This window comes from Streptomyces sp. UC4497 (assembly GCF_054871485.1).
Window position 1 is genome coordinate 57,672 of record NZ_JBTYHB010000004.1, and the last position, 56,330, is coordinate 114,001.

Annotated in this window: 56 protein-coding genes (2 of these 56 cut by a window edge); 16 read left to right on the forward strand and 40 right to left on the reverse strand. The window is 70.5% G+C overall.

Annotated elements, in window-relative coordinates:
* Together ACYSUO_RS07440 and ACYSUO_RS07445 are read left to right on the forward strand one after the other, a co-directional pair.
* Positions 1-1,146, forward strand: partial view of a cytochrome P450 gene (locus tag ACYSUO_RS07440; protein WP_461775221.1) — the 3' portion only. Its footprint begins 78 nt before the window's first position; 1,146 of the gene's 1,224 nt are visible here — the last part of the coding sequence; the start codon falls outside the window, past its left edge; its stop codon occupies positions 1,144-1,146.
* A gap of 2 nt (positions 1,147-1,148) precedes the next feature.
* Positions 1,149-1,382 carry a ferredoxin gene (locus tag ACYSUO_RS07445; protein ID WP_461775222.1) on the forward strand — a complete coding sequence of 78 codons (234 nt, stop codon included), beginning with the start codon at positions 1,149-1,151 and terminating at the stop codon, positions 1,380-1,382.
* Positions 1,383-1,474: 92 nt separating this feature from the next.
* Here ACYSUO_RS07445 and ACYSUO_RS07450 read toward each other — a convergent pair whose 3' ends face one another.
* The 20 genes from ACYSUO_RS07450 to ACYSUO_RS07545 form a co-directional block, all read right to left on the reverse strand.
* The gene (locus ACYSUO_RS07450; protein ID WP_461775223.1) at positions 1,475-2,203 is read right to left on the reverse strand and encodes a carboxymuconolactone decarboxylase family protein; all 729 of its coding nucleotides are present in this window, start codon (positions 2,201-2,203) and stop codon (positions 1,475-1,477) included.
* A 53-nt stretch (positions 2,204-2,256) separates the two neighbouring features.
* On the reverse strand, positions 2,257-3,759 hold the full coding sequence (locus ACYSUO_RS07455) for an aldehyde dehydrogenase family protein (protein WP_461775224.1): 1,503 nt from the start codon (positions 3,757-3,759) through the stop codon (positions 2,257-2,259).
* A 76-nt stretch (positions 3,760-3,835) separates the two neighbouring features.
* Positions 3,836-4,615 carry an SDR family oxidoreductase gene (locus tag ACYSUO_RS07460; RefSeq protein ID WP_461775225.1) on the reverse strand — a complete coding sequence of 260 codons (780 nt, stop codon included), beginning with the start codon at positions 4,613-4,615 and terminating at the stop codon, positions 3,836-3,838.
* Complete coding sequence (locus tag ACYSUO_RS07465; protein ID WP_461775226.1) at positions 4,615-5,418, reverse strand: SDR family oxidoreductase; 804 nt, start codon at positions 5,416-5,418, stop codon at positions 4,615-4,617. The genes ACYSUO_RS07460 and ACYSUO_RS07465 overlap by 1 nt, the downstream gene beginning before the upstream one ends.
* Positions 5,419-5,459: 41 nt before the next feature.
* Positions 5,460-6,122, reverse strand: coding sequence for a TetR/AcrR family transcriptional regulator (locus tag ACYSUO_RS07470; protein ID WP_461775227.1), 663 nt, complete (start codon positions 6,120-6,122; stop codon positions 5,460-5,462).
* A 492-nt stretch (positions 6,123-6,614) separates the two neighbouring features.
* Entirely contained in the window at positions 6,615-8,018 is a 1,404-nt protein-coding gene (locus tag ACYSUO_RS07475) for an ABC transporter substrate-binding protein (protein ID WP_461775228.1), read from the reverse strand.
* A 58-nt stretch (positions 8,019-8,076) separates the two neighbouring features.
* On the reverse strand, positions 8,077-9,537 hold the full coding sequence (locus ACYSUO_RS07480; protein ID WP_461775229.1) for a class I adenylate-forming enzyme family protein: 1,461 nt from the start codon (positions 9,535-9,537) through the stop codon (positions 8,077-8,079).
* A gap of 49 nt (positions 9,538-9,586) precedes the next feature.
* Positions 9,587-10,684: a phosphotransferase family protein gene (locus tag ACYSUO_RS07485; RefSeq protein ID WP_461775230.1), complete on the reverse strand. Its 1,098-nt coding sequence runs from the start codon at positions 10,682-10,684 to the stop codon at positions 9,587-9,589.
* Positions 10,681-11,775 carry a phosphotransferase family protein gene (locus ACYSUO_RS07490; RefSeq protein ID WP_461775231.1) on the reverse strand — a complete coding sequence of 365 codons (1,095 nt, stop codon included), beginning with the start codon at positions 11,773-11,775 and terminating at the stop codon, positions 10,681-10,683. Before ACYSUO_RS07490 ends, ACYSUO_RS07485 begins: the two co-directional genes overlap by 4 nt.
* The gene (locus tag ACYSUO_RS07495; RefSeq protein WP_461775232.1) at positions 11,772-12,464 is read right to left on the reverse strand and encodes a TetR/AcrR family transcriptional regulator; all 693 of its coding nucleotides are present in this window, start codon (positions 12,462-12,464) and stop codon (positions 11,772-11,774) included. Before ACYSUO_RS07495 ends, ACYSUO_RS07490 begins: the two co-directional genes overlap by 4 nt.
* A 10-nt stretch (positions 12,465-12,474) precedes the next feature.
* Complete coding sequence (locus ACYSUO_RS07500; protein WP_461775233.1) at positions 12,475-12,921, reverse strand: nitroreductase family deazaflavin-dependent oxidoreductase; 447 nt, start codon at positions 12,919-12,921, stop codon at positions 12,475-12,477.
* Positions 12,914-14,188, reverse strand: coding sequence for a cytochrome P450 (locus tag ACYSUO_RS07505; RefSeq protein ID WP_461775234.1), 1,275 nt, complete (start codon positions 14,186-14,188; stop codon positions 12,914-12,916). Before ACYSUO_RS07505 ends, ACYSUO_RS07500 begins: the two co-directional genes overlap by 8 nt.
* A gap of 4 nt (positions 14,189-14,192) precedes the next feature.
* On the reverse strand, positions 14,193-14,984 hold the full coding sequence (locus ACYSUO_RS07510; protein WP_461775235.1) for an SDR family NAD(P)-dependent oxidoreductase: 792 nt from the start codon (positions 14,982-14,984) through the stop codon (positions 14,193-14,195).
* Positions 14,981-15,202, reverse strand: a complete 222-nt coding sequence (locus ACYSUO_RS07515; RefSeq protein ID WP_461775236.1) for a ferredoxin — start codon at positions 15,200-15,202, stop codon at positions 14,981-14,983. Before ACYSUO_RS07515 ends, ACYSUO_RS07510 begins: the two co-directional genes overlap by 4 nt.
* A 1-nt stretch (position 15,203) precedes the next feature.
* The gene (locus ACYSUO_RS07520; RefSeq protein ID WP_461775237.1) at positions 15,204-16,451 is read right to left on the reverse strand and encodes an amidohydrolase family protein; all 1,248 of its coding nucleotides are present in this window, start codon (positions 16,449-16,451) and stop codon (positions 15,204-15,206) included.
* Between the two features lie 26 nt (positions 16,452-16,477).
* Entirely contained in the window at positions 16,478-17,959 is a 1,482-nt protein-coding gene (locus tag ACYSUO_RS07525) for an aldehyde dehydrogenase family protein (RefSeq protein WP_461775238.1), read from the reverse strand.
* 52 nt (positions 17,960-18,011) lie between these two features.
* Positions 18,012-19,214, reverse strand: coding sequence for a thiolase family protein (locus tag ACYSUO_RS07530; protein WP_461775239.1), 1,203 nt, complete (start codon positions 19,212-19,214; stop codon positions 18,012-18,014).
* Positions 19,211-19,642: a Zn-ribbon domain-containing OB-fold protein gene (locus ACYSUO_RS07535; protein ID WP_461775240.1), complete on the reverse strand. Its 432-nt coding sequence runs from the start codon at positions 19,640-19,642 to the stop codon at positions 19,211-19,213. The genes ACYSUO_RS07530 and ACYSUO_RS07535 overlap by 4 nt, the downstream gene beginning before the upstream one ends.
* Entirely contained in the window at positions 19,639-20,850 is a 1,212-nt protein-coding gene (locus tag ACYSUO_RS07540) for a CaiB/BaiF CoA transferase family protein (protein WP_461775241.1), read from the reverse strand. The genes ACYSUO_RS07535 and ACYSUO_RS07540 overlap by 4 nt, the downstream gene beginning before the upstream one ends.
* 197 nt (positions 20,851-21,047) lie before the next feature.
* A complete protein-coding gene (locus ACYSUO_RS07545; protein ID WP_461775242.1) occupies positions 21,048-21,716 on the reverse strand; it encodes a TetR/AcrR family transcriptional regulator in 669 nt (222 codons plus the stop codon).
* A 190-nt stretch (positions 21,717-21,906) separates the two neighbouring features.
* Here ACYSUO_RS07545 and ACYSUO_RS07550 point away from each other — a divergent pair, with 190 nt between their 5' ends.
* Positions 21,907-23,292, forward strand: coding sequence for an ABC transporter substrate-binding protein (locus ACYSUO_RS07550; protein WP_461775243.1), 1,386 nt, complete (start codon positions 21,907-21,909; stop codon positions 23,290-23,292).
* Positions 23,293-23,408: 116 nt separating this feature from the next.
* Positions 23,409-24,023, forward strand: coding sequence for a TetR/AcrR family transcriptional regulator (locus tag ACYSUO_RS07555; protein WP_461775244.1), 615 nt, complete (start codon positions 23,409-23,411; stop codon positions 24,021-24,023).
* A gap of 12 nt (positions 24,024-24,035) precedes the next feature.
* Here ACYSUO_RS07555 and ACYSUO_RS07560 read toward each other — a convergent pair whose 3' ends face one another.
* From ACYSUO_RS07560 to ACYSUO_RS07575, 4 genes are read right to left on the reverse strand one after another with little or no spacing between them, the layout of a single operon-like run.
* The gene (locus ACYSUO_RS07560; RefSeq protein WP_461775245.1) at positions 24,036-24,836 is read right to left on the reverse strand and encodes an acyl-CoA thioesterase; all 801 of its coding nucleotides are present in this window, start codon (positions 24,834-24,836) and stop codon (positions 24,036-24,038) included.
* An 18-nt stretch (positions 24,837-24,854) separates the two neighbouring features.
* The gene (locus ACYSUO_RS07565; protein ID WP_461775246.1) at positions 24,855-25,649 is read right to left on the reverse strand and encodes an acyl-CoA dehydrogenase family protein; all 795 of its coding nucleotides are present in this window, start codon (positions 25,647-25,649) and stop codon (positions 24,855-24,857) included.
* A gap of 1 nt (position 25,650) precedes the next feature.
* Positions 25,651-26,754, reverse strand: coding sequence for an acyl-CoA dehydrogenase family protein (locus ACYSUO_RS07570; RefSeq protein WP_461775247.1), 1,104 nt, complete (start codon positions 26,752-26,754; stop codon positions 25,651-25,653).
* Positions 26,755-26,759: 5 nt separating this feature from the next.
* Positions 26,760-27,212: a nuclear transport factor 2 family protein gene (locus ACYSUO_RS07575; protein WP_461775248.1), complete on the reverse strand. Its 453-nt coding sequence runs from the start codon at positions 27,210-27,212 to the stop codon at positions 26,760-26,762.
* Positions 27,213-27,359: 147 nt separating this feature from the next.
* Between ACYSUO_RS07575 and ACYSUO_RS07580 the strand changes: the two genes are divergently transcribed.
* Genes ACYSUO_RS07580 through ACYSUO_RS07595 form a run of 4 tightly spaced genes read left to right on the forward strand, consistent with a single transcriptional unit; the run spans position 27,360 to position 31,324 of the window.
* Entirely contained in the window at positions 27,360-29,486 is a 2,127-nt protein-coding gene (locus ACYSUO_RS07580) for a branched-chain amino acid ABC transporter permease (protein WP_461775249.1), read from the forward strand.
* On the forward strand, positions 29,467-30,177 hold the full coding sequence (locus ACYSUO_RS07585; RefSeq protein ID WP_461775250.1) for an ABC transporter ATP-binding protein: 711 nt from the start codon (positions 29,467-29,469) through the stop codon (positions 30,175-30,177). Before ACYSUO_RS07580 ends, ACYSUO_RS07585 begins: the two co-directional genes overlap by 20 nt.
* Before the next feature lie 5 nt (positions 30,178-30,182).
* Entirely contained in the window at positions 30,183-30,911 is a 729-nt protein-coding gene (locus tag ACYSUO_RS07590; protein ID WP_461775251.1) for an ABC transporter ATP-binding protein, read from the forward strand.
* The gene (locus tag ACYSUO_RS07595) at positions 30,908-31,324 is read left to right on the forward strand and encodes a hypothetical protein (protein ID WP_461775252.1); all 417 of its coding nucleotides are present in this window, start codon (positions 30,908-30,910) and stop codon (positions 31,322-31,324) included. Before ACYSUO_RS07590 ends, ACYSUO_RS07595 begins: the two co-directional genes overlap by 4 nt.
* Before the next feature lie 27 nt (positions 31,325-31,351).
* Here the strand turns inward: ACYSUO_RS07595 and ACYSUO_RS07600 are convergent, their stop codons facing one another.
* From ACYSUO_RS07600 to ACYSUO_RS07635, 8 genes are read right to left on the reverse strand one after another with little or no spacing between them, the layout of a single operon-like run.
* Positions 31,352-32,134, reverse strand: a complete 783-nt coding sequence (locus ACYSUO_RS07600; RefSeq protein ID WP_461775253.1) for an SDR family NAD(P)-dependent oxidoreductase — start codon at positions 32,132-32,134, stop codon at positions 31,352-31,354.
* A gap of 21 nt (positions 32,135-32,155) precedes the next feature.
* Positions 32,156-33,304, reverse strand: a complete 1,149-nt coding sequence (locus tag ACYSUO_RS07605; RefSeq protein WP_461775254.1) for an acyl-CoA dehydrogenase family protein — start codon at positions 33,302-33,304, stop codon at positions 32,156-32,158.
* A 15-nt stretch (positions 33,305-33,319) separates the two neighbouring features.
* Positions 33,320-34,471, reverse strand: coding sequence for a thiolase family protein (locus ACYSUO_RS07610; protein WP_461775255.1), 1,152 nt, complete (start codon positions 34,469-34,471; stop codon positions 33,320-33,322).
* Entirely contained in the window at positions 34,461-35,654 is a 1,194-nt protein-coding gene (locus tag ACYSUO_RS07615) for a CaiB/BaiF CoA transferase family protein (protein ID WP_461775256.1), read from the reverse strand. The genes ACYSUO_RS07610 and ACYSUO_RS07615 overlap by 11 nt, the downstream gene beginning before the upstream one ends.
* A complete protein-coding gene (locus ACYSUO_RS07620; protein ID WP_461775257.1) occupies positions 35,651-37,237 on the reverse strand; it encodes a FadD3 family acyl-CoA ligase in 1,587 nt (528 codons plus the stop codon). The genes ACYSUO_RS07615 and ACYSUO_RS07620 overlap by 4 nt, the downstream gene beginning before the upstream one ends.
* A 49-nt stretch (positions 37,238-37,286) precedes the next feature.
* Complete coding sequence (locus ACYSUO_RS07625) at positions 37,287-38,438, reverse strand: acyl-CoA dehydrogenase family protein (RefSeq protein ID WP_461775258.1); 1,152 nt, start codon at positions 38,436-38,438, stop codon at positions 37,287-37,289.
* Positions 38,435-39,466, reverse strand: a complete 1,032-nt coding sequence (locus ACYSUO_RS07630; protein WP_461775259.1) for an acyl-CoA dehydrogenase family protein — start codon at positions 39,464-39,466, stop codon at positions 38,435-38,437. Before ACYSUO_RS07630 ends, ACYSUO_RS07625 begins: the two co-directional genes overlap by 4 nt.
* Positions 39,467-39,469: 3 nt before the next feature.
* Positions 39,470-40,285 carry an enoyl-CoA hydratase/isomerase family protein gene (locus ACYSUO_RS07635; protein ID WP_461775260.1) on the reverse strand — a complete coding sequence of 272 codons (816 nt, stop codon included), beginning with the start codon at positions 40,283-40,285 and terminating at the stop codon, positions 39,470-39,472.
* Between the two features lie 162 nt (positions 40,286-40,447).
* Between ACYSUO_RS07635 and surE the strand changes: the two genes are divergently transcribed.
* Positions 40,448-41,419 carry a 5'/3'-nucleotidase SurE gene (gene surE / locus ACYSUO_RS07640; protein ID WP_461775261.1) on the forward strand — a complete coding sequence of 324 codons (972 nt, stop codon included), beginning with the start codon at positions 40,448-40,450 and terminating at the stop codon, positions 41,417-41,419.
* A 15-nt stretch (positions 41,420-41,434) separates the two neighbouring features.
* Here the strand turns inward: surE and ACYSUO_RS07645 are convergent, their stop codons facing one another.
* The 3 genes from ACYSUO_RS07645 to ACYSUO_RS07655 all read right to left on the reverse strand — a co-directional run bounded on the left by ACYSUO_RS07645 (position 41,435) and on the right by ACYSUO_RS07655 (position 44,639).
* Positions 41,435-42,367, reverse strand: coding sequence for an HpcH/HpaI aldolase/citrate lyase family protein (locus ACYSUO_RS07645; RefSeq protein ID WP_461775262.1), 933 nt, complete (start codon positions 42,365-42,367; stop codon positions 41,435-41,437).
* Entirely contained in the window at positions 42,357-43,577 is a 1,221-nt protein-coding gene (locus ACYSUO_RS07650) for a CaiB/BaiF CoA transferase family protein (protein ID WP_461775263.1), read from the reverse strand. Before ACYSUO_RS07650 ends, ACYSUO_RS07645 begins: the two co-directional genes overlap by 11 nt.
* Positions 43,578-43,718: 141 nt before the next feature.
* Positions 43,719-44,639 carry a LysR family transcriptional regulator gene (locus tag ACYSUO_RS07655; protein WP_461775264.1) on the reverse strand — a complete coding sequence of 307 codons (921 nt, stop codon included), beginning with the start codon at positions 44,637-44,639 and terminating at the stop codon, positions 43,719-43,721.
* Positions 44,640-44,792: 153 nt separating this feature from the next.
* Between ACYSUO_RS07655 and ACYSUO_RS07660 the strand changes: the two genes are divergently transcribed.
* On the forward strand, positions 44,793-46,124 hold the full coding sequence (locus ACYSUO_RS07660; RefSeq protein WP_461775265.1) for a CitMHS family transporter: 1,332 nt from the start codon (positions 44,793-44,795) through the stop codon (positions 46,122-46,124).
* 26 nt (positions 46,125-46,150) lie between these two features.
* Positions 46,151-47,713, forward strand: coding sequence for a CocE/NonD family hydrolase (locus ACYSUO_RS07665; RefSeq protein WP_461775266.1), 1,563 nt, complete (start codon positions 46,151-46,153; stop codon positions 47,711-47,713).
* A gap of 6 nt (positions 47,714-47,719) precedes the next feature.
* Here ACYSUO_RS07665 and ACYSUO_RS07670 read toward each other — a convergent pair whose 3' ends face one another.
* Genes ACYSUO_RS07670 through ACYSUO_RS07685 form a run of 4 tightly spaced genes read right to left on the reverse strand, consistent with a single transcriptional unit; the run spans position 47,720 to position 51,641 of the window.
* Positions 47,720-48,538 (reverse strand): SDR family NAD(P)-dependent oxidoreductase, encoded by an 819-nt coding sequence (locus tag ACYSUO_RS07670; protein WP_461775267.1) that lies wholly within the window; start codon positions 48,536-48,538, stop codon positions 47,720-47,722.
* Positions 48,538-49,458 carry an HpcH/HpaI aldolase/citrate lyase family protein gene (locus ACYSUO_RS07675; RefSeq protein WP_461775268.1) on the reverse strand — a complete coding sequence of 307 codons (921 nt, stop codon included), beginning with the start codon at positions 49,456-49,458 and terminating at the stop codon, positions 48,538-48,540. The genes ACYSUO_RS07670 and ACYSUO_RS07675 overlap by 1 nt, the downstream gene beginning before the upstream one ends.
* Complete coding sequence (locus ACYSUO_RS07680; protein ID WP_461775269.1) at positions 49,458-50,663, reverse strand: CaiB/BaiF CoA transferase family protein; 1,206 nt, start codon at positions 50,661-50,663, stop codon at positions 49,458-49,460. The genes ACYSUO_RS07675 and ACYSUO_RS07680 overlap by 1 nt, the downstream gene beginning before the upstream one ends.
* A gap of 9 nt (positions 50,664-50,672) precedes the next feature.
* Positions 50,673-51,641 (reverse strand): TIGR03621 family F420-dependent LLM class oxidoreductase, encoded by a 969-nt coding sequence (locus ACYSUO_RS07685; protein WP_461775270.1) that lies wholly within the window; start codon positions 51,639-51,641, stop codon positions 50,673-50,675.
* Positions 51,642-51,711: 70 nt separating this feature from the next.
* Here ACYSUO_RS07685 and ACYSUO_RS07690 point away from each other — a divergent pair, with 70 nt between their 5' ends.
* From ACYSUO_RS07690 to ACYSUO_RS07710, 5 genes are all read left to right on the forward strand, one after another.
* Positions 51,712-52,566 (forward strand): enoyl-CoA hydratase/isomerase family protein, encoded by an 855-nt coding sequence (locus ACYSUO_RS07690; protein WP_461775271.1) that lies wholly within the window; start codon positions 51,712-51,714, stop codon positions 52,564-52,566.
* Positions 52,567-52,661: 95 nt separating this feature from the next.
* Complete coding sequence (locus ACYSUO_RS07695; protein WP_461775272.1) at positions 52,662-53,948, forward strand: aromatic ring-hydroxylating oxygenase subunit alpha; 1,287 nt, start codon at positions 52,662-52,664, stop codon at positions 53,946-53,948.
* Positions 53,948-54,289, forward strand: a complete 342-nt coding sequence (locus ACYSUO_RS07700) for a hypothetical protein (RefSeq protein ID WP_461775273.1) — start codon at positions 53,948-53,950, stop codon at positions 54,287-54,289. Before ACYSUO_RS07695 ends, ACYSUO_RS07700 begins: the two co-directional genes overlap by 1 nt.
* Before the next feature lie 20 nt (positions 54,290-54,309).
* On the forward strand, positions 54,310-55,227 hold the full coding sequence (locus ACYSUO_RS07705) for a PaaX family transcriptional regulator (RefSeq protein ID WP_461775274.1): 918 nt from the start codon (positions 54,310-54,312) through the stop codon (positions 55,225-55,227).
* Positions 55,224-55,991, forward strand: coding sequence for an SDR family NAD(P)-dependent oxidoreductase (locus ACYSUO_RS07710; protein ID WP_461775275.1), 768 nt, complete (start codon positions 55,224-55,226; stop codon positions 55,989-55,991). The genes ACYSUO_RS07705 and ACYSUO_RS07710 overlap by 4 nt, the downstream gene beginning before the upstream one ends.
* Here the strand turns inward: ACYSUO_RS07710 and ACYSUO_RS07715 are convergent.
* Positions 55,976-56,330: the end of an enoyl-CoA hydratase/isomerase family protein gene (locus ACYSUO_RS07715; protein WP_461775276.1), read on the reverse strand. It continues 437 nt past the right edge of the window; 355 of the gene's 792 nt are visible here — the last part of the coding sequence; its start codon lies off the right edge, out of view; it ends in the stop codon at positions 55,976-55,978. The two genes, ACYSUO_RS07710 and ACYSUO_RS07715, sit on opposite strands and share 16 nt — an antisense overlap.

Here is a 56,330-nt window from a genome sequence, read left to right on the forward strand (position 1 = left end):
TTCGCCCAGGACCCCTACCCGATCTACGCCCGCCTGCGTGAGGAAGCTCCGCTCTACTACAACGAACAGCACGACTTCTACGCGGTCAGCCGGTACGCCGACTGCCAGAGCGGCCTCGCCGACTGGCAGACGTTCTCGTCCCGGCGCGGCGACATCCTGGAGATCATCCAGGCGAACGTCGAGATTCCGCCCGGCACCCTGATCTTCGAGGACCCACCGGTTCACGACCTCCACCGCCGCCTGCTCGCCCGTGTCTTCACGCCGCGACGCATTGCCCAACTGGAGCCTCAGATAAGGGCGTTCTGCGAGAGGGTCCTCGAACCCGTCACCGGCGTGGAGCGCTTCGACCTCGTGGAGGCCGTCGGTGCCGAGATGCCCATGCGAGTGATCGGCATGCTGCTCGGCATCCCGGAGGCCGACCAGCCGACCTTCCGCGACCGGACGGACGCCACGCTCGACACGACCGGCCGCGGCAGGCTCGACCCCTCGGAGATGCTGAACACCGAAGGGCTCCAGGAGTACATCGACTGGCGCAAGAACCACCCCTCCGACGACCTGATGACCGAACTCATGACGGCCGAGTTCGAGGACGAGAAGGGGGTGCGGCGCACCCTCACCGACGAGGAGGTCCTCACCTACTGCACGGTGGTCGCCGGAGCCGGGAACGAGACGACGGGCCGCCTGATCGGCTGGTTCGGCGCCGTCATGGCCCGCTACCCCGAGGCCCGGCGCGAGCTGGTGGCCGACCCGTCCCTCATCCCGGGCGCCATCGAGGAGATCCTCCGCTTCGAGCCGACCGGCCCGTTCACCGCCCGGTACGTCACCAAGGACGTCGAGTTCCACGGCGGCACCGTGCCGGCCGGCAGCGCCCTCCTCTTCATCCAGGCCGCGGCCAACCGCGACCCCCGGCGCTTCCCCGACCCGGACCGTTTCGACATCCACCGGGTCACCCAGCACATGTCGTTCGGAGTCGGCGCCCACTATTGCCTGGGCGCGGCGCTCGCCCGCCTCGAAGGCAAGGTGGCGGCCGAGGAGATCCTGCGGCGCTTCCCGCGGTGGGACGTCGACTGGGAGGGCGCGGAACTCGCCCAGACCTCGACCGTACGCGGCTGGAAGACGCTGCCGCTCGTCATTCCGGGAGCATGACCATGGGGGACAACTGGAAGGTGACGGTCGACCCGCGGGCATGTGTCCGTACAGGACTGTGCGCGGCCTCCGCACCGAAGCACTTCCGCCTCGACGAGCGCGGGCAGGGCCGCGCCGTCGCCGACACACTGCCCTCTTCCGACGAACTCCTTGAAGTCGCCGAGTCCTGCCCGATCGAGGCGATCTCGGTCGTCGACGCCGGGACGGGGGAGGCGATCTTCCCGCCGGAGCCGTGACCTCAAGGGGCTGGAGGGGGCACCGCACGGGCAACTGCAGGGGCCCTCGCCGCGGACTCGCGGCGAGGGCCCCTGCTTGCGCGCGGCAGGCATCACTCGGGCCTGGCCTCCCATGCCGCCTCCACCGCGTCGGCGAGCGCGTCGCCCTTCGCGAAGCCGTAGTAGGCGGCGAACTGCAGGACGATCTCGTCCATCTCTGCCTTGGTGACATCACCGGAGTGGAGCGCCGCGGTGACATGCGAGCGCAGGGGCACCGGTGAGTCGTCGAGCGCGACACAGGCGACGGTGACGATACGGCGGTCCCGGCGGGCCAGCCCGGGGCGCTGCCAGACGTGCCCGAACACGAAGTTCAGGATGCCGGCGTGCCGGTACGGGGAGGTCGGCGGCGGCGCCGGGGTGAGATTGACGTCGACGAACTCCTCCACCCCACGCTCCAGCCTCTTCTCAGGGTCCGTCGGGCCCAGGGAGTCGTGCGTCAACTCCGGCCAGGACGGCGTCGGTTCACCCCGTTCACGATGGATGCGGTCCCACTGGCGACCGACGGCACCTTCGAGATGCGAGGCCTTGGGCCAGCCGCAGTACACCGCGAAATGCAGGACGAACTCCAGCATCTCCTCAAGGCCGATGTCACCGCTGGCGAGCGCCGCGTGGACCTGCTCCTCGATCGGCTCCGGAGCGTCGGCCGCCGCGACACATGTGAGCGTGACCCAGCGGCGGTCCCGCCTGCTCAGGCCGGGTCGGGACCACACCTGCGTGTCCAGGAAGTCGTGCGAGGCGCGGGCGAACGGTGTTTCGGCACGACTGTCGTGACGAGTGTTCATGGGTTCCTCCGAACGGGACTCGACGTAGGGGGGGACCGGGCCATCGCGGTCCCTCACGCGCGGATGAAGACGTTCTTGGTCTGGAGGAACTCGTACAGGCCTTCCCTGCCGCCCTCGCGTCCGTGACCGCTGTGCTTGTACCCGCCGAAGGGTGCGCCCGGCGGCTGTCCGGACGCCCCATTGACGTGGACGGTGCCGGCCTGCAACTGCGGTACGACGCGCTGCACCCGGGACACGTCACGGCTGTAGAGGACAGCTCCCAGACCGTACGGGGTGGAGTTGGCGAGCTCGACGCCCTGCTCCTCCGAGCCGAACGGGATGACCGACAGCACGGGTCCGAACACCTCGTGCCGTGCCACCTCGCTGTCCGGATCGACATCGGCCAGGACCGTCGGCTCGACGAAGAAGCCGTCGCGGTTCTGTCGCGGCAGCTTGTCTCCGGCGACGGCGTGACCGCCGGTGACAAGCCGACTGCCGCCGCTCGCCTGCTCGATGACCCCGAGGATCCGATCCCGGGCCGCCGCCCCGATCACGGGGCCGAGGGCGGTGGTCGGCGCGAAAGGGTCCCCGACCGTGAGGGCCGAGGCGGCCGTCGCGGCGGCCTCGACGACCTGTTCGTACACGTCGCGATGGGCGAGCAGGCGGGTGGAGAGGTTGCAGCCCTGGCCGGACAGGTTGAAGCAGGAGCGGACCGTCTCGGCGACGGCCGCGTCGACGTCGGCGTCCGGGAACACCACGCTCGCGGTCTTGCCGCCGAGTTCGAGCAGGACCGGCTTGAGGGTGTGGCGCGCGGAGTCGAGGATCTTCTTCGCGGTGGGTATCCCGCCGGTGAAGGAGAGCATGTCGACGTCGGGGTGGCGCACGAGGTGTTCCCCGGCCTCGGGCCCGCCCGGCAGGATGTGCAGCACCCCGGGCGGCAGTCCGGCTTCCAGGGCGATCTCCGCGAACCGGGCCACGGTGAACGGGGCGAGGTCGGGCGACTTGACGACGACGCAGTTGCCGGCGGCCAGGGCGGGCGCGATCTTCATGCCAACTGACATGATCGGGCCGTTCCAGGTCAGGATGATGCCGACGACGCCGTAGGGCTCGGGCACGGTGTAGTCGAGACCCGGCACCATCACCGGGCTCGGCGGGATCGTCGCGCCCTCGATCTTGTCGGCCCAGCCGGCGTAGTACCCGAACCAGCCGGAGCACAGGTAGGCGAGTGCGGACGACATGCTGATCGGGGCGCCCAATTCGAGGGTGTTGAGGCGGCCGAGTTCGGGGACGTCGGCCAGCATCAACTCCTCGACGCGTTGCAGGATCCGTCGCCGCTTGTCCGGGGACATGGCTCGCCACTCGGGGTGTGCGGCCCGGGCGGCGGCCACGGCGTCGTCGACCTCCTGCGGCCCGGCCAGCAGGACGGAGCCATTGACGCGACCGGTTGCGGGATTGACGTGGTCCACCGCGCCCGCGGATGTCTTGTCGTGCCACGTGCCGTCCACGAGGGGTCCGGTGACGCCGAGGTCGCCGGTCGCGGCAGGATCTGCGCTGGAAGGAGCGGGAGTTGGGTTCATGGGAGAGCCGCCTCAGTCTCGTTCTCGTACGCGTGCGGACATGGGTGCAGAAAGGGGTGGGGGCGCAGCACCGACGTCACAGTCGGCTGACCCAGCCACCGTCCACGCTGATGGTCTGCCCGTTGATCCACTCACCGGCGGAGGAAGCCAGCAGGAGCAGCGTGCCGAGCAGGTCCTCCGGGGGCGCGGACTTCTTGCCGGGGATGGCCGAGGCGAGGGCCGCGCGGGCGGGATGGTCGGCGGGCAGACTGCGGAACCCGGGCTCGTTCTCCACGAGGCCGGGCGCGATGGCGTTGACGTTGATACCCAGCGGCCCCAGTGAACGGGCAAGCCCCACCGTGACGTTGACCAGGGCGAGCTTGCTCACCCCGTAGATGCCGCCGCCCATGAAAGCCCCGGCGGAGACCTGGTTGATGATCCGGCCGCCGCCGCGCTCCACCATCGAGGCCTTGACCGCACCGGCGCAGATGATCGCGCCCAGCACATTGACCCGCATCACGCGGTCGAACCACTCGCCCGGCAGGTCGAGGAGATCCACCTGCGGGATCTCCGCCATCAGCGCGGCGTTGTTGACGAGGATGTCGATCCCGCCGAACGCGTCGACCGCCCGCGCGGCCATGGCGGCGGCCGCGTCCCGATCGGTGATGTCGACCGGCACGCCGACGGCACGCAGGCCGTCGGAGGACAGGGACTTGGCCGAGCGTTCCGCGCCCTCACCGTCGAGATCGGCCAGGACGACCCGGGCACCGGCCTCGGCCAGGGCGCGGCCGTACACCTGCCCGATGGCTCCGGCGCCACCGGTGACGACGGCGACCTTGCCGTCCAGACTCATACGGTCGAGTGTGCTGCTGCTCATCAGACGTCCTTCGTCAGTCGGGACAGGTGTCGGGAGAGGTAGGCGTCGACGTCCGCGCCCAGGTCACGCAGCTCGTCGGCGGCTTCCGGAGCGGTGAGGAGGAGGAAGCGGTCCTCACTGACGCCGTCGGCGACGAGCTCGCCGACCGACTCGGCGTCCACCACGGGGAAGGCGGGGCCCTGCGGCGGCGCGGGCTCGCCGTAAAAGGTGATCTGCTCGACGATGTTGGTGGCTACGCCGGCCGGGCACAGGCAGGAGACCCCGATGCCGCGCGGCCGCAGGTACAGCGCGAGAGCTTCGGAGAGTCCGACCACGGCATGCTTCGTCGCCGTGTACGGAAGCCGGTCGAACCCATAGGGCAACAGACCCGCTGTCGAAGCGGTGTTGACCACGTGTCCCGACCCCTGCTCAAGCAACAGAGGCAGGAACACCACATTGCTGCGGACCACGCTCAGCAGGTTCACGTCGATCACCCGCTGCCACGCGTCGAGGGGAATGTCCTCCACGGGGCCGACGGCCAGGATCCCGACGTTGTTCATGACCAGGTCGACGCGGCCGAACCGGTCGAGGGCGAGGTCGCGTACGGCCTGCAGGTCGTCGACGCTGGTGACGTCGCAGGCCCCGGCGACGGCCTGTCCGCCGACCTCCGTGCACTCCGCGGCGACGGTCCGGGCACGCTCGCGGTCGAGGTCGGTGACCACCACGCGGGCGCCGCGCCGGGCGAAGGCGAGTGCGGCTGCTCGGCCGATCCCGCTGCCGGCACCGGTGACCACCGCCACGGCGTTGTGCAGATCGATGCTCATCGAACGACCGCTCCTTCATACGAGGTGGCAGATCAGAGAGCTCAGGGGTGGAGCGGGAGCGCCAGATCCTGAGGCGTTGTGTCCCCGAGCGCGGCCAGCGTCGTCGTGGACACCGGAGCTTCGAGGAAGCCGACGACACCGTCGAGAAGGTCGTTCACATGGACGGCGAAGGGCAGCACATGCCGATCGTGTGCGCGACTCTGCTCCCGCTCGGATCCGGCATGCACGGAGAAGGCCAGTGCGTGGGCGATGCGGTGGCCGCGCAGTGGCTCGGGAAGCTGCGGAAGCAACTCCCCGGCCCGACGCCGGAATTCACTGGTCGGTGCCAGCAGCTCGGGGGAGAGCCGCTCAAGGACATCGCGTCGCCCATGTTGCTGCAACTTCGCGACGAAGCTCAGATAGTGGCTGCCGTTCCGCTCGCCCTGCTCGAGCACGGGCACGACATGGCACGCCACCCAACTCCTGAGGTCGCGCGGACGCCGCTCGGCCACGAGTGCCTCGCGCCGCCGGTTCAGATCGGGCAGGCGGTACTCGAAGATCGCCTGGACGAGCTGTTCCTTGGACCCGAAGTGGTATTGCACCGCTGTGTTGTTGCCGTTTCCGGCGGCCGCGCTGATCTGTCGCAGGGAGGCACCGTCGAGACCGCGCTCGGCGAAGAGGTGCTCGGCGGCCAGGAGGATCTGCTCTTTCGCGGAAGGCTGCACCACGACACCGGACCCGTTCGAGAGGGAGGTATTTCAGTGGGGAGAGCGTGATTTCCGTCTGACGGGAATCGAAGCATGCTGCTGGAGTGAAGTCAACTGCCTTAAATGGCAATCATGCTGCACTGCTTCAGAGTCTTCGACATAACCACGGCGGCGGCCGAGGGTGCTTCCGTGCTCGCCGTCGATCTGGAACCGCCGCCGCCCGATCTGCGGTCGGCGCGCCCAGAAGTCACGGCTGGAACTGCGCCGTTGGGGACCCAGGACGCACCCACGTTCCTGAGGAACGAAACCTCGGGCAGATCCGCTATGCGGAGGCGCCGGTCACTCGCCGAGGTGGAGCGCGGCGGCAAGGAGTTGCCGTGCCAGCTCATCGGTCGATGCAGCTCGCCGACCGCCTACAGGTCCCACAATCCCGCACAGCCAGGACCTGGAACGACATGGAGACGGCCGTGATTCTCCCAAATGGGGAATGCGTCCAGGCGAAGCGTCGCGCTACTCGAGGTCCTTGAGGCTCTTCCCGACGTCCTTCAGCTCCATCGGCCGTCCGTAACGCCCCTTGAGCTTGTACGACGTGATGTCGCAGCGGTAGGCGCCCTTGTTCGGACCGAAGTCGGCCGGATTCCAGCCGTCGGTGGTGGCCTTCTCGATGTTCATGCACTTCACCGGGGCGTCCTGGACCGCGAGGTTCACGGGCGCCTGGAGGCCGCCGCCGGTCCAGGAGGTCTCCTTGCGGGCCGCGTCATGGAGGCACTTGCGGGTGAGGTCGTTGCCACAGCTGGTCGCCGACTTCGCGAACAGGAGCCAGGCGGAGATCGACTTGATCGCGGGCAGGGTGACCCGTTTCCCGGGCGCGTACTTCTTGAACAGGGCCAGGGCCTGTTCGGTCGCCGGGTTCGAGGACGCCCTCTCCATGGGGTGGATGCCGCTGACATCGGCGAGGTTGTTCTGTGCGGCCATGACCTGGGAGCCGGCCAGTTCGGTGAACGCCGTTCCGTAGGCGTTGCTGTTCGCGTCGATCCAGTCGGGCTTGTAGTTCATGGCGGTCAGCTCCTGCTCCAGCTTCGCCAGCGAGGAGAAGTCACCCATGAACACGAGGCCCTTGACCTTCTTCTCCTTGATGGCCTGCGCGTAGGGCGTCCAGTTGGTGACTCCGGAGGCCGGGTAGAGGTCCGTGTAGGAGGGCTTCGCACCTCGGGACGTGAAGAACTCCACGCGTTGTTCGAGGGAGACACGGGTCACGGGTGAGTCGCCGGAGATGATGCCCACGGCGTCCGCCGAGTCCGGGTAGGCCTCCTTGATCAGCCAGTCGTAGAAGCCCGCGTAGCGGAAGTACGAGGGGCCGCCGGCCTGCATCGACAGCTGGAGGTCCGCGCCCTCGTTCTGGCGCTGCACCGTCTGCGCCGGGAAGTCCGGCAGCAAGCACTTCAGGCGGTCCTTCACACCGAGCCCGTCCAGCGCCGCGCTGCCGCCGGCCAGGGCGAAATCGGCGCGGCACGCCTCGTCGACCCGTTGGCGCACCTCCAGCATCTTGGTGTCACGGACCTTCGGCACGATCTTGCGGCCGTTGACGCCGCCCGCCTCGTTGCACCACGACGTGAATGCCTTCGCCGCGTCGGCGAATTCGGTGTTCTTGGTGAAGCCGACGTCCGACATGACACCGACGTGGATCTCCTTCGCGGTGACACCCTGGGCCGGGGAACCGCTCGGGTCACCGGGGCCGCACACGTTCTTCAGGTCGCCGAAGTCGCCCGAGGCGGGGGCCGCGGGCGCCTGGGCCGCGGCCCGTTCCCCGTCTTCGGAGCCGCCGCGGCTGGGGCTGTCGCCACGGGTGGAACATCCGGCCGCGAACAGCGCGGCGACCACCGTCAGGGCGGTGATGGTCCTCTGAGGCTTCACGAGCTGTCCTGCCTTTCGGGGAAGGGGCTCTCTGAACGATCTGCGGGCGCACGGGATGTCAGCCGCCGCGCGCCGCCACCAGCGCCCCGCGGTTCACCTTCGTCGCCGCGCTGCGGGGCATGACGTCCACGAACTCGGTCGTCTTGGGCAGCTTGTACGCGGCTAGACGCCCACGCGCGTAGGCGACGACCTCCTCATGGGTGGGCGGCGCCGCGGGGTCCGTGGGCTCGATCAGGGCATGAACCCGGCGGCCCCACTCGGGGTCGTGCAGGCCGATGACGACGACGTCGGCGATGGCCGGGTGGTCGATGAGGGCCGCCTCGACCTCGGCGGGGAAGATGTTCGCGCCGCCGCTGATGATGATGTCGACGCGGCGGTCGAGGAGGTACAGATAGCCGTCCGCGTCGACGTGTCCGACATCGCCGGCGGTCTGGAAGCCGTCGGGCGTCGTCTTCAGGTTCGGGGCGTCGCCCAGGTACTCGTAGCCGTGGTATCTGGGGGAGCGCAGATAGATGTCGCCGTTCTCACCGACCGGCACCTCCTTTCCGTCGGGGTCGAGGATGCGCAGCTCGGTCGCGCGCAACGGTCGCCCGACACTGCCCTGGTGCGTCATCCACTCGTCGGCGCGCAGGGCGGTGATGCCGAGGCCCTCGGTCATCCCGTACGCCATGATGATGCGTTCCGCGCCGATCAGACCCGCCCAGCGGTGCACGAGCGCCGAGGGCATGGGGGCCGCGCCCTGGAGGATCCATTCCAGGCTGGACAGGTCGCGGTCGTCGATCCCGGGCAGGTCCGCGATGCGTTGCAGCATGGTGGGGGTGGCGGTGAACGTCGTGACCCTGTGCCGCTCGATGACGTCCACGACGCGGGCCGCGTCGAACTTCTCCATCACGACCAGCCGGTCGCCGTCGAACAGGCCGAAGAGCGTGGTGAATCCGTTGGCGTGGTACATCGGCGCGAGCACGAGAATCGTCTGCGGTCGCGGCACCGGGGCCCACGACTCCATCAGCGGGGTGCTGAATGCGGGGGCATGGACGGCGGGCCGTGCGGTGAGGATGACCTTCGGAGTACCGGTGGAACCGCTGCTGCAAATGCCGTGTGCGTAGGGGGACATGATGTCGAGCGGCAGGATGGGCACATGCGCGGCCGCCGACGCGTCGATCCACGCCAGGTCGTCGGCGTCCAGGTGCACGCGTGCCCGGACGACTTCGCGCAAGCGCCCCAGCTCCCACTCGGGCAGATCCCAGCGCACCGGCACCGGCACCGCCCCGAGCTTCCAGGCGGCGAACACACCGAGGATCAGCTGCGGCGAGTTGCGCAGTGCGAGCGAGAGGCGGTCGCCGTCACGAAGGCCCCGTGCGGCGAGCGCACCCGCGAGCTGGTCCGAGCGACGGTCCAACTCCCGCCAGGTGAAAGCAGATTCGCTGCCGTCCAGGGCGACATGGCGCAGTACCTCGGCGCCCGTGCAGGACGCCGCCAGTTTTCTGATCAGGTGGGCGATGCCCGTTCCGCTTTCCATTGCCGTATTCCTCCGCAGACGGTGAGGGGTCGATCGGGGAGCCGCGGCGTCAGACGCCGAGCAGGCCGAAGCTGTCGTGCCACGCGACTGCCTGGGCGAGCCGTCCCGCGTGCCGTTCGGTGATCGGCCGCTCGACGGCCCGTGTGATGCCCCACAGGAAGAAGCCGTAGGGCAGGTGTGCCCGGTACGCCCACCACGCCTCGTCCCGCCCGGGCGGCGTGCCGCCGTGCGCGGCGAGCCGGTCGAGGTAGTGATCCAGCAACTCCCGCTCGCAGTTCGCGCGTTCATCGGGGTGGAGGACGGCGGCGAGGTGGTAGCCGACGTCGAGCGCCCACACTCCGTACTGCACCACCTGCCAGTCGATCAGTCCGGGCGAGCCGTCGGCCGTGGCGTAGACGTTGCCGGTGTGTACGTCGCCGTGAACGAGGCAGCGCGGGTGTGCGGGCGACCGCTCCGCGAGGGCGCCCATCGCGGGGAGCAGCCGGTCGGCGCGGCGCACATCCGCCGGGATGCCGGGTGCCCGGCCGTCGTCGAGCTGGGCCTGGAGCCGGTCGACACCCATGTAGCGGGTGAGTGAGGTGAGTCGGGGCGGGAAGGCGGTGGCGAGGTCGGGCCGGTGTTCTTTGTCGTCCGCGGCCCCGCCCAGGGGTTTCGCGCCGTCCCATGTCGCCGCGTGCAGCGCCGCCAGCTGATCGAGCGTGCCTGCGGCCTGGTCTCTGCCGAAGCCCATGAGAGGGTCGCCGAACCGGGCGCCGGACGTCACCAGATCGTGCATGAGGAGCAGCGGATGTCCGGAGTCCTCGTCCACCTCGGCGTGCACGCACGGTGGCGTCCGTACTGGCAGCGACGCAGCGAGCAGCCGGTAGAAGTCGACCTCCGCGCGCGAGGTGCCGCGCTGCCGGGAGGCCGGATTGAAGTAGGCCTTCACGCACAGGGCGGGCGGCGCGTCGCCCGGCGCGGTGCCGGTCTCCCCGTTCTCGTACGAGACGTCGAAACGCACCTTGGTGGCCACCGTCTCGATCCGCTCGGTGATCTGCGTCGCGGTGACCGTGGCACCCGGGTGCCGCTGCCGCAGTACGGCGGTGAGCCATGGCGGCGAGAGTGCCACCGATTCGTCTTGCGGCGCGGGGCCGCCGGGAAAGGTCATGACACCTCCATGGATCCGGCCGCCCGGCCCGTGCCCGTCCCCGGGCTCGACCAGCCCAGTAGCCGGCGCGAACGCTCGATGAACGGGTTGGGGCGCCCTGCGGCGGGCAGCTTCATGGAGCGGCGCGTGTGCAGCGCGAGCAGGCCCGCCTTGAGCCCGGCGAACACCTCGTGCCAGTGCAGGTGCTCCACCGGGAGGCCCGTCAACTCCCTCCACAGGTCCAGGGTTTCCCGCCGGGTGCCGAGCCCGTCGAGGCGGGGGACGTCCTGCTCGACGCTGTGGATGTCGTCGAAGAGCAGCCACCAGCCGAGGTCGGCGATCGGCCCGGCGAGCGAGGCCTGCTCCCAGTCCATGACTCCGACGACTTCGTAGTCCTCGTCGAACATCATGTTGCCGATACGGGCGTCTCCCCACGACAGCCCGGGTGTCGAAGTAGGCGGCCGGGTGGCGGTCACCCAGGCGAAGAGTTCGTGCACGGTATCGGGGATCTCGTCCTCCAGTGCCCAGTCGGCGAACCGGCGCCAGTACGTGAGCTGTTGCTCGTCGCCGGGCGTTCCCTGGCCGGAGTCGTGGAGGAAGGCGAAGTCCTCGGTGGGCGCGCCGTGGATGGCGGCGAGCTGGCGCACGGCACCCTCCCACAGGGTGCGTCGCTCAGCGGGTGTCGCCCCGGTGAGCCAGCCCGTCGCGTTGTACACGGGCATGCTCACCGGCACCCGGCCGCGCATCCGGCGCATGACGTAGAACGGCCGGCCGAGCAGGGCGGGATCCTCCTCGTACCAGAGCGCCTCGGGGACCCGCACCGTGCCGAGGCGGCGCAGCGCGACCAGCATGTCGTACTGGAGCCTGAAGCGCGGATCCAGGAACATCTGGTGCTCGGGCGCGGGTGCCACCCGTAGGACGAGTTCGTGCGAGCGCCCCGCGGCCCGCGCGTCGAAGAGGATCGTCTCGTTGGAGACACCGGCGCCCAGTGGATACACCAGGTTCTCCACGTGTACGTCGTCTGTGCCGAGGCGGGCGGTCAGCCACGGGCGCAGCGAGTGGGCGGCCGCGTCGAGATCGCGGCCCTTGGCAAAGACGGGAGTCTCGCTCATGATTTCCCCCTCTCCTCGGCCGGCCCGTCGCCCAGGGGCAGCCCGCCGAACGCGGCCAGGCAGAAGGACCACAGCCGCCGGGCGACCTCCTCGACCGGCTCCCGAGCGGTCGCGAACGCGTAGTGGTGGTAGACGGAGGTGACCAGCTTCATGGCGAACCACGCGTCGTGCTCGGGATCACGCGTCCGCAGCAGGCCCTGCTCGGCGGCCTCCCCGAGTTCCACCGCGAGGAGATCGCCGAACGGCTGGGCGATCCGCGCCATCTCGTCGGGGAACAGCTGGTGCAGCCGCCAGTGTTCGGCGGTGATGAACCGCGGTCCGGTCCGGTCGCCGTCTCCGTGGAGCGCGTCGAGCGTCCTGGTGATGTAGAAGCGCAGCCGGGCCACCGGGTCCGGGAGGTCGCGCGCCTGCGCCCGCATGCGCAGGGCCTCTTCGGCGATGATCTCCTCCACGAGGGCCAGCAGGATGTGGTCCTTGCTCGGGAAATGCCGGTAGATGGTCTGCAGCGCGACGCCGGACTCGCGGGTCAACTCCTGTGTGGTGAAGGCGCTTCCTTTCTCCCGGACGAGCCGGTGCGCGGCCCGTGTGATGGACTGCGCCTGCTGGACGCTGCGGGCCCGTGACCGCTGCACGGAGGGGGAGCGGTCGGCCGCGTGGTCCGCCCACGTCGTGGTGTTCGGGTTCGACATGTGTCCGGCCCTACGTTTCCTTGGTGGGCGTCAGCACGACGACGGGGATGAGGCGGTCGGTGCGCGCCTGGTAGGTGTCGTAATTGGGCCAGTAGCCGTTGACGAGCCGCCACAGACGCGAACGCTCGGCGGCGCCGGTGACGGCCCGCGCGACGACGGGGATGTGCTCGCCCTTGACCTGGATCTCCGCCTCAGGGCGAGCCACCAGGTTCAGGTACCAGGAAGGGTGCTTCGGCGCCCCACCGGTCGAGGCGACGACCAGGTAGTCGTCACCGTCCCGGCCGAAGATCAGAGCGTTGGTGCGGGGGGCGCCCGTCCTGCGCCCCGTGGTGGTGAGCAGCAGGATGGAGACGCCGTTCCACTCGTATCCGACCTCGCCATCGGTCTCCAGGTAGCGGGCCACGTGCTCGGCGCCGGTCAGCGTCAAATCCGGTTTGTGGTAAGCGGGTTCACTCATGCGAGTCCCTCTCCTCGGGGGGGTGGAAGACCACCGGGATTTCGGTGGCGCCCCGCTCGTACAGCCCGATGAAGCGCGGCGGCGCCGCGTCCGGGGCGAGCCGCAGCCCCGGCAGCCGGTCCAGGAGCGCGCCGATCCCGACCCGTATCTCGGCGCGCGCCACATGCATCCCGAGGCAGACGTGCGCGCCGCCGCCGAACGCGAACGACGGGCGCAGCTTTCGCGTGATGTCGAACTCGTCCGGGCGGTCCCAGCGCGCCGGATCCCGGTTGGCGGCGCCGATGCACAGGTGCAGGACGGAACCCTTCGGCAGGTGGACGCCGTGGAAGTCGATGTCGCGCGTGACATACCGGGAGAACATCGGGTCCGTGGGTGTCCAGCGCAGCGCCTCCTCGATCGCCGGGCGCAGCAGCTCCCGGTCCTCGCGTACGGCGGCCAGTACGGCGGGGCGCTGGAGCAGGGCCGTGAGCGTGATGCCCATCTGCTTCCACGTGGTGCCGGAGCCCGCGGTGAGCAGGAGGATGGCGAAGGAGTAGATCTCCGCGTCGGACAGCCGGTGTGCGATGCCGTCCTCGTCGGTCATCTCGGCTTCGACCAGGACGCTGATGAGGTCGTCCTGCGGGTGGGCGCGGCGGGCCGCGACGACCGGTGCGAGAATCTCGACGATGCGCTGCGGATCACGGAGCGCGGCACGGATGTCGAGGGCCCGCTCCACCGAGACACCGAAGCTGCCGGTGATGGTGAGCACCGGGATCGCGGCGCAGAAGTCCACATTGAGCTCGGCGCTGCCGTCGCCTGCGAAGGAGTCGATGAGCAGGTGGACGGTCCGCTCGATCCAGTTGCGGATCCACCACTGGGCCTTGCCGGGCACGAACGACGGCTGGACGAGCGCGCGGTAGCGGCGGTGTTGCGTGCCGCCCATCGACAACATGCTGTTCTGCGCGGCGAGTTGACCGGTCCGCGGATCGATCGGGGTAGGGGAGGCGGCGAACACATCGGGGTTGCGGTACGCCTCGTCGCACGCGGCATAGCTGAACGCGGAGAAGTGCGGGCGGTCCGGGTACGGCAGCCCCTGGAAGTGCGCGGGCCCGTCGTAGCCGGTGAGTTCGTGGACGGTTCCGGGGTGGACGGGAGCCTCGGCGCGCAGCCGGTGCCAGGCCGGGTAGGGGTCGTCGCGATAGCCGCCGCCCACCTGGGCGAGGTACGCGCCGCGCAGGTCGAAGAGTTCGCGGACCCGGTCGCGGTCGAGGGATGCGAGTGTGGTCATCGTGTCACCTCGCCACGTATCCGCCGTCGACCGGCAGGACGACACCGGTGAGGTTGGCGGCCCGGTCGGACACCAGGAAGACGGCGGCCTCCGCGCAGTCCTCCGCGGTGATGGCCCGCCCCAGCGGATGGCTCTCCGCGACCCGTTGCACGGTCCTGTCCAGCGCGTCCGCGTCCGAGGCGTCGAGCCCGCCCGCCGCCATGAAGTTGGTCAGCGGCATCCCGGCGGGGCCGATGGCGTTGGCGCGGATGCCGAACGGCGCGCCCTCGATGGCGACGGCCCGTGTGAGCTGGTGCACGGCCCCCTTGGTGGCCCCGTAGACGGAGCCGCCCCAGGCCACGAGCCCCGCCACGGAGCCCGTGTTGAGGATGACGCCACCGCCCTCCTGCCGTTTGAACTGGAGGACGGCGTGCTTGCAGCCGTGGAACACGCCGGTGAGGTTGACCCCGACGAGACGCTGGAAGTCCTCGGCCGTGTGATCCTCCAGCTTCGCTCCCAGACGCGGAGTCGGGATCCCCGCGTTGTTGAAGACGATGTCGAGCCGGCCGAAGCGCTCGACGGCCGCCGCGACGGCGGCCACCACGTCCTCCTCGCGGGACACGTCGCAGGCGACGGTCGCGGCGACGCCACCGGCCCTCTCGATCCGGCGCACGGTCTCCTTCGCGGCGTCGGCGCGGATGTCGGCGCAGACGACGCGGGCGCCCTCCTCGGCGAAGCGCAGCGCGGAGGCCGCGCCGACACCCGACCCGGCGCCCGTGACGAGCGCGGTCCTTCCGTCGAGCAACACGTGGGTCACCGTCCTTCCTCGTCGGCGAACTGCGGGTCCGGCGTCAGGCGCAACGCCTGCGTGGGGCACCCCTCGACCGCCGTGCGCACCTCGTCCAGCGGCTCGGGCGGCCCTACGACGACGGCCTTCGCGTCCTCGTCGTGGGCGAAGGTGTCCGGGGCGTAGACGACACAGATGCCGGTGCCGAGACACCGCTCCCGGTCGACGACGACCTGCGGGCCGGTCATCTCAGGCCTTCGCCGCGGTGCGGGCGGGCGGTTCGGCCGGGGTGAACCTGTAGAGGCGCTCGGCGTTGCCGCGAAGGATCTTGTACTGCCGCTCGGGCGACAGATGGGCGATGCGGCTCTTGACGAGGTCGATGCAGTTCGGCCACGTCGAGTCGGAGTGCGGATAGTCCGTCTCGCACATGATGTTGTCCTCGCCGATCTCGTCGATGCTGGCGATGCCGTGCACGTCGTCGATGAAGCAGCCGTGGACGTGCTCGCGGAACGTGGCGCGGATGTCGAGGGTGTCGAGGTCGACGGCGCCGCTGCCCGCGTGGTCGTTGAAGCGGACACCCCGCTTGACCCAGTGCCGCTGCGTGTCGAGGACCTGCTCGGCGCGCTCCAGGAAGTACGGCATCCAGCCGATCTCACCCTCCGACAGGGCGATCTTCAGGTTCGGGAAGCGCTGGAACATGCCGCTGAACAGCCAGGACAGCATGGCCCCCGAGGTGCGGGTGGCACCCCAGGCGAGGTTGGCGAGGAACGGGGCGTCGGGCGCGATCTGCGGCACCGTCGAGGACGAGCCGACGTGCATCGAGACGACCATGCCCAGGTCGTTGGCCGCGGCCATCACCGGGTCCCAGTACCGGTCCTTGTCGTGGATGGTGGGAAGGCCGAGTGGGGCCGGGTTCTCCGAGAACGCGAAGGACGTCGCGCCCTTGGCGGCGCAGCGCTCCAGTTCCTTCGCGGCGAGTGCCGGGTCCCACAGGGGGATGAGGACGAGGGGGATGTAGCGGCCGGGGGCGGCGGCACACCACTCCTCGATGATCCAGTCGTTGTAGGCCTTCAGGCATACGAGACCGAAGCCGCGGTCGCTCGCCTCCATGAACAGCTGCCCGCAGAACCGGGTGACCGTGGGGAAGCACAGCGAGGCGAGGATCCCCGCCCGGTTCATGTCCTCGATGCGGGCCTTCGGGTCGTAGCAGCCGGGCCGCATCTCGCTGTACGGCAGTGGCTCGGGGCTGAACTCCTCCTTCGACTTGCCGACCACGGCGCTCAGCCCGGAGCTGGGGAAGCGTTTGCCGTCGTAGACCCAGCAGTCCATGCCGTTGTCGTCCGTCACCATGTGCGGGGCGCGGTCGCGGTCGGCCTTCGGGACGCGGTCCACCCACAGGTGGGGCGGTTCGAGGATGTGGTCGTCGACGGAGATCAGCCAGTCGAGCGAGCGGCCGGCCGTGACGTCCTGTGCGGTGGGGGCGGTGGATGTGGACACGGGTGCTCCTTCAACTCATAGGTTTATTAACGGAGTTCGCCGATCGCCAGGTGCTTCACTTCTTGGAACGCGCGGATGCCTTCGGTTCCGCGCTCGCGGCCGAGGCCGCTCTGCTTGTAGCCGCCGCCGGGGGCGTAGGCGCTGAAGACGGCGGTGTTCACGTTGACCGCCCCGGTGCGCAGGCGCCGGGCCACGGCGGTCGCGGCGGCGGTGTCGGCGCCGTACACCTGCCCGGACAGTCCGTAGCGGCTGTCGTTGGCGATGCGCACGGCGTCGTCGGGGTCCCGGTATCCGAGGACCGCGAGGACGGGGCCGAAGATCTCCTCCTGGGCGGCGGGGTTGTCGTTGCCGGGCAGGTCGAGGACGGTCGGCTCGAAGTAGTGGCCGCGCGCGATGCGCGGGTCGAGGCCCCGGGGCCGGCCGCCGCCGTGCACGACTGTGCCGCCGTGCTCGGTGGCGAGCGCCACGAACCGTTCGCAGCGCTCCAGTTGGGCCGCGCTGATCACGGGGCCAAGCGTGGTTCCGGGAGCGTTCGGGTCACCCACGACGAGTCGCGCGTACGCCGCGCTCACCGCCTCCAGAACCTCGGCCTTCCGATCCTGAGGGACCAGCATGCGGGTCGCGGCGACACACGCCTGGCCGGCCGTGGCGGCCACGACGGCGACCGCGCCTGCGGCGGCCCGGTCCACCGCGTCGTCCAGGTAGATCTGTGCGGACTTGCCGCCGAGTTCGAGGGCGACCCGTTTCACGGTGGGCGCGGCCTGCGCGAGGATGCGGCTGCCGACCGCGGTGGATCCGGTGAACGACACCATGTCGACGGCCGGATGGCCGGTCAGCAGCTCGGCCCCTGCAGCGCCGCCCTCCACCACCACGCTCAGCACACCTGGCGGCAGCCCGACCGCGTCCGCCGCCGCGCCGAATGCCAAGGACGACAGTGGTGTCAGCGGGCTCGGCCGCAGGATCACCGAGTTGCCTGCCATCAGCGCTGGGACGATCTTCTGCAGTGCCATCACGATCGCCCCGTTGTACGGCGTGATCGCCACGACGACGCCCACCGGCTCGTGCCGCTCCACACTGAGCGCGACCCGGCCGCGTACCAGCTCGTCCACGGGCACGGGAGTCGCCTCCTCGTGCGGCATCGTCAGATACAGGTCGATCGCCCCGCGTGCCACCGCCAACCCGCCCTGAAGCTGGGCGCGTTCGGCGAACGCGGCGGGCTGCCCGGCCTCCGCGACCGTCGTGGCCACCAGGGCCGCCCGCGACGCCTCCACGTGATCGAGGAAGGCGTGCAGGATCCTGGCGCGTTCAACGGCCGGAACGTCCGCCCACACACCGCGCTCGAAGCTCTCGCGTGCCTCGACGGCCGCGCGCTCGATCTCGGGCAGCGGAGTCACCGACACTTCGGTCACGTGCGAGGCGTCGGCGGGGTTCTCGACGGCGAGCCGCTCGTCGCCGTCGATCCACTTCCCGGCCACGTAGGAGCGCCGCTGGTCGATGATGTCGTGCACGATTCCGCCTCTCTCGCGCCGTGCATCGGCGCGGTGGACAAGGGGGGGATGGCTACCAGGGGAGCGCGCTGTACACGACCGCGCCCCCGTAGTGGGGCGAGGAGTGGCAGGCAAGGCCGAACGCGGCCTGTGCGCGCTGCCGTTCACCGGCGCGACCCGCCAACTGCAGGTAGCACTCCAGCATTTGGGGCACACCGTGCATGCGTCCGTTGCCGAGCGCGCCCCCGCCGCTCAGCACGGGCAGGGCGCCCGGAGCGTCGCTGTCGATGCCCCCGTCGAGAACGAAGCGGTGCGCCTCGCCGGCCGGGCAGTAGCCCAGTGCCTCCAGCCAGAAGTACACGAACGGCGAGAAGCCGTCGTACACCTGCGGCACATCGATGTCGGCCGGCTTCACCCCCGCGTGCTCCCACAGCCGACGGGCCGTCTCCGCGCCCCCGGCCATGATGTCGTCGAGTGGCCAGTGCAGGGGAAGACGGTGCGGTCCCGGCGCGCTCCCCGCGTACCCGGCGACGTACACCGGCTTGTGCGGCAGGTCGCGGGCCCGCTCGGCGGACGTCAGCACGAAGGCCGCGACGCCGTCGACCGGGATGTCGCAGTCGTAGCGGCAGACCGGGTCGTTGACCATCGGCGCGGCGAGGTACTCCTCGGTGCTCAGCGGCCGGCCGTGCCAGTACGACCACAGGATCCGCGCCCCGTTCTTGCGCGCCTCCACGAGGACCGCCGCCATCGCCTCGCGGCTTGCCCCGTACCGCTGCAGGTACTCGTTGTACGCGAGCCCGATCATCGGCAGCGGCCCGAAGAGGCCCTGCGGCGCCGTCCATTGCTGCGTGCCGCCGAACTCCCGCACCGAGGTGCCGTGATAGGGGGCGCGCGGGTTGTGCAGGGCGCGGTGGAGGAGGACGTGGTCGGCGGCGCCGCTCGCCACCGCGTTGACCGCCATCGCCACGGAGCCGGGGATCTGCCCGATGCCCTGGAACCCGGCGACGTAGGACGGCCGCGCACCCAGATGCTGGGCGAGCCACGCGGAGGTGACCGTGCTGACACCGTCCTCGGCGGCGTGGCCCCCGGCGGTGGGGAACAGCGCCGATCCGACGAACCCGTCGACGTCGTCCGGGGTGAGTCCCGCATCGGCGATCGCGGCTCGGGCCGTCTCGACGGCGAGCGCCCCCAGGGGCCGCTCGGCGTGGCGCCGCACGGCGCTGTGTCCGTACCCCACGACGGCCACCTGGCCGCCCGCGCCGAAGCGTCCGCTCATGAGGCCACCTCGCCGAGAGTGAAGGCGGGCACGGCGGTTCCCGGAGCGATGTCCTCGAAGGCGACGTGCACCCGGTCACCCACGCGCAACGGGGAGTCGGGCCCGTCGAGCAGCCGACCGATCATCCGCGGCCCGCCCAGTCCGTCGAGCTCCACATCCACGAGGACGAACGGGACCTCATCGGCGAGGCCCGGCAGTGGTGACTGCCGCACCACGGTCCAGGACCGCACCGTGCCCCGGCCGGTCACCGGCTCGTACGTGAAGCCGGGCTCGGTCGCGTGACAGTGCGGGCACGTGAGGTCGGGCGGCAGGGCGAAGGCCGCGCACCGGCCGCAGCGCGCGAGGACGAGTTCGTGCCGCGCGGCCGCCTTCCAGTACGGGGCGGACCGGGTGTCCGGCACGGGCACCGGACGGTGGGCGCCGCTCATGTGATCGCCCCCGCGTCCTTGAGTTCGGCGATCTCCGCCCAGCCGTAGCCGAGTTCGAGCAGCACGGCCTCGGTGTGCTCACCGTGCTCGGGTGCCCGCCGCAGGCCGGGCGGCCGCTCGTCGAACTGCACGGGAACGGTGGGCATCGAATACCACGCGCCGTCCTCCAGCTCCACCTCTCCGAGATAGTCGTTGGCCAGGACCTGAGGATCCGTCAACAACTCCTCGACGGCCTGAACGGGCGCCCAGGGAGCGTCTATCCGCGCCAGCAGCGCCTTCCACTCTCCGAACGTCCGGAGTGCGAACTCGGCCTCCAGCTCCGCGACACACGCCTCCCGATTCTCGCCGCGCGCCCGCAGATCGACGAAGCGCGGATCCTCGGCCAGCTCGTTCCGGCCGATCAGTGCGCAGAACTCCCGCCAGTACCGGTCACCTTGCAGGAACACCAGCTGGATGTGGCGCCCGTCCTTGGTCCGGTACGTGCCCACGAGCGGATTCACCGAGCCACCGCGCCCGGACACCCCGCGCGGCTGCCCGCCGACGAGCGCCGACAGCACGTCCGAGGACAGTGTCCACATCGCGGTGGCGAGCAGCGACACATCGACCACGGATCCCTCGCCGGTCCGTTCGCGCTTGAGCAGCGCCCCGGCGACCCCGAACGCGAGCGCCATCGCGGCGTTGCGGTCGCCCATCGCCCCGCGCTGACTGATCGGGTACTCGCGCTCCGGCGGCGTCAGTACGTGAGCCATTCCGCCCTGCGCCCAGAACGCGGACGAGTCGTACCCGGCCCGGTCGGCGTCGGGACCCCGTACGCCGTAACCGTGTCCCCGCGCGTACACCAGCCGGGGAAAGCGCCGCGCGAGTTCCTCGGCGCCGAGGCCGAGGCGGTCGAGGGCGCCGGGCCGCAGGTTGGTGAGGAACACATCGGCGGTGGCGAGGAGTTGGTCGAGCAGCGCGCGGCCCCCCTCGCGGCGCAGGTCGAGGGCGACGGAACGCTTGCCGCGGTTGGCGAGCGCCACCGACAGGTTCACGCCGCCGCCGTCGGTCCCGATCCGCTGGGTGGCGAGCCCCCGGTACGGGTCGCCCTCCGGTCGCTCGACGCGGATGACGTCGGCGCCCCAGTCGGCCAACAGCGCGCCGGCGACCGGCACGAACACCCACTGGGCCAGTTCGACCACTCGTATCCCGTCGAACGCTTCGCTCCCCATCGAGCACCTCCCACGTACCGCGACCCGTCGAGCCGGCTCCGCCACCGTAGAGGCGCGCTATCGCATTTGGGAAGTGGCGTTCTCGTAATTTTAGAGCAGCGCTCTTTTGCGGGTGAGGCCTCGGGGTGAGGGGTGGGCGCCAATGGAGAGGGCCGGGCTGCCGCCCGGCCCGTGTGGTCCCATTCCGTGTCTCCGGGCTACTTGCCGCCGGCTCCGACGATCCCGCCCAGGCAGAAGTCCCAGACCTCCTTCGCGGTGACGGACGTCGACTTGCTGCCCGTCGGGACGCCCGGGGTCTGGGCCGTGAACATGGCGGTCTGCATCACGAGCGCCGCGGTCCGGCGCGGCTTGGCGACGCGGGCGTCACCGGACTCGACGGCCTGCTCGACGAGCTCCGTGAACACGTCGAGCAGCGGCACGTGCGCCGTGGCCACTTGGGCGGGGTGGGTGGCGAGCAGCTGCATCGCGAAGTCGGTGAACAGCGGGCTCTGCTGGTTCGGTCGCGGCTGCGACTGCTTGTAGAGCAGGTCCACCGCGACCCGCAGGCGGTCCAGCGGCTTCTTCTTCGCGGAGGTCGCCGTACGGATCTCGTCGGCGGACCGGGACAGGGCGTCCTCGAAGAGGGCGAGGAGCAGTTCGTGCTTTCCGTCGAAGTGCTGGTAGAAGCTGCGCAGCGACTGCTTCGAGCGCTCGACGACCTCCTGCACGGTGAAGTCGGTGGTGCCCTTCTCGGCCATCAGCTCGTGGGCCGCGTCCAGAAAGCGCTGGATGCGTTCCTCGGCCCGGAGCTTGGCGGCACGGGTGGACCGCTCGACGGCGCGTTGACGCCAGGCGGGCGGAGCGGGTTCGGCGGGGACGGCATTCATGGCAGAACGATACTCCGCGCACGTGAAAAGCGTCGGTGATCGCCCTACCGAATCGTCCACCGCGCGAAGAGCAGTCAAGATTCTCTGGTCTGGAACGTTGCTTCGCCTCATTGGAGAATGTAGTTTCCGCCCCAATCGTGTACGTCGAGGTACCTCGAGGTGCGTCGGGGTACGCCCCTGGGGAGGACCGTTGCGAAGGCTACTCATCGGCGTGGTCACCGTGCTTGCGGTGCTGCTCGCCGGATGTTCCACCCGCTCGGACTCGAAGAACGCCGGCGCCGAGGAGAAGGAGACGGCCAAGGCGGGTGCTCCGGCCGCGTCGGCCGGCGGCTCCGGATTCGGGACGCTGAAAGATGTGTGCGGCAAGGGCGAGGCCAAGGAGGTCGGCACGCAGGGCGTCACCGCCAAGGACATCAAGGTCGGGGTCTTCACCGACGAGGGCTTCAACAAGACGCGCGACTTCACCGAAGCGGCGAAGGTGTTCACGTCCTGGTGCAACGACAATGGCGGGATCAACGGGCGCGAGCTCACCCCCGTCACCCACGACGCCAAGCTCCTCGAGGTGCGCCAGCGCATGCAGCAGGCCTGCAAGGAGGACTTCGTGCTGGCCGGCGGGGCCGCCGCGCTGGACGGGCTCGGCGTCAAGGACCGGCTGAAGTGTTTGCTCCCCAACTTCGCTGCTCAGTCGAGCATGCCGCCGGGCACCGGCTCCGACCTGCAGGTGATCGGCTCGGGACCGTACGCGGACTATTTCCAGTACGCCGGCCTCTACAAGTGGCTTCTCACCGAGAAGCACCCGTCGTCCGCCAAGAACGTCGGGATCATCTCCGGCGACAGCCCGGTCACCAAGATGATGACCGCGCAGTTCAAGGAGTCCATCGCTCAGCTCGGCGGCAAGGTCTCCTACACCGAGCTGTACCCGGCGACCGGCGTTTCGGACTGGACGCCGTACGCGCAGTCGATCAAGAACAAGAAGGTCAAGGGCCTCGTGTTCCTGGGGGATTTCAGCTCGCTCGCCAAGCTGGAGCAGTCCCTCACCAGCCTCGGCTACGCCCCTGACTGGATCGACTCCAACAGCAACTCCTATGGCGACGCCTTCGTGAAGCTCGCCGGGGCGGCCCTGAAGACCCAGCACAACTACGCCGAACTGTTCGCCACGGCGCCGCTGGAGACATCGTCGCCCACCACGGACAAGATCAAGCAGTTGTACGCCAAGTACGCCCCCGAGGCCAAGGTCAGCTATCTGTCGCTGCGCGCCTTCGCCTCCTGGCTGCTGTTCGCCACATCGGCCCGCGACTGCGCCGAGCTGACCCGCAGCTGTGTCTACAAGAACGCCACCAAGAACACCGAGTGGACGGCCGGCGGGATCCAGGCCCCGTTCAACCTGGCCAAGGGGCACAGCCCGGACAAGTGCTACTCGATCGTCGAGGCGACACCCGAGGGCTGGAAGCCGGCCGACTTCAAGCCGGACAACGGGCCCTACCGTTGTGACGCCCCGGCCGTGAAGTACCGGGGCAAGTACGTCGAGCCCGCCACGCTCGCCGACGTCGGCAGGTCGATGTCCGACGTGAAGTGAGCGCAACCGGGTGGTGGTCACTTCAGAGCCCCGCCCTCTCCCGCAGCGCGCCGCTCGTCCGTAGGGTGAACAGCGCGGACGGACCCCGGCAGGCGAGCGGAGAGGGCGGGTGGGCCATGACCTCGGCGCGGCGTGAAGAGATACTCGGGGCGGCGATGGAGGTGTTCGCCGAGCGTGGCTACCGGGGCGCCTCGATCGACGCCGTCGCCGAGCGGGCGGGCCTGACCCGGCAGGGCGTGCTGCACTACTACCCCAGCAAGAAGCGCCTCCTCTTCGCCCTGCTGCACCTGCGCGAGGATCTCAACCGGCAGCACTCCAAAGGTGACTGGAACGATCCCGACATGCCGAGCAGGCTCGCCGAGGCGCTCGCCTTCGACCAGGGCATCCCGTCCCTCGCGCAGGTCCACAGCGTGGTGATGGCAGAGGCTGCCACGGGGCAGGAACCGGCCCGGGGCTTCGCCCGTGAGCGCTACCGCGAGCTGATCAACCAGATCACCGACGGTTTCACCGGCCGCTTCGGTGAACGCCTCCCGAGCGGCCTCACGCCCCGTGCCGCGGCCACCGCGCTGATGGCGCTCTTCGAGGGCATGCAGCAGCAGTGGATGGTGGACAGTGACGACGAGCGCTACCAGGAGACCCTGCGGGACACACTGACCGTGCTGCTTCTGGGGGCGCCGCCGACCGAGGTCCGGCCGGCGGTCACCCGGCCGGGATCGATGCAGGCCGGGTGATGGGCCCTCGCCCTACGTGAACCGCAGCAGCGCGTCCTGAGCGTACGAAGCCACCAGCTCGCCCCGCCGCGTGAGGACATCGCCCCGCCCGTGGCACCGCCCGTGCGCCGCGAGGGGGCTGTGCTGACGCAGCAGCAGCCAGTCGTCGGTCAGCACCGGCTGGTGGAACCAGAGGGAGTGCGAGGTCACGGCCGAGACGAACGCCTGCCCCGCGTCGTGCTGGGTGACACCGGGCACCGGGCGCAGTGCCGTGCCGATGAGCGTGAGGTCGGTGGCGTAGGAGAGCAGGGCCGGGCCGAGCTCGGCGTCGACCGGCGGGGTGCGCGTCCACAGCTCGTAGGCGGGCGGTTCGTTGTCGGGGGAGTCCAGGTCGGTCGCCGCGCGCGTCTCCCACGGCAGCAGGTCCAGGTCGAACCGCCGCTCCTCGCCCGGCAGTTCCCCCACTGGTTCGACGGACTGCCGCAGCGGCCCGCCCTCCCATGTGTGCAGGCTCACCGTGGCCACGGCGACGACCCCGTGCTCCTGCCGCGCCTGAATCTGCACGGCCGCGTACGTCCGGCCCTGCTGGACGCGGTCCGTCTCGTAGCGCACGGGCTGCCCGCCCCTGCCCTCGCGCGGAAACAGGACATGCAGCGACTTCACGGCCTTGCCGGGGCAGGTGAGTTCGGCGACGCGTGCGGTCTGCGCGAGCAGCTGGCCGCCGAACAGACGGTGGTACGCGAGGTGCTGGGAGGACGCCTCGTACACCTCCTGCCCGAGCGGCTTGGGGGCGAGGCAGTCGAGCAGGTCGTTCCACAGGTCCTGGTCGGTCATCGCTACTCCTCCTGGTGCCTACAGGTGTACGAGACGCGGCGCGGTGCCGCGGACCGCGAGCAAGTGGCCTGCCTCACGCGTGAGTTCACGGGAGCTGCCCAGCAGGCCGTCGAGCGTCAGGGCGCGTTTTACGTGGCGGTGGAGTTCGTGTTCGGCGGTGAATCCTGTTCCGCCCAGTGTCTGCTGGCAGTGGCGGGAGGCCGTGAGGGCGGCGCGGCCTGCCGCCGCCTTGGCGAGCAGGGAACTGAGGTCGCCGTCGGCGGCGAGCAGGGTGGCCTCCGCGCCCTCCAGGGCCACCAGCGTTTCGGCGAGTTTGTGCCGCAGTGCCTGGAAAGAAGCCAACGGGCGGCCGAACTGGTGGCGGTCCAGGACGTGTTGGCGGGCCAGGCCCAGCATCGTGCGGCCGGTGCCGACGAGCCACCAGCCGAGCGCCTGCCGCCCGAGGGCGAGTGGCACGGGGGCGCCGGACGCGGGCAGGACCCGCAGCGGGAGATCCGGGTCGAGGCCCTGGCCCGCCGTCGCGGCCTCCCGCTCCCAGACCACCCAGTGCCCACCCGCGTACGGCATCGGGACCGTGCCGCCCAGGGGGCGCCCCGCCTCGTGCAGCAGCACGTCGTTGAGGACCGGGGCGTGGGCGCCGGTCTCGCCGAGGAGGCGGAAGACGGTGCGGACCGCGTCGGTGGGGGACTCGGCCAGCAGCTCCGGCCAGCCCAGGTCGGTGAGCGCGGCATCGAGCGGGCCCCGGTCGGTGTCCGCGGCCGTCATCGTCTTGCGGAGTGTCTCCTCCAGCAGCCGCCGTTCGCGTTCGTCCATGTCACTCCTTACCGAGGTCGAGCAGCCGCCGGGCCACGATGTTGCGCTGCACCTCGCCAGTGCCGCCGTAGATGGTGGCGGCCCGTGAGTACAGGTACTCCGTGCGCCAGGCCGGATCCGTCAGCTCCACGGCCCCCGGCAGCAGGTCCCGAGCCGTGTCGAAGAGTTGCTGCTCGGCGGTGGCGAGGAGGATCTTGTCGACGGATGTCTCCGGGCCGAGCCGGCCACCCGCCGCGAGCCGGGCCTGTGTGGCGTGCGAGCGGCAGCGCACCGTGTGCAGCGCCAGATACGCCTCGCCGAGCGCGGCCGCCTCGTCCTGCTGAGCGGACATCTGCTCGACGAGCCGGTCCAGCCGGGTGTACAGGTGGGCGACCCGGTGCCAGAAGCACGTGGAGCGCTCGTGCGGCAGCAGGTCCATGGCCAGCCGCCACCCGTCGCCCACCGCGCCGAGCAGCCGGTCACCGGGTACGCGTACGTCGTCGAGGAACACCTCCGCGAACTCGTCCACGCCGTGCATGGTGCGCAGCGGCCGGACCGTGATGCCGGGGGAGTCCATGTCGAGGAAGAACGCGCTGATCCCGGCATGCCCGGGATCGGGCCCCGTGCGGGCGAGCAGGACGCAGCGCGCCGCGTACTGGGCCAGGCTCGTCCACACCTTCTGCCCGGTGATCACCCAGCCGTCGCCGTCCCGTACCGCTCTGGTGGTGAGGGATGCCAGGTCGCTGCCCGATCCCGGTTCGGAGAAGCCCTGGCACCACTGCTCCCGGCCGCCGAGCAGCCGAGGCACCATCTCGGCGGCCAGGGTGGCGGGCGCGTACGAGAGGAGAGTGGGCACGAGGACCTCGACCATCGAGTACAGGCCCGGTTCGGCGAGGCCGCGCGTGGCGACCTCCTCGCCCAGCACGGCCCGCAGCACGCTCGGCCCGCCGACACCGCCCACCGCTTCCGGCCAGCCGTGCCGCATCCAGCCGGCGTCCCACAACTCACGTCTCACCCGGTCTAGTTGGGCCACGTGGGCGTCCAGTGAATCGTCCGTGGGGTCGGGTGACAGGTCGTGCTCGTCCAGCCATGCGCACAACGCGGCGCGGAACGTGGCGGTGTCCATGGAGATCACGTCCGCGTCCGCTCGAAGGCGTGCGGACGGCCCGAGTCGTGGGCGCCGCTGCGGCGGATGAACGTCATGGCGCGCGTGTGCAGCCGCCAGCCGTCCGGGGTGCGGCGATAGGTGTCGTTGTAATAGCCGATGCGCATGTCGTGGCGCGCGTGCTCTACGAAGCACAGGGGCTGGGTTCCGGTGGCGCTGCGGCCGTCCTCGGCGAACTCCACGACCGGCGTGCCCGTCATGAACAGGCCCTGCGGGGCCGCCGCGATCAGCTCCGGGAAGTCGTCCAGCGGGTAGGTGTCACCGAACGCGCTGTAGCTGCCGTCCGGGGTGAAGACGGCCAGGACACGGTCGGTGTCGCCCTGGGTCATCGCCACCGCGTAGCGAGCAAGCAGCTGCTGAATGTCGGCGAGGTCGTCGTACCTGCGACTGGCGCCTGTGGGTGTGTGCTCTGCGGTCAACGGGGATGCCGTCCTTCCTCGTTCGGTACGCGGAGTGGGTCGGGCGGACATGTACGATCTCGTGTCCGGATGGTTGATTCTCCTTCAGTGAGAAGCTAGTTTCCACCCCTAGGCCCAGCCAATGGAGAGGGCCGGGGAGGAAAAGTCGTGGAACAGTTCCTCACCTTCGGCGTCGTCGGACTGACCACCGCCGCGATCTACGCCATCGTCGGTAGCGGGCTCGTCCTGACGTACACGACCGCCGGAGTCTTCAATTTCGCGCACGGTGCCGCCGGCATGCTCTCCGCCTTCGCCTACTGGCAGTTGGCCTTCGGCTGGGGCTGGCCGGTGCCGCTCGCGCTGGCCTTCGTACTCCTCGTCCTGGCCCCCGGATTCGGGCTGCTCGTCGAGCGGGTTCTGATGCGCCCCGTGCAGTCGCTCGGGGAGGCGGAACGGCTCGTGATGGCCGTGGCCCTGCTCACCGGGTGCATCTCGCTGGCCCGCTGGATCTGGGACCCCAGCGTCGCCCGCCCGCTGCGTCCCTTCTTCGCCGACCGGCCGGCGATCGACCTCGGTCCCGCCACCGTCACCTGGCACCAGGCGCTCACCCTCGCGGTGGCCGTGCTCGTCGCCCTGGGATTGTGGTTCCTGCTCGGCCGTACCCGCGCCGGCACGGAGATGCGGGCCTGCGTCGACGATCGCGCGCTCGCCGGGCTCGCCGGGGCGTCGCCACAGCGCGCCGCCCGCCTCGCCTGGGTGCTCGGCACCCAACTCGCCGCGATCGGCGGCATTCTGATCGCGCCGACCGTCGCCCTCGACGCCCAGCAGCTCTCCCTGCTCATCGTCTCCGCGTACACCGCCGCCGTCTTCGGCCGCCTGCGCAGCCTGCCGCTCACCTTCCTCGGCGCGTTCGTCGTCGGCTGCCTGGAGAGCTTCCTCACCGGCTACCTCCCGCAGAACGACTACCTGCCGGGACTGCGCCTCGCCGCGCCGGCGCTGCTGTTGTTCCTCGCACTGATCGTGTTCCCGCACCGGCGTCTGCGCGGCCGTGAACGCCGCCTCGTCCAGGTGCCGTTGCCGACCGTGCGCGGAACGCTCGTCTTCGCCGGGAGTGTGCTGCTGTTCGCCGGGTTTTTGGTGACCGTCCTCGACAGCGAGGGACTCATCTCGTACGGGCCGCTGTTCGCGCTCGGTATCGTCGCGCTCTCGTACGTGCCGCTGGCGGGATACGCGGGGCAGATCTCGCTGTGCCAGCTCAGCATCGCCGGGATCGGGGCGATCGTGTGGGGACACCTGGGCGGACAGGGGCAGTTGTGGGCGCTGCCGGTGGCGGTGCTCGTCGCCGCCGCGGTCGGAGCGCTCATCGCCGTGCCCGCGCTGCGGCTGTCCGGCATCTATCTGGCCCTGGGCACGGCGGCGTTCGCGGTGGTCCTCGACCGGTGGGTGTTCACCCTGCCGTCTTTCGAGCTCCTCGGTGTCCGCATCGCTCTGTTCGACCAGGGCTCCGTGGAGGTGCACGGCCCGAACCTGCTGGGCTGGCAGCTGACCTCGGAACGCGAACTCCTGCTGTTCTCCGCCGTCTTGCTCGCCCTGTCCTCGCTCGCCGTCGCCTGGCTGCGCCGCGGCAGGTTCGGCCGCGCGCTCATCGCGCTGCGCGACAGCGAGGCCGCCTACGCGACGCTCGGCGGGCGGCCGCTCGGCGCGAAGGTCGCCGTGTTCGCGCTGTCCGCCGCCCTCGCCGGACTCGGCGGAGCACTGTACGGAATGGTCCAACGCACGGTGACCGCAGAGCAGTTCAACCTCGTGGCGAACCTGCCAGTCTTCCTGATCGCCGTCATCGGCGGCCTGGGCGCGGTCGGCACCGGCCTGTTCACCGGCATCGCCTACGTGGCCCCGCCGCAACTGCTCGGCTACTTCGGGGACTGGGCGCACGATGCGTCGACGCTCCTCATCGCGCTCGCCGGAATGGGCCTCGCGCACAGCCCCGGCGGGATCGTGCCCCGCATGCGTGGCGAATGGGCGTTCCTGGTACGAGACCGGCGGTTGTTCCCGGTGACCGGGGCCGTGCTGGCCCTCCTCTGGGCGCTGTACGCGACCGGCCTGGTTGGCGGCCCTCTGTTCCTTGTCACGGCGATCGTGTCGGCGACCGCGCTGCGGATGTGGGCGACGGCGCGGCAGTCCGAGGATCCCGGTCGCCTCGCGCCCGACCCGGACCCCGTCGAGTGGTGGGGGATCCGCCGGCCCTGGCGGCACAAGGACCGGGAGGTGATCGCGCGTGGCATCGCTACGAGCTGACGGAGTCACCGTCGTCTTCGGCGGCAATCGGGCCCTGGACGAGGCAGGATTCGAGGCGGAGCCCGGCCGCATCACCGGCCTGATCGGGCCCAACGGGGCAGGCAAATCGACCCTGTTCGACGTCGTCTCCGGACTGCGCAGGCCCCAGTCAGGGGTGGTCACCCTCGACGGGCACGACATCACCCGCGCCACCCCCGCCCAGCGGGCGAGGCGCGGCATGGCCCGCACCTTCCAACGCCTGGAACTCTTCGGACGGCTCACCGTCCGTGACAATCTGCTCGTCGCCGCCGAACTCGGCTCCCGTGGAAGCGAGTCGGGACCCATCGCCGACGGAATCCTGGAACGCATCGGACTGTCCGCCGAAGCCGACACCGCCGCCGACGCGCTGCCCACCGGCGCCGCCCGCCTCCTGGAGGTCGGTCGAGCCCTCGCCGGACGGCCCCGCGTCCTCCTCCTCGACGAACCCGCCGCGGGGCAGGACGCCGACGAGACCCGCCGCTTCGCAGACTTGCTGCGTGACGTCGCCGCCGAGGGCTGCGCAGTCGTCCTCGTCGAACACGACATGGGCCTGGTCATGAGCGTCTGCGACCAGGTCTACGTCCTCGACCTCGGCAAGATCGTCGCCTGCGGCCCGCCCGCGGACATCCAGCAGGACCGGACGGTCCTGGCCGCCTATCTGGGGGAGGCTTGAGCACCATGCCCGCACCCATGTCCACTCCGCCGCCCCTGCTGGAACTCCAGGGGGTGTGCGCCGCCTACGACCGCATCACCGTGCTGCACGGCGTCGACCTGACGGTGGCGGCGGGCCAGGTCGTCGCGCTCCTCGGACCCAACGGCGCCGGAAAGACCACCACCCTCAACGTCGCCGCCGGCGCCCACCGCCCCAGTGCCGGACGCCTGCTGCTCGGCGGGCGCGAGGTCACCGGCGCGCACCCGCGCGACCTGGCCAGGGCTGGGGTCTGCCTCATCCCGGAGGGGCGCGGAATCTTCCCCAATCTCACCGTGCGCGACAACCTCCGCATGATGACCTTCACCGGCCGCGACCGCGCGGAGATCGAGGACATCGCGTACGCCCGCTTCCCGGTCCTCGGTGAACGCGCACGCCAGGCGGCGGGCACCCTCTCCGGCGGCGAACAGCAGATGCTCGCCCTGGCCCGCGGCCTCGCCACCGACCCGGCGGTCCTCCTCCTGGACGAACTGTCCATGGGCCTTGCGCCGTTGGTGGTCGGTGAACTGTACGAACACGTAGCGGAGTTGGCCCGCCAGGGCGTGGCGGTTCTGGTGGTCGAGCAGTTCGCCACCGCCGTCCTCAAGATCGCCGATCACGCGGCCGTCGTCGTACGCGGCGGCGTCCAGTGGCAGGGCCGCCCCGACAGCTCGCTGCACGCCGAACTGTCCTCCTACTACCTCGGGAGCGCCGCATGACCGCTCAGCCCGACCACACCCCAGCCCGCGCCGACCGCTTCGTCCGGGACCTCGCCGCGCTGAAGATCCCCGATCCGGCCACCGCCCGCAATGGACTGTGGCTGCGGGCGGGCGGCGCCCTGCTGATTCTCGGCCTCGTCCTGGGCGCTCTCGCCTTCCCCCTCGCCCACGCCACCGAGGACCCCCTCGCCCAGCGCGACGCGATCGCCATCGGCCTGGCCGGTGTGGTGTGCGCGGTGGTGGGCGGCGTGGTGTACCTGCGCTATTCGCTCACCGGATTCCTGCGCTTCTGGCTGGCCCGGCAGTCGTACGACCTGTCGGCGATGGGGGACCGGATCACGGACGACACCCCGCGCGAGGTCGAGGTGGAGCGGCTCGCCGTTGACGGCGCCGAGGTGGGCCCGCGTCCGTGACCGGCCGAGGCCCCGGCGCCAGCATCGTCAGACGGTGTAGCCGCCGTCCACCGCCAGGTGCTGGCCCGTGATGAACCCGGCCCGGTCCGAGGCGAGGAACGCCACTGCCTCCGCGATGTCCCGCGCGCTGCCGAAGCGGCGCAGCGGGATGTTGCGGCGGGTCACCTGGAGGGCGGCGTCGTCGAGCTCGCCGTCTTCGATGAGGCGGGCGGCGATGCCGTCGGTGAGCATGCCGGGGCCCACGCAGTTGAAGCGGACCCCGTAGCGGCCCTCTTCGGCCGCGAGCGCGCGGACCACCGCCTCGACCGCGCTCTTCGTGCCGGAGGACAGGCCGTCGCGGACGGGGTAGCGGTGGGTGGCCGCGGTGGTGACCGCGACGACGCTGCCGGCGGTCGCGCGGAGGGCGTCGAGTGCCGGGTGGACCAGGTTGTAGAAGGCCAGGGTGTCGGCGTGCAGCTGGTGGCGGTACTGGGACGGCGGGACCTTGCTCAGGTGCACCATCGGGACATGCGGGCCCGCCGCGTACACCAGCGTGTGCAGGGCGCCGAACCGGCCGACAGTCGTGCTGATCGCCGACGCCGCCTCCTCCTCGTCCGACAGATCCGCCCGGACGGCCTCCACCTGGGAGCCGTCCGCGCGCAGCTCCGCGGCGAGTTCCGCGGCCGCCACCTCGTTCGAGCGGTACGTGAACATCACCGTGCTGCCGCGCCGGGCCAGTGTGCGCACGATTGCCGAACCGATGCCGCCGGTGCCGCCCGCGACGAGCGCGGCGCCCTTGCGGGCGTCGAAGTCCTGTTCGTAGTCCGTCAACTCGACATCTCCTTCAGAGACTCACAGGCCCAGCGACTTCGCGACGATCACCTTCATGACCTCGCTGGTCCCCGCGTAGATCCGCGTGATCCGCGCGTCCGCGTACAGCCGGGCTATCGGGTACTCGCGTATATATCCGTAGCCGCCGAAGAGTTGAAGGCAGCGGTCCACACACCGGGCCTGCACCTCCGTGCAGAAGAGCTTCACCCGCGCCGCGTCCGCTCCCGACAGTCGGCCCTCCACCAGTTCGGCCACCGCCCGGTCGAGCATTGCCTGTGCCGCCTCCACCTCGGTGGACACCGCCGCGAGCTCGAACTTCGTGTTTTGGAACGAGGCCAGTACGTTCCCGAAGACCTTGCGGTCCTTCGCGTACGCGAGGGTGGTGTCAAGGGCCGCGCGGGACTGGGCGACCGAGCCGACCGCCACCGTCATCCGCTCCTGCGGCAGATTGCGGCCCAGGTACGAGAACGCCTCGCCCTCCTCGCCGAGCCGGTTCGCCACCGGGACGCGTACGTCGTCGAAGGCCAGCTCCACCGTGTCCTGCACACGGATGCCGATCTTGTCGAGTTCGCGGCCCTTGGTGAAGCCGGGCATACCGTCCTCGACGACCAGGAGGGTGAGGCCGGCGCGGCGGTTGTCCGGGTCCGTCGCCGTGCGGGCCACGACGATCACTAGGTCGGCGAGCAGGCCGCCCGTGATGAACGTCTTGGCGCCGTTGAGCACGTAGTCGTCGCCGTCCCGCACCGCCGTGGTGCGGATCCCCGCGAGGTCGGAACCGGTACCGGGCTCCGTCATGGCGACCGCCGTGAGGAGGCGTCCCGCGGCCAGCCCCGGGAACCAGCGCTCGCGCTGCTCCTTGTTCGCGTAGGCGAGGAAGTAGGGGAGGATCACGTCGAGTTGAGTGCGGACCGTGCCCAGCGTGACCAGGGCGCGGGACGCCTCCTCCTGGAGGATCGCGTTGTAGCGGTAGTCGTCCGCGCCCGCCCCGCCGTACACCTCCGGGATCGCCAGGCCCATCACACCGATGTCCCCGAGCTGTTCGAAGATGCGGCGCGGCATTCGGCCGGCCTGTTCCCACTCCTCGTAGGCAGGGACCACCTCGCGTGCGACGAAGTCCCGTACCAGCTCCCGGAACGCCTCGTGGTCGGCGGTGTAGATGTCTCGGCGCACCCTCAACTCCTTCAATTATTCAATGAGTTCGACGACGGTGGCGTTCGCCGTGCCGCCGCCCTCGCACATCGTCTGCAGTCCGTGGCGGATGCCCCGGTCCCGCATGTGGTGGATCAGGCGTGTCATCAGGACCGCGCCGGACGCGCCGAGCGGGTGGCCGAGGGCGATCGCGCCGCCGAGCGGGTTGAGCCGGGCCTGATCGGCGCCGGTCTCGGCGAGCCACGCCAGCGGAACGGGCGCGAAGGCCTCGTTGACCTCGTAGGCGCCGACGTCGGATAGGCGGAGCCCGGCGCGCGTGAGTACCTGCACGGTCGCCGGGATCGGGCCCGTCAGCATCAGCACCGGATCGGCGCCGGTGACCGCGCCCGCCCGGTAGCGCACCAGTGGGGTGAGACCGAGCTCGCGGGCCCGCTCCGGCGTGGTGACCAGGAGGGCGGCGGCGCCGTCGGAGATCTGCGAGGCGTTGCCCGCGTGGATCACACCGTTCGGGTCGAAGGACGGCTTCAGCTTGGCGAGCGTGTCGGGCGTGGTGCCGCGGCGGACTCCCTCGTCCGCCGAGAGCGGGTTGCCGGGGAGTGGAGCGAGCTGAGCGTCGAACGCACCCGAGTCCTGTGCTGCCGCCGCCAACTCGTGTGACCGGGAGGCGTATTCGTCCAGCTGGTGCCGCGAGAAGCCCCACTTGCGGGCGATCCGCTCCGCCGACTCGCCCTGGTTGAAGGTGAAGTGGTCGTAGCGCTCCAGAACGCTCTGCGACCACGGTGTCCCGCCGGCCCGCGCGGCGCCCAGCGGCACCTTGCTCATCACCTCGACGCCGCCCGCCACCACCATGTCGTACTGGCCCGACAGCACGGCCTGCGCCGCGAAGTCGAGGGCCTGCTGACCGGAGCCGCACGCCCGGTTGACCGTCGTCGCGGGAACCGTCTCCGGCCAGCCCGCTGCGAGCAACGCGTAGCGCCCGATGTTCCCCGACTGGTCGCCGATCTGTCCTACGCACCCCCAGATCACGTCCTCGATGTCGGCGGGGTCGATGCCGGTACGGGCGACGAGCGCGTTCAGTATGTGCGCGGACAGGTCGGCGGGATGAACCTCGGCGAGCGAACCGTTCCGCTTGCCGACGGGGGTGCGGACGGCCTCCACGATCACTGCTTCACGACGGTCATGTGTCACTGTTCACCCTTTCCCTCGTCAGCTCTCCGCCCTTGATGCCCAGTTCCCGGAGGATCGCCTCCGTGTGCTCACCGAGCGCCGGTACGTTCCCCATGGGGGCCGGAGGACGGCCCTCGAAGACCGGAGGCGGCAGCGGCGCCACGGTGCGGCCGCCGGGTGTGTCGATCTCGCGCCAGCGGTCGCGTGTCGTGTGCTGCGGGTGGGTGAGGACCTCGCTGGGGGTGTTGAGCTTGGCGTTGCCGATGCCCGCCGCGTCGGCGGCCGTCTGGATGTCGTGCAGGGTATGCGCGGCGCACCAGCCGGCGATCTCCGCGTCGAGGCGCTCGCGGGCAGCGACCCGGTCGGCCGTCGTGGCGAGCCCGGGATCCTCGGCCAGGTCGGGACGTTCGAGGAGTTCACGGGCGTAGCGCTGCCACTCGCGGTCATTGGTCGTGCCGAGCACCACCGTGTGGCCGTCGGCGGTGGCGTACGCGCCGTAGGGGGCGACGGCGGGGGAGCCCATACCCACCGGCTGTTGGTCGACGCCGGTGTGCCGGGTGTACGTCAGCGCGTACCCCATCAGCTCGGTCATCGTGTCGAACATGCTCACCGAGACTGCGGCGGGACCCTGCGACCGTCCGGTGCCGCGTCCGCGTTCCGCGAGCAGCGCGGTGATGGACAGCGCCGCGTACAGGCCGGTGCACACGTCGGCCATCGGCGGGCCCGGTTTCGCGGGTGCGCCCGGCATCCCGGTGATCGCGCACGCGCCCGCCTCCGCCTGGACGAGGAGGTCGTACGCGCGTTTGTGGGAGAGCGGGCCGCCGGGGCCGTAGCCGTCGATCTCCATGGTGATGAGATCGGGATGGCGGGCAGACAAATCGCTAGCGGAGAAGCCGAGTTTGGCGGCGGAGCCCGGAGCGAGGTTGGACACGAAGACGTCGGCGCGGTCGAGGAGTCGGTGCAGGAGGTGTGCGCCGTGCGCCGACTTCAGGTCGAGGGCCAGGGACTCCTTGCCCCGGTTGACCCACACGAAGTGCGCGGCGAGACCGTGCACCACGTCGTCGTAATAGCGGGTGAAGTCACCGCCGGGCGCCTCCACCTTGATGACACGGGCGCCCAGGTCGGCGAGGGCCCGCGTGCACAGAGGAGCCGAGACCGCCTGCTCGACCGACACGACGGTGACACCGGCCAGCGGCCCCGTCACGCGTCGTGCTCCTGGTACGAGGCCCGCAGGTCGTGCTTGAGGACCTTCCTGCTGGCGTTGCGCGGGAGCCGGTCCACGAAGCGGACGTGCCGCGGCACCTTGAAGTTGGCCATGTTGGCACGCGCCCAGGCGGTTACGTCCGCCGCCGTGGTCGTCTCGCCCGGCTTGAGTACCAGGTACGCACACCCGACCTCGCCGAGGCGCTCGTCGGGCACGCCGATGACGGCGGCCTCGGCGACCGGACCGTAGCCGAGCAGTAGACGTTCGATCTCGGCCGGGTAGGCGTTGAAGCCGCCGACGATGAACATGTCCTTCTTGCGGTCGACGACCGCAAGATTGCCCTCGGCGTCCAGGCTGCCGATGTCACCGGTGTGCAGCCAGCCCTCCGCGTCGATCGCGGCGGCCGTGGCCTCCGGTTCGTCCCAGTAGCCGCTGGTGACGGTGTAGCCGCGCACCTGGATCTCGCCCGTGTCGCCGGCCGGCATGGATGTGCCGGTGTCGTCGGCGATCCGCACGTCCACGTCGGGGATGCGGCGGCCGTTGGTGCGGGCCACGATCGCCGGGCCGTCGCCGAGGCGTGTCGTGGTGACGAGGGCGGAGGCCTCGGTGAGTCCGTAGGCGCTCATCACGATGTCGAACGACAACTCGTCCTTCATCGCGTGGATCAGCTGCTCGGGGATGGTGGCGCCGCCCGTCATGGAGATCCGCAGGGACGAGGTGTCGTGTCGGGAACGATCCGGGGCGGCGATCAGGTCCTGGAAGATCGTCGGCGGGCCCAGCATGATGGAGATGCGCTCCCGCTCGATGAGTTCCAGCGCCCGGCCCGCGTCGAACATCGCCATGGGGACCACGGTCACGCCGTGCAGGAACGAGGCGAGCCAGCCCGCCTTGTAGCCGAAGCAGTGGAAGAAGGGCGGCACGACGAGGAAGGCGTCCCCGGGGCGGAAGGTGTACTGCTCGGCCATCCAGCCGTATGCGCGCAGCGACTGGCCGTGCGTGAGCGCCACGCCCTTGGGGTGGCCCGTCGTCCCGGAGGTGAACATGATGTCGGAGACGGTGTCGGGCGAGATCTGGTCGATGGACGTGTGTGCCGCGCTCTCGGTGACGGTGTCACCCTTGGCGAGGAAGTCCTCCCATCCCAGGTCCGCGTCGCCGGGCTCCGCGCGCAAGGACACGGTGGTGCGCAAGGCGGCCAACTCGGGTTCGTGCTTGCGCAGATCCGCTACGTAGTCGGTGTCGAGGAACGGGGAGGCGAACAGCACCTTCGCCCCTGACTTCCGTAGGATGTAGGCGAGTTCGGCGGCCTTGAAGCGGGTGTTGAGGGGGACGACGATGCCGCCCGCGCCCTGGACGGCCAGCGCGGCCACGATCCACTCGGCGCAGTTCGGGGCGCAGATGCCGACCCGGTCGCCGGGGGAGACACCGAGGGCGAGCGCGGCGCGCACCGCCCTCGTCGTCCGCCGCTCCAGCTCGCGGAAGCTCCAGCGAGTGGTGCCGTCCACGAGGGCGAGCGCGTCGCCGTACTGTGCGGCTGCCCGGCGGACGACGTTCGGGATGCTCAAGTACTCCTGGTCGTAACGCATCACGGCTCCGTTCGTGGCGTCGGGCGTCAGTGCTCGCGTGCTTCAGGGCTCATGAGGCCGACGGCAGCCGCAGCAGCCGCTTGGCGATGATGTTCCGCTGGATCTGGGCGGTGCCGCCGTACACCGACGCGGCACGCGCGTACAAGTACTCGCCGTACACGGCGCCGCCCTCGGTGTGCAGCTCGTCCGGCAGGACCTGCAGCGCGGTCTCGTACAGGCGCTGCTCGGCGCGCGTCATCAGCAGCTTGTCGATCGACGACTCGGGCCCGGCCGCGCCGCCCGCGAGGCGTTCCGCGGTGCGGCGCCGGGCATGCGCGACGAGTACCTGGTAGTCGACGACGCACCGCCCCACCGCCGACACGAGCCCGTCGGGAAGGGCGCCATCCCGGTCGCGCAGCTCCTGACGGAGCCGTTCCAACAGCAGCCCGTACTTGGAGAGATGGCCGGTGTCGAGCGCGTTGCGCTCGTAGTTCACCGTGGTCATCGCGAGGCGCCAGCCGTCGCCCTCAGCGCCGATCGTCTCGGCGGCCTCGATGCGTACGTCGTCGAGGAACAGCTCGCAGAACTCGTCGTCCCCATTGGCCGCCCTGAGAGGGCGTACGGTCACGCCGGCCCGGTCGAGCGGGAGCGCGAACGCGGTGATCGAGGTGTGAGCGGGTGCCTCGCGGTCGGTGCGGGCGAGCAGCAGACAGTAGTCGGAGTACTGGGCGTAACTGGTCCACAGCTTCTGCCCATTGACGGTGTAATGTCGCCCGTCCTCGCTCCTGCGCGCGTACGTCGTCATGCCCGCGAGGTCCGATCCCGCGCCCGGCTCGCTGAACCCCTGGCACCACACGTCGTCCCCGGCGAGCATCCTGGGCAACAGCCCGGCCCGCTGCTCGTGCGAGGCGAACTCCAGCAGCGCGTGGGCGAGATAACCGATGCGCGGCACGCCCGGAGCCCGGCAGGCGCCCAGTTCGTCGCTGACCGCCACCTGATGCAGCGCGGTCAGGCCCCGGCCGCCGTACTCCTCGGGCACATCGAGCCCCACCCAGCCGCCCGAGTGCAGCATGCGGTGCCAGCGGTGCAGGAACCGCGCCGGCTCCTCGTCCGGGCGGCGTTCGGGCAGCGGGTGCTCGGCGAGCCAGGCACGCAGCTCGCCACGCAGCTGCGCGAGGCCCGCCGGGTCACCGAAGTCCAGCGGCAGATCTTGGTGGGTCACGACGCCTCCGTGGGCTCGGACGACGACGGCTGTCGCGACGAAGGGTGATGCGGCGGCGACGGCGGCAGGGCGAGGGCGGACAGCAGCTCGGCGGTGCTGGTCAGGACCGTGGCGCCGACGCGGACCCGACGCAGATACAGATGCGCGATGTGCTCCCAGGTCTGCGCGATCCCACCGAACACCTGCATCCCCGCGTACACCGCCTCCAGGGCGGACACGTCCACCTCGGCCTTGGCGACACGGGCGGCGGTCAGCGCCGCGTCCGCTCCAGCATGGTCGAGGCACCAGGCGGCGTAGCGGGTCGCGCCGGCGCACGCCTCGACGGCGACGGTGGCGTCGGCGAGCAGATGCTGCACCGCCTGACGGGAGCCGATGGGCCGCCCGTACTGAACGCGGTCGTGCGCGTAGGCGACACTCTGCTCGACGAACGACGATGCCGCGCCCACGAGTTCACTGCTCACCATGACCAGGGCCCAGGCCTGCCAGGCGCGCACGCCCTCGTCACCGAGTCGTCCGACGGGGGATGAGGTGTCGTCGTGGGCCTCGCGCACGACCCGCAGCAGATCGGTACCGGGTGCCGGATCGCCGACCGCGAAGGAACGCACGGTCCCGTCGACGGCGACGTACAGGGCCCGGTCGGCTCCCTCGGCGTCCCAGGCGCGGTACGTGCCGTCACTTGCCCCGCCGCCGAACCGCAGATCATGTCCGAGCGCGACGGTGGGTGTGCCCTCGTGTGCCATGTGGTCGCCGCCCGCTCTGATCAGCCGCAGCACCTCGGGAGCCAGCAGTACGGTCCCCAGGAACGAGGCCGTCATCGGCTGCCGCCCGAAATCCTCCGCGAGCAGCGCACACTCCTGCGCACTCGCCAACGGCCTCTCCTCCCTTCGCAGTTCGACGAGACCGAGCCCCTCGAGCGCCTTCTGCGCGGCGTCCCGCTGCGCTGTCGTGGGCTCGGCCGACGTGCACCGGTGGTCGGCGACGAAGGCCCCCAGTGCCTCACGGACCAGCCGGAACTCCTCCGCCCGCACGGCTCACTCCTTCCGGTCGCCGCGAGAGTCGCTCTTCGCGCCCCGCTCGGCGAGCGCGGTGACGATCCGCAGGTAGTCGGGGCTGGTCATGGTGGCCTGCTCGGCCATGAGGGCCGCCTCCATGCCACCGCGGGACATCTGTTCCACGACCACGGCGAGGGCCGCCTTCGTCGCGCGCAGCGCCTGCGGCGGCTGGGCGGCGAGCCGGTGCGCCAACGCCATGGCCTGCTCGGTGAGTTCGGCGGCCGGTGCGACGCGATTGGCGAGCCCGAACTCCACCGCCTTGTCGGCAGGGATACGGTCCCCGGTGAACAGGTACTCCTTGGCGCGCAGCAGGCTCGTCAGCAGCGGCCACAGGGTGACACCGCCGTCCCCGGCGACCAGACCGACCGACACATGCGGGTCGGCGAGGTACGCGTCATCGGCCATCAGCACGAGATCGCAGCCGAGCGCGAGCGAACAGCCGAGGCCCACGGCGGGCCCGTTGACGGCGGCGACCACCGGAAGCGGGAATCGGATCATCGCCGTCTGGATAGCCCGGTCGAGCCGGATGGAACGCTCCCGCAGCTCGGCGTCGCTCGTGTGGCGCAGCAGATGCTCGAAGTCGCCACCGGCGCTGAACGCCCGCCCGGCACCGGTGAGCACCACGGCCCGCGCGTCGCCGTCCGCGGCGATCTCGTCCCAGACCTCGGCGAGCCGTCGGTGCAACTCGGCGGACACGCCGTTGAGTTGATCGGGTCGGTTGAGCGTGACGACACGAACGTCCTTCTCGGCGGTCACGGTCAGGACGGGGGATGTCTCATCGCCGGTGGAACCCACGGAACCTCCTCGGCCGGACTGGACTGGACTGGGCTGGGCTCGGTTGCGGCCTGCGCGCCGATTCACGCTATGGGCACGTCGAGTAGGTGTCAATCACCTTACCGCTATGCGTAAATGGGATTCTCGTAATGTCCCCTCCGGCCTGATGAAGGGCTCTCACGGATGATGAAGCGTTCTGTACGTGCGGCTGCGTGTGTCGCCGTGGTCGCCGCCACGGGGTTCGTCATGGGCCCGGCGGGGGCGGCGCCCGAATCCGGTCCCGAGGCATCAAGACCCCTGAACATCCTGCTCACGAACGACGACGGCTGGCGCGGACCGGGCGGCGCGGACACGCCGTACATCGTCGCCTTGCGCGACGCGCTGCGCGCCGCCGGACACCACGTGGTCGTGGCCGCTCCCGGAACCGACCAGAGCGGTCAGGGCGGTCGCGTGTCGAGCCGGGGCCAGAAGCTCCAGGTGGCCGAGCCCGAGAAGGACGTGTGGACCGTGACGCCCGGTTCGCCTTCCGACAGCGTGTACTTCGGCATGGACGAGCTCTTCCCGCACGGCAAGCCCGACCTGATCGTCTCCGGCATCAACCCCGGCTTCAACTTCGGCGCCCTCGTCAACCACTCCGGGACCGTCAACGCGGCCCTGACCGGCGTCGAATTCGGCGTCCCCGCCCTCGCGATGAGCCTGGAGACTCAGCCGGACTGGCCGGCGGGCACTCGCCTCGCGGCGCGCCCCGCGGCCTCCTACGTCGTCGACCTGATCGAGCGGCTGAAGGCACGGGCGCGGGACGACGGCCGCCTGATGCCCCGCGGTATCGGCCTCAACATCAACTACCCACTCGTCGAAGGCCCCACGGACCCCACCACGGGCGATCCCCGCCTCGCCACCCCGAAGGGCACCGAACCCACCACCGTCCAGGGCGGCGCCTTCCTCGTCCCGGACTTCACCCCGGACAACGGCAAGCCGGGTAGCCCCGGCACCTACACGATGGGCTACGGCGCCGTCGACACCTCCGCCGACGCGGGCAGCGACATCAAGGCAATCGCGGACGACCACGTGAGCGTGTCCGCGCTACAGGACGACCATGACGTCGACGGCGGGACGGAGGGGTGGCTACGTGGGCTGGCGCGGGGGATGCGGTGACGTGCAGGAGCGCTCTCAGGCGTACCGGGCCAGCAAGGCCCGCGCCGTCGCCGCCATCGCCTCGTCGACCATCTCACCCTCGAATGTCACCGCGCCCACGCTGTCCGCCTGGGCCTTCTCCATGGCGGCGATCAGCCGTGCCGCGCGGTCGAGTTCATCGGGGGACGGAGCGAACACCTCGTTGATGACCGGGACATGGGACGGGTGGATGGCCATCATCCCCGTATAGCCGAGCGCCCGGTTCTGCTCGGCGAAGGCACGCAAGCCGTCGAGGTCTCCGATCCGCGTCCACAGCCCGGCCACCGGGTGCGGCGCTCCCGCCGCTCGTACGTCGAGCAGCACCCGCGCACGCAGGGCGTGCGTCTCGTGCCCTGCGGGACTCCAGCGGTAGCCCACGGCGCGCTCGACGTCGCCGCCCGCTCCCGTGATCGCGCCGAGGTAGGCGACGCGGGCGGTGGCGGCGGTCGCGCATCCATAGGTGTCCCGGAGAGCAGCAGCCGTCTCCAGCAGCGGCACAAGGGCCAACTGGCCCTGTCGAAGCCGTCGTTCGCGTTCGCACCACCCGAGCAGCCGGTCGGCGTGGCGGACGTCATCCGGCCCCGACACCTTGGGCACCACGATCCCGCTCAGACCCGGGCCGCACACCGTACGCAGCTCCTCGGCCGCCGCCCAGCCGTCCAGCGGCCTGACGCGGACGAACAGTGCCGGGCCGGCGCCGTCGGAGGCATCGGCGGCCCGCCGGGCGAGCGCCTCGGTCACCTGGCGCACGGCTGCCGCCCGGTCGGCCTCGGGGACGGCGTCCTCCAGGTCGAGGACGACGGCATCGGCGCCGGCCGACCGGGCCTTGGGCAGCCAGGCCGTGGTCTTGTTACCGGGCACGAACAGCAGGGAGCGCAGCGGGGGACGGTTCGTGTGCGCACAGGAGGCGGACGACAACTCAGACGACACCGTGCTTCTCCAGATCCGTGAGTTCTTCCTCGCAGAGGCCGAGCCACTCCCGGTAGACGAGTGCGTTGTCCTGCCCGAGCGAGGGCCCGGTCCGCCACACCGCTCCCGGCCGCTGCCGGAAGTGCGGGATGACCGACTGCATCCGTACGGGACCGAGGTCGGCGTCGTCGACCGTGACGATGTCCTCGCGCTCGGCGTACACGGGGTCCGCGGCGATGTCGGCGGCGCTGAACACCCGTGACGCGACGACCTCGGCCCGCGCGAATGCCTCCAGACACTCCGCGGCCGTGCGCTCGGCCACCCACGCCCTCAGGCCCGCGTCCAACTCGGCCCGCCCCGCGAACTGCTGCTCCGTGGTGGCGAAGTCGGCCTCGTCGTGGCCGAGCAGCACGGCGACGTTGCGGACCGAGCGGAGGGTGGCCGATGTCACCGTGATCCATTCGCCGTCCCGCGACTGGTACGTGTTGATGACGGCGGCCGGCGCGACCGCCAACTGGTTGCCGGTGCGCTGCGGCACCGTACCCAGCTGGTCGTGCACGATGACCTGCCACTCGACGAGCCGGAAGAGGGGCTCGAACAGGGCGAGGTCGATCCACTCGCCGTCGAAGTCCGGGTCGTTGTCGCGGCGGTGCAGGGCGGCCAGTACCGCATAGGCACCCATGAGACCGGTCACGGCGTCGCCGTGGGAGAAGCCGGTGTGCACCGGCGGGGTGTCGGCGAAGCCGGTCAGGTGCACCACGCCGCTGCGGGCCTCGCCGACCTTGCCGAATCCCGGTTCGTCGGCGCGGGACGAGGTGGCGCCGAAGCCGGAGATCTGCAGCAGCACGGCCTTCGGGTTGACGCGGTGCACGGACTCCCAGTCCAGGCCCCAGGAACGGAGCCGGCCGTTCCGTAGCGTGACGATGACGACGTCCGCCCACGCGACGAGCCGCTGGGCGAGCTCACGCCCCGACTCCTGATGCAGATCCAGCGTCACGGACCGCTTGTTGCGCCCGGCGACCTTGAACCAGAGCGGCTGCCCGTCCTTCTTCGGCCCCATGGCCCGCGCCGCGTCACCGGCACCCGGTGGCTCCACGTGCACCACGTCGGCACCCTGGTCGGCGAGCATGGAACCGGCCAGCGGGCCCGCCACCACATGTGCGAACTCGACCACCTTGAGGCCTCGCAACTGGCCCCGGCCGCCGGCTCCCTGATCCTTGACAGTCACCACGGTGTGTCCCAACTCCCCGCTGTGCGCGTTCGATTACGGCACACCTCAGCCTGCCTACCTGTCGGCATGAGCGTCCAGCATTAAAGAGTGATCAATCCTTGCGTTCTACGCATGAGTCGGAGCGGGAAGGGGAGAGCGGGGTCAGGCCCATGTGACACCAGGCGGCAGTTCGTGGCGCCGGGCCCGGAACTCCTGCAAGGTCTCCAGGAACCGGTCGGCCGCGCGGGGGAGCGGACGGTGGGCGCGCACGGCGATGTCGAGGCGTCGGTGCACGGTCGGCTCGGCCAGCGGCCGGTGCACGAAGGGTCCCGTGCCCAGGAGTGGCAGCACCAGCGCGGGCATCGCAGTCACCCCGAGGCCTGCCGCGACGAGCCCGCCGACGGTGGCCACATTGCCCGCCTCCGCGGCCGGCGCATGTCCCGCGCCGATCTGGGCGAACGCGGCGTCGGTGAGGCGGCGCACGCTGGAGTCCGGGCCGACCGCGAGGAACGGCTCGCGGGCCAGGTCGTCCCACGTGACCTCGTCGCGCTCGGACAGCGGATGCTCTTGCGGCAGCACCGCCACGAACCGGTCGCGCACCAGCGGCCGGTGTTCCAACTGCCCGGACGGCTCGCCGGTGGTGATCGCGAAGTCGGCGTCGCCGGACAGCACCCGGCTCAGCACGGACTGCTCAAGACCGTCCATGAGCTGCACCGCCACCTGGGGCCGCTGCCGCCGGAAGTCGAGGATCACCCGCGGCAGCAGCACCGCGGCGACGGACGGCAGGGTGGCCACGGCGACCGTGCCCGACTCGCCGAGCAGAAAGCGCTCCAGCTCCTTCATGCCGGACCGGTGCGCGTTCACTATCTGCTCGGCTATCCGCAGTGCCTCGCCCCCCGCCGCGGTCAGCTCCACATTGCGGGTGTCGCGTTCGAGGAGCCGGGCGCCCAACTGCCGCTCCAGGTCAGCCACCGCGCGGCTGAGCGAGGACTGGGAGACCCGCATGTGTGTCGCGGCCGCGGTGAAGCTGCCCGCACGGGCCACCGCGGCGTAGGCCGTGAGTTGACGCAGAGTGCTGTCCATGGCGAGGGACCCTACGTGCCCGTCGGCGCCATGGATACGGAAACTGATGCGGGAACCGCATGGATAGATCTCGGTTTGATGCTGGACGCCGATACGCCACCGCTCCGACACTCATCGGCGAGAACAAGCCGATCGAGAAGGTGAGCGACAACCATGCTGGCAGCGCTGGGATTTACCACGATCGGCCTGTTTCTCGTGCTCACCATGACCAAACGGGTCTCCGTCCTGGTGGCCCTCGTGCTGCTGCCGGTCCTCGCGGCCCTCGCCGGTGGATTCGCCGGGGACATGGGCGACATGATCCTCGACGGGCTCAACACGGTCGCGCCCACCGGCATCATGATCGCCTTCGCCGTCCTGTACTTCACGTTGATGGTCGATGCTGGGCTCTTCGACCCCCTGATCAACGGCATCCTGCGGCTCGCCCGCAACGACCCGGCGCGGATCGCGGTCGGCACCGCGGTTCTCACCATGTGTGTGGCACTCGACGGCGACGGGGCGTCCACCTTCCTCATCACGGTCTCCGCGCTGCTGCCCGTCTACAAACGCCTGGGAATGAGCCCGCTGGTGTTGACCGGTGTGGTGTGTCTCGGCGCGGGCGTGATGAACATGGTCCCGTGGGGTGGGCCGACGGTCCGGGCCATGGCGGCGCTGAAGCTGGACAGCTCGGAGGTCTTCACACCGGTGCTGCCCGCGATGGCCTGCGGGATCGTGTGGGTACTGCTGGCCGCGTACTGGATCGGCCGCAGGGAGCGCCGCCGCCTGGGCGCCGTGCCGGCGCCGCGCGAGGAACGGCAGGAGGAGGCGGCGTCCCGCGTCGTCGGTGATGGCCCCGGCACCCCGCTGATGCCCGCGGCCACTCGCCCGCCGCTCGCACTCACCGTGTTCAACGCGCTGCTGACCGTCGTCCTGATCGTGGCGCTGGTCCTGCAGCTCATGCCGCTGCCCGTGCTGTTCGCTGTCGCCTTCGCCCTCGCACTCGTCGTCAACCACCCGCGCTGGGAGCAGCAGCAGGCACTCCTGGAGAAGCACGCCAAAAGCGTGGTCCTGGTCACCACGATGATCTTCGCGGCGGGTGTCTTCACCGGTGTCCTCACCGGTACCAAGATGATCTCCGAGATGGCCGAGGCGCTCGTCTCCGTCGTGCCGGAGTCCCTCGGCGGCCATCTCGCGCCTGTCGTCGCCGTCACCGGCATGCCGCTGAGCCTGGCCTTCACCCCGGACGCCTACTACTTCGGTGTGTTGCCCGTTCTCGCCCACACGGCGTCCGGGTTCGGCGCCGACCAGGCGGAGATCGCACGCGCTGCCATCCTCGGCCAGATGACCACCGGGTTCCCGCTGAGCCCGCTCACGGCCTCCACGTTCATCCTCGTCAGCATGAGCGGCGTCCAGCTCGGCGAGCACCAGCGCTTCATCTTCCGGTGGGCGTTCGGCACGACGCTCGTGATGACGGCGGCGGCGCTCGTCACAGGGGCCATATCCCTCTGACGACCCACGGCAAGGAGTCCATACCTATGGAGATCACCGAGTTCACCCCGAGCCGCCGCACGGTGTGTGCCCTCGCAGGGGCCGGCGCACTGACCGCGGCACTCGGTCCGGCCCGCGCCGCCGTGGCCGCGAGCCCCGGCACCCTCACCGACCCCTTCTTCTCGTACGACAGACCGGCCGACTACGGAGTCGTACGCGAGGACGTCAGAGTGCCGTTGCGCGACGGCAGTCACCTGGCCGCTCAGCTGTACCGGCCCGGCGCCCCGGACGGTAAACCGGCCACCGGCCACTTCCCGGGCATCGTCTACGAGTTCACCGCCTACGCCGCCAACCTGGAGGGCTTCGGCGACGCGGCCGCCTACTTCGTCCGCCGCGGCTACAACGCGCTCGTCTGCCAGGCCCGCGGATCCGGCGCGTCCCCCGGCACCGTCGACCCCTTCAGCCCCCAGGAACAGCGCGACAACTACGATGCGATCGAATGGCTCGCCCGGCACCCCGGCTGCACCGGTGACATCGGTCAGATGGGTGTCAGCTACGGCGGACACACCAGTCTCCTCGTCGCGGTGAACCGGCCCCCGCACCTCAGGGCGATCATCCCGACCAACGCCCTGCACGACTGGTACGAGAACACCATCTACCGCGGCGGCATCTACTCACCACGCATCCGCGACTGGCAGCGGTCCACCGCCCCCGCCACACTCCAGACCTACGCCGCGCACCCGCTCTACGACGACTTCTGGCGCGGTCGCAGCGTCAAGAGCCGTTGGGACCAACTCACGGTCCCCACCCTCGAAATCAACGGCTGGTACGACCGCTACCGCGACGGCATGGTCAAGAACTACCTCGCCCGGCCGGAGAACGTGTGGCTCGTCTCTGGCCCCTGGGACCACGGGGACCCGGCGACCCAGTACGCGGGCATCGGCCCGGGCGCGTACCTGGCCTGGTGGGACCGGTGGCTCGGCGGTGACCGGAGCGCGCCGCTGCCGGCCGCGCACATCACCTCGTACGAGATCCCCGGCCCGGGGGCGGGCCGCGGCTGGCAGCAGTTCCAACAGTGGCCGCCGCGCGACGCGCACCGTCTGACGCTGGCACTGCGGCGGGACGGCTCCCTCGGGGCCGCGTCCGGCGTAGCGGGGGAGGCCGCGTTCGAGGTCAACACTGGAACCGATGCGCCCCGCGACGACCAACAACTCCTCTTCAGCACCGCTGAGTTCACCCGCGATGTGGTCCTCGCCGGGGACGGCGCCGTGACGGTCCGTGCCGCGTTCACCGCCTCCGACGGCAATATCGCCGCCGTACTGTACGACGTGGCGCCGGACGGCACCCGCACTCGGATCACCGCCGGCTGGCTCAAGGCGAGCCACCGCCACGGGCACACCGAACTCGCCCCGGTGACACCGGGCACGGACCACGACCTGGCGGTGCACATCTGGCCGACCCACTACCGGATCGCGGCGGGGCACCGGCTGGCGCTGCGTGTGTCGAGCGACGACTATCCGGAGATCGACTCGGATGTACCGGCAGGCCGGGTGAGGTTGGGCGTGGGTGCACGTGGCTCGACGCTGCGGCTCACGGTGCGGAACGACTGAGCGCGCTCACGCGTCACCGCTCTCGATGTCCGCGAGCAGCGCCGCGACCCGCGCCCGTGCCCGCTCCGCCACACCACCGCCGGGCGCCACATGCACCCGCCCCGACCCGACGGCGTCGAGCGCCGCCTCCGCGACCTCGCGCGGGGACAGAATGCCTCCACGGCTCCCGGCCATGCCCCGCATCGAGGCTGAGGTGCCGGGTGGCAGGCGGATCGCGCCCAGCGTCTCGGAGTTCCGGCCGAGGGGAGTGTCGACCAGGCCGGGGCAGAGCACGGTGGCACCGAGTGCGGGCGAGACCCGCTTCAGCTCAACGTCGAGTGTCTCGGTCAGGCCGACCACCGCGTGCATGGTCGTGGTGTAGGGCGTGCGGTCGGGCAGCGGGGCGAGGCCGCCCGAGGAGGCGGTGTTGAGGAAGTGTCCCGCGCCCCGCTCGATGAGCAGCGGGGCGAAGGCGCGGACGCCGTGCACGACGCCGAGCACCTTGACGCCGATCATCAGCTCCCAGGTCCGGGATGTCTGCTCCCACAGGGGAGCCGCGGGCGACACCACGCCCGCGTTGTTGCACACCAGATCCACCCGCCCGTACACGGCCATGGTCCGGTCGGCCAGCGCCCGTACCGACGCTTCGTCGGAGACGTCCGCAGCCACCGCCGTGACGTCGGCTCCCGTCTCCGCGAGCGATGCCCGCGCCTTCGTCAGGCCCTCCTCGCGTACGTCGGAGATCACCAGGCGGACGCCCCGCGCGGCAAGGGCCTCGGCGAGTCCGTAGCCGATCCCGCTGGCTCCGCCGGTGATGACCGCTACATGGTCGTTCGTGATACGCATCAGGACTCCGTTCGTCGAGGGATGGCCCGGTCCAGCACGTTCGTCGCCAACTTGATGTGCGCCGCGTCCACCAGGCGGCCGTCGTGCCCGATCGCGCCCGTGCCCTCCGCCTCGGCCGTGCGATAGCGCGCGATGATGTCCTCGGCGTCCTCGACCTCCCCCTTGGTCGGCGTGAACACCTCGTTGGCCAAGGGCACTTGGGACGGGTGGATCGCCCACTTGCCGTCGAAGCCGAGCAGGGCGGCCTGCCGGGCCGACGCGCGGTACGCCTCCGGCTCGCCGTACGCCGGGAACGGTGCGTCGACCGCGGCGATCCCCGCGGCGCGGGCCGCGGTGAGTACCTGCGTACGGGCGAAGTGCCAGAAGTCGCCGGGGTAGGCGCCCAGCGGATCGAAGTTGCCGTCGACGCGGGACCGGAGCGACACGGAGAGGTCGCCCGCGCCGAGGATCAGGGACTCCACTCGAGGGCCGGCACGGGCGATCTCCAGAACGTTCGCGAGTCCTTCGGCCTCCTCGATGAGCACTTCCAGGGCGATCGGCCGCTCAAGGCGCAGCTTCTGCTCCAGTTGCGTCAGGAGCACGTCGACCCACCAGACGTCGCGCGCGGTGCGCACCTTGGGCACGATCACAACGTCGAGTGCGTCGCGCGCCCCGGTGACGACCTTGATGAGATCGTCGTGGCACCAAGGGGTGCCCAGGCCGTTGACACGGACGGCGCGCAGGGTCGTGCCCCAGTCCTGCTCGGTGAGCGCGGTGACGGCGATGGCGCGGGCGGCTTCCTTCATGGCCGGTGCGCACGCGTCCTCCAGGTCGAGGAAGACCAGGTCGGCGCCGGAGGCCGGGGCCTTGGCGCACATGCGCTCACTGCTCGCGGGTGTGGCCAGTTCGGAGCGGCGGGGGCGACGTATGTGCGTGCCCATCAGATCGTCCCTCCGGCGCGCAGTTCGTCGATCTTGGCGGGGGAGAGGCCGAGCAGTTCGCTGTAGACGGTGTCGTTGTCCGCACCCAACGACCGCCCCAGGTGGGCTACGTGGCCGGGTGTTTCGCTCAGTCGGGCCACCGGTGTCTGCACCGTGACCTTGCCGAAGTCGGGATCCGGAACCGCCGCGAACGTCCCGCGTGCCCGCAGGTGTTCGTCCGCCAGCAGGGCGGGAGCGTCGTACACCGCGGTCGCCGCCGCCTCGGCCGCGTCGAAGGCGGCCATGGCCTCGTCGAGCGTGTGGCGTGCGACCCAGTCGGCCACGGCCTCGTCGACCTCGGCCGCCCGCTCCTGGCGGCGTACAGGATCCATGTAGTCGGGGTCCTCCGCCATGTCCGCGCGGCCGACGGCGCGGAACACCCGCGCCGCGATGCTGGGCGAGGCACTGGAGACGGCCAGCCACCGGCCGTCGGCCGTGCGGTACGTATTGCGCGGGGCGCTGGCCGGCAGCATGTTGCCCGACCTGCCCTTCACCAGGCCGAGTTGGTCGTACGCGAGCGTGCCGGTCTCCAGGAGCCGGGTGAGCGGTTCAACGAGGCTCACATCGATCAGCTGGCCCTGCGCGCCGTGCACGTCGCGGTGGTAGAGCGCCATCATCACCGCGTACGTCGCCGCCAGGCCGGCCACACCGTCGGCGAGCATGAACGGCGGCAGCGTCGGCGGTCCGTCGGGTTGGCCCGTCTGGTGGGCGAAACCGCTCATCGCCTCGGCGAGGGTGCCGTAGCCGGGCCGGTCGCTCTTCGGGCCACCGCTTCCGTAGCCGGTGATGTGGGCCATCACGATGTGCGGGTGCGCCGCGTGGACGGAGTCGTATTCCAGCCCCCAACGGGCCAGCGCGCTGGGCCTGTTGCCCGCGACCAGCACGTCACTGAGCTCCAGAAGGCGGTGCAGAAGTTCCTGGCCCGCCACGGCGCGCAGGTCGAGCGTGGTGCACTTCTTGTTGCGGCCGATACTCTTCCACAGCAGGCCGATGCCGTCGCGACGGTCGCCCCAGGTGCGCATGGGGTCGCCCGAACCGGGCTGTTCCACCTTGATGACCTCCGCGCCGAACTCGCCGAGCGTCGTCGCCACGGTGGGCCCGGCGGCGAGGGTGGCGATCTCGACGACGCGAAGACCGTGCAGCGGGCCATGCGGGCCATGTGTCACGGCGCCTCCTCAGGTTCCGGTGAGCCGCGCGACCACAGGGGCGAAGCGCTCCGCCTCGCTCTGCTGCACGGTGATGTAGTTGGCCCCGAAGCGCTCGCGCCGTTCCCGGAGGCGGTCGACCACCTCGTCGGGCGGGCCGATGAGCACGTTCGGGTGGTCGAGCAGGCCCTCCGACGGCACACCCAGCCTGCGACCCACACGGTCCGCCGCCGACACCGGGTCGTCGGTGACCCTGGCGAAGAACGGTGAACTCTCCACCTCCAGAACGGAGATGCGCTGACCCGCCGCCTCCCGCACCACCCCGTAGCGGTGTGCCGCCTCTTCGGAAGGTGTGCGGCCCGCGTCATCGCGGGCCACGAACGGGACATTCGCGAGGCTCACGATGTCGGCCTCGCGCGCCGCGAACGACAGCACGCGGCGCCGGGAACCCCCGATCATGATGGGTGGATGCGGGCGCTGCACCGGCAGCGGCAGACCGGAATGGTCGACCGCGGTCACATGTTCGCCCCGCAGGTCAAGCGGCTGACCGCCCCACTGCGCCTTCAACAGCGCGACCACTTCTTCGAGCTTGTCCACGCGCCGTCCCGCAGGAGCGAACTCAAGGCCCATGGCCCGGTATTCGGGCTCGCTCCACCCGGCGCCGATGCCGAACTCGAGGCGCCCGTCGGAGAGCAGATCGATCGTCGCGGCCTCCTTCGCCAGGACGCCCGGCACGTGATAGTCGACGCAGAACACCCTGCAGCCGACCCGCAGCGTGTCCGTCACGGCCGCCGCCGTGGCAAGCGCCGCTACGGGCGCCAGGTGCTGTGCGGGCCAACGGGCTTCCTGCTGGGCCGGGCCGGGCCCGAGGTAGTGGTCGGCGAGGAACAGGGTGCTGTAGCCGAGGTCCTGCACGGAGCGCGCCGTCTCGCGCCACTCCTTCGCGGATGTTGCCTTCGTCGCCTGGACGGCGAACCTGAATGGCTGCACACTTGTCACGCAACTCACGATAACTGTCCAGCAGTTGGGGCGCCATGCCTCGACCGCGACGAACGGAACGGGAGGGCATGTGGTCAAGCGCGCACGCTTCGCCGAGTACCGGGACCGGTACCGCAACTACCGCTTCGAGCTGAGTGAGGAAGGCATCCTGTTCATGCAGTGTCACACCGACGGCGACAGCCTGGTGTGGGACTGGAAGGCGCACGACGACATGGCCGACGCCTTCGCCGACGTGGCAGGCGACCGGGAGATCAAGGTGCTCATCCATACGGGAACGGGCGCCAACTACAACGCCGACTGGGGGCGGCTGCCCAATGGCGAGCTCCCGGATCCGCCCCTGTACGACGCCATGCCGGGCGTGCGTGGACTGCGCAAGCTCGACGAGAAGGCCTGGTACAACCGCAACCTCATGTGGAACGTCCTCGACGTGGACGTGCCGATGATCAGCGTGGTGAACGGGCCGTGCAACATCCACTCCGAGGTGCCGCTGATGGGCGACATCGTGCTGGCCTCCGATGACGCCTATTTCCAGGACGTGTCGCACTTCCCGCGCGGCCAGGTTCCCGGCGACGGGCAGCACGTCATCTGGCCGTTCCTCGTCGGCCACAACCGTGCCCGCTACCTGCTGCTCACCGGGAAACAGCTCGGAGCGCAGGAGGCCAAGGAGTGGGGTGCCGTCGCCGAGGTGCACCCCAAGGACGCGGTCCTGGACCGGGCCTGGGAGCTCGCGCGAGAACTCGCCAAGCGCCCGTATCTGGTCCTGCGCTACACCCGCCAATTGTTCACGCAGAACCTCAAGCGCGCCTTCCTCGACGAGCTGGGTCACGGCCTCGGCCGTGAGACGTACGCCCAGCAGGAGTTCTTCCCGTTCGGTGGTGGCATGGCGCCCCTGGATCGGGCCTACGACGACGAGCCGTGGAGCTGAAAGCGGCGCAAATACGCGACAGTTATATGGAGTTCAGCGCGAGCAACTGTCTACTATCAGTGCACGGTGACGCGTGACCCGAGAGGACATGGTCCATGACGGAACTTCAGGAACGACTGGCCACCGGCAAGGGCAAGTTCACACCGAACTACCCCGAACTCGGCACCGCCCCCGTCTCGTACGAGGACTGCGTCTCGCCCGAGTTCTTCGAGGCGGAACGCGCCGCGATCTTCCAGCGGTCCTGGCTCTACGTCGGCCGCTCCGAACAACTGGCCCGCAGGGGCTCGTACTTCACCCGCGAACTACCGGGTAGCCTGGCCTCGATCGTGGTGACCCGCGGCGCCGACGACCGGGTGCACGCCTTCCACAACGTCTGCGCGCACCGCGGCAACAAGGTCGTGTGGCAGGAGCACCCGCAGGAGGAGAGCGCCGGGATGTGCCGGCAGTTCCACTGCAAGTACCACGGCTGGCGCTACGGGCTCGACGGACAGGTCACGCACGTCACGAACGAGCAGGAGTTCTTCGACCTCGACAAGAAGCGGCTGCGGATGCCGCCCGTGCACTGCGAGGAGTTCGCCGGTTTCGTCTTCGTCAATCTCGCCGAGGACCCGGTGCCGCTGCGTGTCCATCTCGGTGACCGTCTCCTCGAACTGGAGCAGTACCCCTTCGAGAAAATGACCCGCCACCACGGCTTCCGCGCCCACATCAAGGGCAACTGGAAGCTCGCCGTGGACTCCGTGTGCGAGTGGTACCACCCGCCGTACGTGCACGCCCGGTTCATCGACAAGGACGTCGCCAAGGCCGAGAAGATGGTGCCGCCGGTCGACGCCTACCACTACGACCTGTTCACCCCGCACATGCTCACCTCCGTGCCGGGACCGCCCCCGCTCCCGCCGCGCGAGCCCGGCGCGCTCGGGCCCGCGACCAACGACCAGAAGTGGGTGTACCGGCTGTTCCGCGCCGGACTGTTCGGCCCGGACGACGTGCCCGACCTCGGCCCGCTCCCGGAGTTCCTCAACAAGGGCCGCATCAAGTCATGGGGCAACGACCAGTTCTGGCTCTTCCCCAACCTCTCCGTGCAGATATGGGCCCGCGGCTTCTACATCACGTACACCTATTGGCCGGAGAGCGCCGACTCGCACATCTACGACATCGACCTGTACTTCGTACCGCCCGAGAACGCCCAGCAGCGGCTCGCGCAGGAACTCGTCGTCGACAGCACCATCGAGTTCGCCATGCAGGACGTCAACACCATCGAGGCCACCCACTCGGGACTGAAGTCCCGCGCGAACCGCGAGTTCCACCTCAGCGACCAGGAACTGCTCATCCGGCATTTCCATAAGACCGTCCGTGACACCGTCGCCGCCCACCAGGAGGCGTGATGACCACCACCGAACGGCTCCTCCCCGAGGGCTTCGGCGAGCTCGAACCGTACGTCGACGACTGGGCGCTGCCGACCCGGCAGGAGCGCTACGACATGCGGCTGACGAAGGACATGACGGAGCTCGGCGCGTTCTACGACGTGATCGCGCCGCGCGCCGAGGAGGCCATCGCCCACCTCGACGGCCACGACCTCGACGCCCTCCCCGAACCCGAACTTCGCCTGCTGCGACTGCTGTTCTCGATGATCCTCGTCAGTTACGCGGTGAACGTCTTCGAGCAGCCGAGCATCCCCGACGCGGGCGCCGCCTTCTTCGACACCCTCGTCGAGCCGGCGGTGTGAGGCCACGTACGCTCACGCCGATGAACGCGCAGACTCTCGTCGACGTCGACCTGCCACGCGCGCAGGCCGGCGCCAACCCCCAGCACCTGATCCTCGGTCTCTTTACCGACCACTGGTTCCGGGCGGAGGACGCCCTGCCGTCGGCGGCGCTCGTCGCACTGCTCGGCGACTTCGGGATCACCCCGGTCAGTGCCCGTGCCGCGATCGGCAGACTGGCCCGGCGCGGCGTCCTCGACGTCCACAGAGACGGACGCCGCACCTACTACCGGCCGGCGCCGAGCGCGGTGCGCCCGCTGGAACAGCTGCAGCGCCGCATCGTGAACTTCGGCGCGCGGGAGCGCCCGTGGGACGGACTGTGGACCACGGTGATCTTCTCGGTACCCGACGACCGGCGCGACGTACGCCACGCCCTCCGGCGGCGGCTCGGCTTCCTCGGATACGCCGCGGTGTACGACGGGGTGTGGATGTCGCCGCACGCCGACCAGGACCAGACCGTCGAACTGCTCGAGAGCGTCGGCGTGCGCAGCGCCACCGTGCTGCGCTCCACCCTCACTCATGCGCGGGGCGCCGGAGACCCGCTGGGCGCGTGGGACCTGGACGCCATCCAGTCCGCGTACGAGGACTTCATCGCCGAGTACACCCCGCTCCTGCAAAGGGTGGCGAGCGGGCAGGTCGGCTCCGCGGAAGCCCTCGTGGCCCGCACCACCGTGAAGGATGTGTGGCGCGAGCTCGTCGGCATCGACCCCGAACTCCCGGCCAACCTCCTGCCCGAGAGCTGGCCCGGCCGCGCCGCGCGCGCCGTGTTCGCGCAGATCTACGACACGCTCGGGCCGCTCGCGGAGGTCCGCGTCCGTCAGCTCGTGGCCGAACAGCACCCGGCGCTCGCCGCACAGACAGGGCACCGCACCACGGACGACGACAAGGAGCCGCCACCATGAGCACAAGCAGTGCCGCAGGCCGTCTCGCCGGCAAGGTCGCCGTCGTCACCGGCGCGGGTTCGGGCATCGGCCGGGCGACCGCCCTGCTCTTCGCCGAGCAGGGCGCCAAGGTCGTCTGCGCCGACCGCAGCGGCGAAGAGGGAGCGGTCGCCAAGGAGATCGGGGACAACGCCGCCCTCGCGGTGCACACCGACGTGTCGGACACCGGCGACGTACAGCACATGATCGGCGCGGCGGAGCAGCACTTCGGGCGTCTCGACGTCCTGTTCAACAACGCCGGCTTCGGCGGCCCCCGCAAACCCCTCGCCGAACAGGACGAGGCCACCTTCGACGACGTCATCGCCGTCAACCTCAAGGGTGTCTTCCTCGGCATGAAGTACGGCATCGCCGCCATGCTGCGCGCGGGAGGCGGCTCGATCGTGAACACCGCCTCCTCCGCCGCCCTCGTCGGCTGGAAGAAGCACGCCGTCTACGCGGCAGCCAAGGGCGGCGTCGTCCAGATGACCAAGTCCGCCGCACTCGACTACGCGACCCGGGGCATCCGCGTCAACGCCGTGTGTCCCGGCATGACGTGGACGGGGCTCTCCGGCGCCGGCCCGGAGAACGCCGTGCCGCCGCCCGACGCTGTCATGAAGGCGCAGCCCATGCACCGTTGGGGCCTGCCGTCAGAACTGGCCGCAGCCGTGCTGTTCCTGGCGAGCGACGCCTCGTCCTTCGTCACCGGGGTGGCGCTGCCCGTCGACGGCGGCTACGTGGTGGGCTGATCCGGCACCCAGCTCGGGTCTCGCTTCTCCAGGAACGCCCGCATCCCCTCGCGCGGCTCGGGCGACTCCTCCAGTGCCCAGAACATGGTCTGGTGGTCGATGACGCCGTACCGCTCATTGAGCATCCGCTTGACGTGCATCCGCGCCATCGGCGGCGTCCGCAGCACCTCGTGCGCCGCCGCCAGGGCCGCCTCCCGCAGCGATGCGTGCGGTACGACGCGTGAGACGAGACCGAGCCGCAACGCCTCCGCCGCGTCGAAACGGCGCGCCGAAAGCAACAGGTCACGGGCGACCGCCACCCCCACGTGTGCGGGCAGCGCCGCCGCGAACGTCGCGTCC

Excerpts from the sequence above, each read along its gene's own strand:
- ACYSUO_RS07595 (WP_461775252.1), top strand. The coding sequence starts at position 30,908 with ATGACCGCTCAGCCCGACCACACCCCAGCCCGCGCCGACCGCTTCGTC.
- ACYSUO_RS07515 (WP_461775236.1), bottom strand. The coding sequence starts at position 15,202 with ATGACCGGCCCGCAGGTCGTCGTCGACCGGGAGCGGTGTCTCGGCACC.
- ACYSUO_RS07665 (WP_461775266.1), top strand. The coding sequence starts at position 46,151 with ATGGAGATCACCGAGTTCACCCCGAGCCGCCGCACGGTGTGTGCCCTC.
- ACYSUO_RS07530 (WP_461775239.1), bottom strand. The coding sequence starts at position 19,214 with ATGAGCGGACGCTTCGGCGCGGGCGGCCAGGTGGCCGTCGTGGGGTAC.
- ACYSUO_RS07705 (WP_461775274.1), top strand. The coding sequence starts at position 54,310 with ATGAACGCGCAGACTCTCGTCGACGTCGACCTGCCACGCGCGCAGGCC.
- ACYSUO_RS07590 (WP_461775251.1), top strand. The coding sequence starts at position 30,183 with ATGCCCGCACCCATGTCCACTCCGCCGCCCCTGCTGGAACTCCAGGGG.
- ACYSUO_RS07535 (WP_461775240.1), bottom strand. The coding sequence starts at position 19,642 with ATGAGCGGCGCCCACCGTCCGGTGCCCGTGCCGGACACCCGGTCCGCC.
- ACYSUO_RS07500 (WP_461775233.1), bottom strand. The coding sequence starts at position 12,921 with ATGAGTGAACCCGCTTACCACAAACCGGATTTGACGCTGACCGGCGCC.
- ACYSUO_RS07460 (WP_461775225.1), bottom strand. The coding sequence starts at position 4,615 with ATGAGCAGCAGCACACTCGACCGTATGAGTCTGGACGGCAAGGTCGCC.
- ACYSUO_RS07620 (WP_461775257.1), bottom strand. The coding sequence starts at position 37,237 with ATGCGTTACGACCAGGAGTACTTGAGCATCCCGAACGTCGTCCGCCGG.
- ACYSUO_RS07540 (WP_461775241.1), bottom strand. The coding sequence starts at position 20,850 with ATGGGGAGCGAAGCGTTCGACGGGATACGAGTGGTCGAACTGGCCCAG.
- ACYSUO_RS07675 (WP_461775268.1), bottom strand. The coding sequence starts at position 49,458 with ATGGGCACGCACATACGTCGCCCCCGCCGCTCCGAACTGGCCACACCC.
- ACYSUO_RS07465 (WP_461775226.1), bottom strand. The coding sequence starts at position 5,418 with ATGAGCATCGATCTGCACAACGCCGTGGCGGTGGTCACCGGTGCCGGC.
- ACYSUO_RS07480 (WP_461775229.1), bottom strand. The coding sequence starts at position 9,537 with ATGGAAAGCGGAACGGGCATCGCCCACCTGATCAGAAAACTGGCGGCG.
- ACYSUO_RS07710 (WP_461775275.1), top strand. The coding sequence starts at position 55,224 with ATGAGCACAAGCAGTGCCGCAGGCCGTCTCGCCGGCAAGGTCGCCGTC.
- ACYSUO_RS07555 (WP_461775244.1), top strand. The coding sequence starts at position 23,409 with ATGACCTCGGCGCGGCGTGAAGAGATACTCGGGGCGGCGATGGAGGTG.
- ACYSUO_RS07445 (WP_461775222.1), top strand. The coding sequence starts at position 1,149 with ATGGGGGACAACTGGAAGGTGACGGTCGACCCGCGGGCATGTGTCCGT.
- ACYSUO_RS07505 (WP_461775234.1), bottom strand. The coding sequence starts at position 14,188 with ATGACCACACTCGCATCCCTCGACCGCGACCGGGTCCGCGAACTCTTC.
- ACYSUO_RS07455 (WP_461775224.1), bottom strand. The coding sequence starts at position 3,759 with ATGAACCCAACTCCCGCTCCTTCCAGCGCAGATCCTGCCGCGACCGGC.
- ACYSUO_RS07485 (WP_461775230.1), bottom strand. The coding sequence starts at position 10,684 with ATGACCTTTCCCGGCGGCCCCGCGCCGCAAGACGAATCGGTGGCACTC.
- ACYSUO_RS07570 (WP_461775247.1), bottom strand. The coding sequence starts at position 26,754 with ATGGACACCGCCACGTTCCGCGCCGCGTTGTGCGCATGGCTGGACGAG.
- surE (WP_461775261.1), top strand. The coding sequence starts at position 40,448 with ATGATGAAGCGTTCTGTACGTGCGGCTGCGTGTGTCGCCGTGGTCGCC.
- ACYSUO_RS07655 (WP_461775264.1), bottom strand. The coding sequence starts at position 44,639 with ATGGACAGCACTCTGCGTCAACTCACGGCCTACGCCGCGGTGGCCCGT.
- ACYSUO_RS07695 (WP_461775272.1), top strand. The coding sequence starts at position 52,662 with ATGACGGAACTTCAGGAACGACTGGCCACCGGCAAGGGCAAGTTCACA.
- ACYSUO_RS07700 (WP_461775273.1), top strand. The coding sequence starts at position 53,948 with ATGACCACCACCGAACGGCTCCTCCCCGAGGGCTTCGGCGAGCTCGAA.
- ACYSUO_RS07490 (WP_461775231.1), bottom strand. The coding sequence starts at position 11,775 with ATGAGCGAGACTCCCGTCTTTGCCAAGGGCCGCGATCTCGACGCGGCC.
- ACYSUO_RS07670 (WP_461775267.1), bottom strand. The coding sequence starts at position 48,538 with ATGCGTATCACGAACGACCATGTAGCGGTCATCACCGGCGGAGCCAGC.
- ACYSUO_RS07450 (WP_461775223.1), bottom strand. The coding sequence starts at position 2,203 with ATGAACACTCGTCACGACAGTCGTGCCGAAACACCGTTCGCCCGCGCC.
- ACYSUO_RS07560 (WP_461775245.1), bottom strand. The coding sequence starts at position 24,836 with ATGACCGACCAGGACCTGTGGAACGACCTGCTCGACTGCCTCGCCCCC.
- ACYSUO_RS07660 (WP_461775265.1), top strand. The coding sequence starts at position 44,793 with ATGCTGGCAGCGCTGGGATTTACCACGATCGGCCTGTTTCTCGTGCTC.
- ACYSUO_RS07545 (WP_461775242.1), bottom strand. The coding sequence starts at position 21,716 with ATGAATGCCGTCCCCGCCGAACCCGCTCCGCCCGCCTGGCGTCAACGC.
- ACYSUO_RS07565 (WP_461775246.1), bottom strand. The coding sequence starts at position 25,649 with ATGGACGAACGCGAACGGCGGCTGCTGGAGGAGACACTCCGCAAGACG.
- ACYSUO_RS07495 (WP_461775232.1), bottom strand. The coding sequence starts at position 12,464 with ATGTCGAACCCGAACACCACGACGTGGGCGGACCACGCGGCCGACCGC.